This window comes from Streptomyces spinosus (assembly GCF_020400655.1).
GTDB lineage: Bacteria > Actinomycetota > Actinomycetes > Streptomycetales > Streptomycetaceae > Streptomyces > Streptomyces argyrophylli.
The window spans coordinates 283,091-339,110 of sequence record NZ_JAINRC010000012.1 but is presented as its reverse complement, the minus strand read 5'-3'; the positions used below and the strand labels follow the sequence as shown (position 1 = coordinate 339,110).

Annotated in this window: 51 protein-coding genes, 7 tRNA genes and 1 pseudogene (2 of these 59 cut by a window edge); 15 read left to right on the top strand and 44 right to left on the bottom strand. The window is 72.0% G+C overall.

What is annotated here, in order from left to right; genetic code table 11:
* The 7 genes from aroC to LG395_RS24095 all read right to left on the bottom strand — a co-directional run.
* Positions 1-250 carry the beginning of a chorismate synthase gene (gene aroC / locus LG395_RS24125; protein WP_225811159.1) on the bottom strand. 935 nt of this gene lie to the left of the window's left edge, so 250 of the gene's 1,185 nt are visible here — the first part of the coding sequence; its start codon is at positions 248-250; its stop codon lies off the left edge, out of view.
* Positions 251-413: 163 nt separating this feature from the next.
* A complete protein-coding gene (locus tag LG395_RS24120; protein WP_171158155.1) occupies positions 414-1,253 on the bottom strand; it encodes a shikimate dehydrogenase in 840 nt (279 codons plus the stop codon).
* A 150-nt stretch (positions 1,254-1,403) separates the two neighbouring features.
* Entirely contained in the window at positions 1,404-3,083 is a 1,680-nt protein-coding gene (gene mltG / locus LG395_RS24115) for an endolytic transglycosylase MltG (RefSeq protein ID WP_225811158.1), read from the bottom strand.
* A 122-nt stretch (positions 3,084-3,205) separates the two neighbouring features.
* On the bottom strand, positions 3,206-3,670 hold the full coding sequence (gene ruvX / locus LG395_RS24110) for a Holliday junction resolvase RuvX (RefSeq protein ID WP_171158151.1): 465 nt from the start codon (positions 3,668-3,670) through the stop codon (positions 3,206-3,208).
* 14 nt (positions 3,671-3,684) lie between these two features.
* The gene (gene alaS, locus LG395_RS24105; RefSeq protein ID WP_225811157.1) at positions 3,685-6,357 is read right to left on the bottom strand and encodes an alanine--tRNA ligase; all 2,673 of its coding nucleotides are present in this window, start codon (positions 6,355-6,357) and stop codon (positions 3,685-3,687) included.
* Complete coding sequence (locus LG395_RS24100) at positions 6,357-6,704, bottom strand: hypothetical protein (RefSeq protein WP_171158147.1); 348 nt, start codon at positions 6,702-6,704, stop codon at positions 6,357-6,359. Before LG395_RS24100 ends, alaS begins: the two co-directional genes overlap by 1 nt.
* Before the next feature lie 16 nt (positions 6,705-6,720).
* A complete protein-coding gene (locus tag LG395_RS24095; RefSeq protein WP_014671537.1) occupies positions 6,721-7,149 on the bottom strand; it encodes a DUF948 domain-containing protein in 429 nt (142 codons plus the stop codon).
* 161 nt (positions 7,150-7,310) lie between these two features.
* Here LG395_RS24095 and LG395_RS24090 point away from each other — a divergent pair, with 161 nt between their 5' ends.
* The gene (locus tag LG395_RS24090) at positions 7,311-9,482 is read left to right on the top strand and encodes an ATP-binding protein (protein WP_225811156.1); all 2,172 of its coding nucleotides are present in this window, start codon (positions 7,311-7,313) and stop codon (positions 9,480-9,482) included.
* Between the two features lie 22 nt (positions 9,483-9,504).
* Here LG395_RS24090 and rpsD read toward each other — a convergent pair whose 3' ends face one another.
* From rpsD to LG395_RS24065, 5 genes are all read right to left on the bottom strand, one after another.
* Positions 9,505-10,119, bottom strand: coding sequence for a 30S ribosomal protein S4 (rpsD, locus tag LG395_RS24085; protein ID WP_014671539.1), 615 nt, complete (start codon positions 10,117-10,119; stop codon positions 9,505-9,507).
* 306 nt (positions 10,120-10,425) lie between these two features.
* Positions 10,426-11,781, bottom strand: a complete 1,356-nt coding sequence (locus LG395_RS24080) for a replication-associated recombination protein A (protein ID WP_225811155.1) — start codon at positions 11,779-11,781, stop codon at positions 10,426-10,428.
* Between the two features lie 43 nt (positions 11,782-11,824).
* Positions 11,825-12,481 (bottom strand): vitamin K epoxide reductase family protein, encoded by a 657-nt coding sequence (locus LG395_RS24075; RefSeq protein ID WP_171158141.1) that lies wholly within the window; start codon positions 12,479-12,481, stop codon positions 11,825-11,827.
* Between the two features lie 219 nt (positions 12,482-12,700).
* Complete coding sequence (hisS, locus tag LG395_RS24070; RefSeq protein WP_225811154.1) at positions 12,701-13,963, bottom strand: histidine--tRNA ligase; 1,263 nt, start codon at positions 13,961-13,963, stop codon at positions 12,701-12,703.
* Between the two features lie 13 nt (positions 13,964-13,976).
* Positions 13,977-14,693 (bottom strand): MBL fold metallo-hydrolase, encoded by a 717-nt coding sequence (locus LG395_RS24065; RefSeq protein WP_171158137.1) that lies wholly within the window; start codon positions 14,691-14,693, stop codon positions 13,977-13,979.
* A gap of 168 nt (positions 14,694-14,861) precedes the next feature.
* On the opposite strand from LG395_RS24065, the gene LG395_RS24060 reads away from it, so the two are divergent.
* Both LG395_RS24060 and LG395_RS24055 read left to right on the top strand, forming a co-directional pair.
* Positions 14,862-15,686: a peptidylprolyl isomerase gene (locus tag LG395_RS24060; RefSeq protein ID WP_225811165.1), complete on the top strand. Its 825-nt coding sequence runs from the start codon at positions 14,862-14,864 to the stop codon at positions 15,684-15,686.
* A gap of 176 nt (positions 15,687-15,862) precedes the next feature.
* A complete protein-coding gene (locus LG395_RS24055; RefSeq protein ID WP_171158135.1) occupies positions 15,863-17,092 on the top strand; it encodes a DUF349 domain-containing protein in 1,230 nt (409 codons plus the stop codon).
* A gap of 90 nt (positions 17,093-17,182) precedes the next feature.
* On the opposite strand, the gene LG395_RS24050 is transcribed toward LG395_RS24055, so the two are convergent.
* From LG395_RS24050 to pgsA, 15 genes and pseudogenes are all read right to left on the bottom strand, one after another.
* Positions 17,183-19,726, bottom strand: a complete 2,544-nt coding sequence (locus tag LG395_RS24050) for a RelA/SpoT family protein (protein ID WP_171158133.1) — start codon at positions 19,724-19,726, stop codon at positions 17,183-17,185.
* Positions 19,727-20,025: 299 nt separating this feature from the next.
* Positions 20,026-20,565 (bottom strand): adenine phosphoribosyltransferase, encoded by a 540-nt coding sequence (locus tag LG395_RS24045; RefSeq protein WP_171158131.1) that lies wholly within the window; start codon positions 20,563-20,565, stop codon positions 20,026-20,028.
* Entirely contained in the window at positions 20,562-21,674 is a 1,113-nt protein-coding gene (secF, locus tag LG395_RS24040) for a protein translocase subunit SecF (RefSeq protein WP_225811153.1), read from the bottom strand. Before secF ends, LG395_RS24045 begins: the two co-directional genes overlap by 4 nt.
* Positions 21,675-21,677: 3 nt before the next feature.
* Positions 21,678-23,474 carry a protein translocase subunit SecD gene (gene secD / locus LG395_RS24035; protein WP_225811152.1) on the bottom strand — a complete coding sequence of 599 codons (1,797 nt, stop codon included), beginning with the start codon at positions 23,472-23,474 and terminating at the stop codon, positions 21,678-21,680.
* Between the two features lie 142 nt (positions 23,475-23,616).
* A complete protein-coding gene (yajC, locus tag LG395_RS24030; protein WP_171158127.1) occupies positions 23,617-24,108 on the bottom strand; it encodes a preprotein translocase subunit YajC in 492 nt (163 codons plus the stop codon).
* A 178-nt stretch (positions 24,109-24,286) separates the two neighbouring features.
* Complete coding sequence (gene ruvB / locus LG395_RS24025) at positions 24,287-25,381, bottom strand: Holliday junction branch migration DNA helicase RuvB (RefSeq protein ID WP_171158125.1); 1,095 nt, start codon at positions 25,379-25,381, stop codon at positions 24,287-24,289.
* A gap of 25 nt (positions 25,382-25,406) precedes the next feature.
* Entirely contained in the window at positions 25,407-26,012 is a 606-nt protein-coding gene (ruvA, locus tag LG395_RS24020; protein WP_225811151.1) for a Holliday junction branch migration protein RuvA, read from the bottom strand.
* Positions 26,009-26,548, bottom strand: coding sequence for a crossover junction endodeoxyribonuclease RuvC (gene ruvC, locus LG395_RS24015; RefSeq protein ID WP_030644677.1), 540 nt, complete (start codon positions 26,546-26,548; stop codon positions 26,009-26,011). Before ruvC ends, ruvA begins: the two co-directional genes overlap by 4 nt.
* 125 nt (positions 26,549-26,673) lie before the next feature.
* A complete protein-coding gene (locus LG395_RS24010) occupies positions 26,674-27,426 on the bottom strand; it encodes a YebC/PmpR family DNA-binding transcriptional regulator (protein ID WP_171158121.1) in 753 nt (250 codons plus the stop codon).
* A gap of 65 nt (positions 27,427-27,491) precedes the next feature.
* Positions 27,492-28,091, bottom strand: a complete 600-nt coding sequence (pdxT, locus tag LG395_RS24005) for a pyridoxal 5'-phosphate synthase glutaminase subunit PdxT (protein WP_171158119.1) — start codon at positions 28,089-28,091, stop codon at positions 27,492-27,494.
* Between the two features lie 13 nt (positions 28,092-28,104).
* The gene (gene pdxS / locus LG395_RS24000) at positions 28,105-29,010 is read right to left on the bottom strand and encodes a pyridoxal 5'-phosphate synthase lyase subunit PdxS (protein WP_225811150.1); all 906 of its coding nucleotides are present in this window, start codon (positions 29,008-29,010) and stop codon (positions 28,105-28,107) included.
* A gap of 115 nt (positions 29,011-29,125) precedes the next feature.
* Positions 29,126-29,668, bottom strand: a complete 543-nt coding sequence (locus LG395_RS23995; RefSeq protein WP_171158115.1) for a LemA family protein — start codon at positions 29,666-29,668, stop codon at positions 29,126-29,128.
* Between the two features lie 129 nt (positions 29,669-29,797).
* Positions 29,798-30,961, bottom strand: coding sequence for a glycosyltransferase family 4 protein (locus tag LG395_RS23990; protein WP_171158113.1), 1,164 nt, complete (start codon positions 30,959-30,961; stop codon positions 29,798-29,800).
* Positions 30,958-31,866 carry a phosphatidylinositol mannoside acyltransferase gene (locus LG395_RS23985; RefSeq protein ID WP_171158112.1) on the bottom strand — a complete coding sequence of 303 codons (909 nt, stop codon included), beginning with the start codon at positions 31,864-31,866 and terminating at the stop codon, positions 30,958-30,960. Before LG395_RS23985 ends, LG395_RS23990 begins: the two co-directional genes overlap by 4 nt.
* Positions 31,863-32,583 (bottom strand): annotated as a pseudogene (gene pgsA, locus LG395_RS23980) (phosphatidylinositol phosphate synthase). The gene LG395_RS23985 and the pseudogene pgsA overlap by 4 nt, the downstream one beginning before the upstream one ends.
* A gap of 254 nt (positions 32,584-32,837) precedes the next feature.
* On the opposite strand from pgsA, the gene LG395_RS23975 reads away from it, so the two are divergent.
* Both LG395_RS23975 and LG395_RS23970 read left to right on the top strand, forming a co-directional pair.
* Positions 32,838-35,039: an elongation factor G-like protein EF-G2 gene (locus LG395_RS23975; protein WP_225811148.1), complete on the top strand. Its 2,202-nt coding sequence runs from the start codon at positions 32,838-32,840 to the stop codon at positions 35,037-35,039.
* Between the two features lie 249 nt (positions 35,040-35,288).
* On the top strand, positions 35,289-36,935 hold the full coding sequence (locus LG395_RS23970) for an AbeC-like domain-containing protein (protein WP_225811147.1): 1,647 nt from the start codon (positions 35,289-35,291) through the stop codon (positions 36,933-36,935).
* Positions 36,936-37,030: 95 nt separating this feature from the next.
* Here the strand turns inward: LG395_RS23970 and LG395_RS23965 are convergent, their stop codons facing one another.
* From LG395_RS23965 to LG395_RS23950, 4 genes are all read right to left on the bottom strand, one after another.
* Positions 37,031-37,591, bottom strand: coding sequence for an HIT family protein (locus LG395_RS23965; protein ID WP_171158104.1), 561 nt, complete (start codon positions 37,589-37,591; stop codon positions 37,031-37,033).
* Positions 37,592-37,721: 130 nt separating this feature from the next.
* Entirely contained in the window at positions 37,722-39,698 is a 1,977-nt protein-coding gene (gene thrS / locus LG395_RS23960; RefSeq protein ID WP_171158103.1) for a threonine--tRNA ligase, read from the bottom strand.
* Positions 39,699-39,812: 114 nt separating this feature from the next.
* Positions 39,813-41,030 carry a hypothetical protein gene (locus LG395_RS23955; protein ID WP_225811146.1) on the bottom strand — a complete coding sequence of 406 codons (1,218 nt, stop codon included), beginning with the start codon at positions 41,028-41,030 and terminating at the stop codon, positions 39,813-39,815.
* The gene (locus LG395_RS23950) at positions 41,027-41,593 is read right to left on the bottom strand and encodes a DUF4365 domain-containing protein (RefSeq protein ID WP_171158099.1); all 567 of its coding nucleotides are present in this window, start codon (positions 41,591-41,593) and stop codon (positions 41,027-41,029) included. Before LG395_RS23950 ends, LG395_RS23955 begins: the two co-directional genes overlap by 4 nt.
* A 168-nt stretch (positions 41,594-41,761) precedes the next feature.
* Between LG395_RS23950 and LG395_RS23945 the strand changes: the two genes are divergently transcribed.
* Positions 41,762-42,487, top strand: a complete 726-nt coding sequence (locus LG395_RS23945) for a 3'-5' exonuclease (RefSeq protein WP_171158098.1) — start codon at positions 41,762-41,764, stop codon at positions 42,485-42,487.
* A gap of 54 nt (positions 42,488-42,541) precedes the next feature.
* Here the strand turns inward: LG395_RS23945 and LG395_RS23940 are convergent.
* From LG395_RS23940 to LG395_RS23920, 5 genes are all read right to left on the bottom strand, one after another.
* Positions 42,542-42,613, bottom strand: a tRNA-Val gene (locus LG395_RS23940).
* Between the two features lie 39 nt (positions 42,614-42,652).
* Positions 42,653-43,099 carry an SRPBCC family protein gene (locus LG395_RS23935; protein ID WP_225811145.1) on the bottom strand — a complete coding sequence of 149 codons (447 nt, stop codon included), beginning with the start codon at positions 43,097-43,099 and terminating at the stop codon, positions 42,653-42,655.
* Positions 43,100-43,687: 588 nt separating this feature from the next.
* Positions 43,688-44,746 carry an alpha/beta fold hydrolase gene (locus tag LG395_RS23930; protein ID WP_225811144.1) on the bottom strand — a complete coding sequence of 353 codons (1,059 nt, stop codon included), beginning with the start codon at positions 44,744-44,746 and terminating at the stop codon, positions 43,688-43,690.
* 516 nt (positions 44,747-45,262) lie between these two features.
* Positions 45,263-45,334 (bottom strand) — tRNA-Val (locus LG395_RS23925).
* A gap of 85 nt (positions 45,335-45,419) precedes the next feature.
* Positions 45,420-45,896 carry a TIGR02611 family protein gene (locus LG395_RS23920; RefSeq protein ID WP_171158092.1) on the bottom strand — a complete coding sequence of 159 codons (477 nt, stop codon included), beginning with the start codon at positions 45,894-45,896 and terminating at the stop codon, positions 45,420-45,422.
* Positions 45,897-46,087: 191 nt separating this feature from the next.
* Here LG395_RS23920 and LG395_RS23915 point away from each other — a divergent pair, with 191 nt between their 5' ends.
* Both LG395_RS23915 and LG395_RS23910 read left to right on the top strand, forming a co-directional pair.
* Positions 46,088-46,501: an SsgA family sporulation/cell division regulator gene (locus LG395_RS23915; protein ID WP_004002642.1), complete on the top strand. Its 414-nt coding sequence runs from the start codon at positions 46,088-46,090 to the stop codon at positions 46,499-46,501.
* 316 nt (positions 46,502-46,817) lie between these two features.
* Positions 46,818-47,378, top strand: coding sequence for a CGNR zinc finger domain-containing protein (locus tag LG395_RS23910; RefSeq protein WP_171158090.1), 561 nt, complete (start codon positions 46,818-46,820; stop codon positions 47,376-47,378).
* Between the two features lie 83 nt (positions 47,379-47,461).
* Here LG395_RS23910 and LG395_RS23905 read toward each other — a convergent pair whose 3' ends face one another.
* Both LG395_RS23905 and LG395_RS23900 read right to left on the bottom strand, forming a co-directional pair.
* Positions 47,462-47,665 (bottom strand): hypothetical protein, encoded by a 204-nt coding sequence (locus tag LG395_RS23905; protein WP_225811167.1) that lies wholly within the window; start codon positions 47,663-47,665, stop codon positions 47,462-47,464.
* Positions 47,666-47,768: 103 nt separating this feature from the next.
* Positions 47,769-48,221 (bottom strand): hypothetical protein, encoded by a 453-nt coding sequence (locus LG395_RS23900; protein ID WP_171158088.1) that lies wholly within the window; start codon positions 48,219-48,221, stop codon positions 47,769-47,771.
* Between the two features lie 209 nt (positions 48,222-48,430).
* Here LG395_RS23900 and LG395_RS23895 point away from each other — a divergent pair, with 209 nt between their 5' ends.
* Complete coding sequence (locus tag LG395_RS23895; RefSeq protein ID WP_225811143.1) at positions 48,431-48,955, top strand: DsbA family protein; 525 nt, start codon at positions 48,431-48,433, stop codon at positions 48,953-48,955.
* 121 nt (positions 48,956-49,076) lie between these two features.
* Here LG395_RS23895 and LG395_RS23890 read toward each other — a convergent pair whose 3' ends face one another.
* The 3 genes from LG395_RS23890 to LG395_RS23880 are packed head-to-tail and all read right to left on the bottom strand — an operon-like array spanning position 49,077 to position 51,824.
* Positions 49,077-49,901: a GNAT family N-acetyltransferase gene (locus LG395_RS23890; protein WP_225811142.1), complete on the bottom strand. Its 825-nt coding sequence runs from the start codon at positions 49,899-49,901 to the stop codon at positions 49,077-49,079.
* A 49-nt stretch (positions 49,902-49,950) separates the two neighbouring features.
* Positions 49,951-50,772 carry an aminotransferase class IV gene (locus LG395_RS23885; RefSeq protein WP_171158084.1) on the bottom strand — a complete coding sequence of 274 codons (822 nt, stop codon included), beginning with the start codon at positions 50,770-50,772 and terminating at the stop codon, positions 49,951-49,953.
* Positions 50,769-51,824: a chorismate-binding protein gene (locus LG395_RS23880; protein WP_225811141.1), complete on the bottom strand. Its 1,056-nt coding sequence runs from the start codon at positions 51,822-51,824 to the stop codon at positions 50,769-50,771. Before LG395_RS23880 ends, LG395_RS23885 begins: the two co-directional genes overlap by 4 nt.
* 178 nt (positions 51,825-52,002) lie before the next feature.
* Here LG395_RS23880 and LG395_RS23875 point away from each other — a divergent pair.
* From LG395_RS23875 to LG395_RS23855, 5 genes are all read left to right on the top strand, one after another.
* Positions 52,003-52,075, top strand: a tRNA-Gly gene (locus tag LG395_RS23875).
* 38 nt (positions 52,076-52,113) lie between these two features.
* Positions 52,114-52,187, top strand: a tRNA-Cys gene (locus LG395_RS23870).
* A gap of 1 nt (position 52,188) precedes the next feature.
* Positions 52,189-52,260, top strand: a tRNA-Val gene (locus tag LG395_RS23865).
* Positions 52,261-52,300: 40 nt separating this feature from the next.
* A tRNA-Val gene (locus tag LG395_RS23860) sits at positions 52,301-52,372 on the top strand.
* Positions 52,373-52,401: 29 nt separating this feature from the next.
* A tRNA-Val gene (locus LG395_RS23855) sits at positions 52,402-52,473 on the top strand.
* Positions 52,474-52,536: 63 nt separating this feature from the next.
* Here LG395_RS23855 and LG395_RS23850 read toward each other — a convergent pair.
* The 3 genes from LG395_RS23850 to LG395_RS23840 all read right to left on the bottom strand — a co-directional run bounded on the left by LG395_RS23850 (position 52,537) and on the right by LG395_RS23840 (position 54,371).
* A complete protein-coding gene (locus LG395_RS23850; protein WP_225811140.1) occupies positions 52,537-52,833 on the bottom strand; it encodes a TFIIB-type zinc ribbon-containing protein in 297 nt (98 codons plus the stop codon).
* 80 nt (positions 52,834-52,913) lie between these two features.
* The gene (locus LG395_RS23845) at positions 52,914-53,930 is read right to left on the bottom strand and encodes an aminoglycoside phosphotransferase family protein (protein ID WP_225811139.1); all 1,017 of its coding nucleotides are present in this window, start codon (positions 53,928-53,930) and stop codon (positions 52,914-52,916) included.
* Between the two features lie 264 nt (positions 53,931-54,194).
* Complete coding sequence (locus LG395_RS23840) at positions 54,195-54,371, bottom strand: hypothetical protein (protein ID WP_171158080.1); 177 nt, start codon at positions 54,369-54,371, stop codon at positions 54,195-54,197.
* Positions 54,372-54,973: 602 nt separating this feature from the next.
* On the opposite strand from LG395_RS23840, the gene LG395_RS23835 reads away from it, so the two are divergent.
* Positions 54,974-56,020: the 5' portion of a serine/threonine-protein kinase gene (locus LG395_RS23835; protein ID WP_171158079.1), read on the top strand. The gene runs 393 nt beyond the window's last position; the window shows 1,047 of its 1,440 coding nt (coding positions 1-1,047); the start codon lies at positions 54,974-54,976; its stop codon lies beyond the right edge, outside the window.

The following is a 56,020-nucleotide window of genomic DNA, read 5'->3' as shown; positions in this document are numbered from 1 at the left end:
ACTCGGTGTTGCCCACCATGATCGCCACCGGGGAGCCCAGGGTCAGCCCGTGCCGGACCCCGCCGAGGAACGTGACCTCGTCGCGTTCGAACTTCATCCGCGCACCGCGGCCATAGCCGAGCCGCCGCCGCGCCAGGTGGTCCGCCACCATCTCCGTGGTGATCGGCACGCCGGCGGGAAGACCCTCCAGCGTCGCGACAAGTGCGGGACCGTGGGACTCCCCCGCGGTCAGCCAACGCAGCCTGCTCAACGGTGCTCCTCAGTGCTCGCGCCCGGTACTGCCCGCCGTGCACGCGTCCTCGTGCACGGCGACGGCGCCGCCGGGTGCGCGACCCCGGTACGCCACCTCCGATCCTCCCACGTCCCGGGGCGCGGACCGGCCGCCGGTCCAGCAGGCGGACGGGTGCGGGGCGTCAGCGGGCCGCGAGTGCCTGCTCGCCGGCGTGCCGCATGGCCGCCAGGGGGCCCGGGGTGTGTCCGGTCATCTGCTCGAACTGGAGTACGGCCTGGTGGACCAGCAGGTCGAGGCCGCTCACCACCGCACCGCCGAACATGGACCAGCGGGCCGCGAGCTCGGTGGGCCAGGGGTCGTAGAGCACGTCGAAGAGGGTGGCGGGGCGTTCGGGTACGGCGGCGGCGAGGGCGTCGGTCGTACCGGCGGGTGTGGTGGCGATGACCAGCGGAGCGCGCAGGGCCTCGGCGGCGTCGGCCCAGTCCGCCGTGCGGACCTCCACTTCGAGCCGTTCGCCCCACTGCCGCATCTCGGCGGCGCGGGCCTCGCTGCGGACGTAGGCGACGACCTCGCCGGTGCAGATCCGGGCCAGCGCGGCGAGCGCGGAGGAGGCGGTGGCGCCGGCACCGAGGACGGCGGCGGAGCCGACCTGTTCGATGCCGTGCTCGCGCAGGGCGGCCACCATGCCCGGGATGTCGGTGTTGTCGCCGATCCGGCGGCCGTCCTCGGTGAAGACGACCGTGTTGACCGCGTCGACCGAGGCGGCCGTCTCGCTGATCTCGTCCACGAGCGGGATGACCGCCCGCTTCAGCGGCATCGTCAGTGACAGTCCCGCCCACTGCGGACCGAGCCCGTCCAGGAAGCCGGGCAGCGCGGCCTCGTCGACGTCGAAGCGCTCGTACGACCAGCCGGCGAGCCCGGCCGCCTCGTACGCGGCCCGGTGCAGCACCGGGGAGAGCGAATGGGCGATCGGCGAACCGAGCACGGCGGCACGGCGGCCACCGACTACCCCTGACGCCATGGGCACCTGTCCTTGAGCCTCGATCCGGTGGGCGCTGCGGGCATTCGGTCCCCGTCGCCCGCCGACCGTCCACCGAAGCCCCGCGCTGATCCTATCGTCCTCGCGGGCCGGGTCCGGGCGACGGTCCGCCGGCGCCCTCCGCACCCGTCGTCAGTTCTTGTTCCTCGCCTCGTTCCACTGGTTGACCAGTTCCTCGTGTTCCGCGAGCGTCTTCGTGAACTTGCTGGTCTTGCCGTCCATGGAGATGAAGTAGTACCAGCCGTCGTGGGTCGGGTTGAGCGAGCCCTTGAGCGCTTCCTCGCCGGGGTTGTCGATGGGGCCCGGCGGCAGTCCCTTGGCGAAGTAGGTGTTGTAGGGGCTGTTGTACCTGCGCAGCTCGGCGACGCTCAGGTCGATCTTGCTCTGGTTCTTCACGTAGTTGTACGTGGAGTCGAACTCCAGCCGCCCGTACGTCTGCGGGTTGTCCGTCTTGAGGCGGTTGTAGACGACCTCCGCCATCTTGCGGAAGTCGTCGTGGCTCGTGCCTTCGGCCTGCACCAGGCTCGCGACGGTGAGCACCTGCCAGGGGCTGTCCAGGCCGAGCGCCTCGGCCTTCTTCTCCAGGCCCAGTTTCCGGTACTCGGCGGACGCCTGGGCGACCATCTTCCTCAGGACGGCTTCGGGCTTCTGCCCCTTGGCGACCGCGTAGCTGGACGGGTAGAGGAACCCTTCCAGCGGGTCCTTGAGATTCGGGTGGTCCGTCGCCCAGGCCGGCAGCCCGAGGTGCTTGTACTCCTTCTTCGCGACGCGCGCCGTGGTGCCCGCCGGCACATGGAGGCGCTTGTCGATCAGGGCGTACACCGCCGTGTTGCGAAGACCCTCGGCGATGATCAGGTTGCTGCGGCTCTTCGGACTCAGCATCAGTTCCACCGCGCTCGCGGCGGACATCTCCTTCTGGAGGGTGTACACACCGTCCTGGAGGGACTTGCCGTCGGGGTTGGCCTGCAGCGCGGAGACGAAGGCGGCCGCGCTCTCGACGACGCCGGCCTCCTTCAGCTTCTGGCCGATCTCCCAGCCGCCGGCGCCCTTGGGGATCTCGACCGTGACCTGCTCCCCGTTGCCGTCACCCGCGTAGTCCGGAGCCGTGCCGAAACGATTTTGGTAGAACTTGTAGCCGAAGTACCCGACGCCGCCGAGGCCGCCGCCGAACACCAGGACGACCACCATGCAGGCGCAGCCGGTGCGCCGCTTCCTGCTCTTGACGGGCTTCTTGCCGCGCCGCTCACGCCGGCTCTGGAGCTCGTGCTCCTCCTCGCCGTCCTCGTCGCCGCCTCCCGCGAAGAAGGCGTGCTCCTCCTCGCCCGCCGCCTCCGGCTCGGGCTCCGGCTCGGGCTGCCGGCGGCCGGGCGGCACCGGCGGCGGGTAGGCGTCCTCGGTGGGGTAGAAGTCGGGCTGCTGCGTGCCGTAGGCAACGGGCTGCTGGCCGTACGGGTCGCCGGGGTCGGCGGCGTAGGGCACGTGGCCGTGGGTGCCGGTCGCGTCCCAGCCGCCCTGGTGGACCTGCTGCTGGGTCTGGTGGGCGAAGCGCTGGTCGTACCCGGCGCCCGGTCCCTCGTGGTACTGCTGCTGCCGATCGCCGTACCCGGGCTGGTGCTCCTGGCTCCAGGCGCCGTGCTGCTGCTGTTCCTGGCTCCAGTCGCCGTGCTGCGGCGTCTGCGGATGGTGCTGCGGCTGGCCGCCGTAGGGAGACCGCGGGCCCTCCTGGGCCTGCCGTCCCCATCCGCCGTCCCCGTACAACGGGTCCTCCGGATGCCACGGTTCGGAGCCTTGGCCCCGGCCATACTCAGTCATCGATCCCCTAGAGCCGCGAGGCCGACGGTCACGCGGCCCGGGGGCCGGCTTCCGCTCCGCCTCTTGCTGTGCGCCGGCTGTTCGAACACCGGCGCATCGCGCGGAACGTTACCGTATCGCGATCAGATGACCACTTCGACGCCTTCACCGGGTGGTTCACCTGACACCCGTTCGGATTCCAGGGCCTGCTGCAAAATGATGACCGCGGCCGCCTGGTCGATGACCGCGCGGCCCTTCTTCGACCTCACGCCCGAGGCGCGCAGCCCCTGACTGGCCGTCACCGTCGTCATCCGCTCGTCCACCAGCCGCACCGGCACCGGCTTGATGCCCCTGGCCAGTTCCTGGGCGAAGGCGCGCACCTTCACCGCGGCCGGGCCCTCGCCCCCCTTGAGGGAGCGAGGGAGGCCGACGACGACCTCGATCGGTTCGTACTCCTCCACCAGCTGACGCAGCCGGCGGTGGGCGGCGGGGACGTCCCGGCCCGGGACGGTCTCCACCGGGGTGGCGAGGATCCCGTCGGGGTCGCACGAGGCGACCCCGATCCGGGCGTCCCCGACGTCGATCGCGAGCCGACGTCCTCTGCGCATGTTCCGGCCGCTTCCTACTTGGCCGTCTCGGCGACCAGGCGCTCGACGGCGTCGACGGCCTCGCCGACCGCGGCCGGGTTCTGGCCGCCGCCCTGGGCGACGTCCGGCTTGCCGCCACCGCCGCCGCCGAGCGTCTTGGCGGCGGTACGGACCAGGTCACCGGCCTTGAGGCCACGCTCGCGGGCGGCCTCGTTGGTGGCGATGACCGTGAGCGGCTTGCCGTTGTTGACCGTGAACAGGGCCACGACGGCGGCCCGGCCGCCCTGGATGCGGCCGCGCACGTCCAGGACCAGCTTGCGCAGGTCGTCCGGGGTGGTGCCGTCCGGGACCCGGCCGGTGACCAGGGCCACGCCCCGCACGTCCTTGGCGGACTCGGCGAGGCCGGCGGCGGCCTGGAGCACCTTCTCGGCGCGGAACTTCTCGATCTCCTTCTCGGCGTCCTTCAGCTTGCCGAGCATGGCGGAGACCTTCTCCGGCAGCTCCTCCGGACGGCCCTTGAGCAGCTCGGTCAGCTGGTGGACGACCGTGTGCTCGCGGGCGAGGAAGTTGTAGGCGTCGACGCCGACCAGGGCCTCGATACGGCGCACACCGGAGCCGATGGAGGACTCGCCGAGCAGCTTCACCAGACCCAGCTGGGCGGTGTTGTGCACGTGCGTGCCGCCGCACAGCTCCTTGGAGAAGTCGCCGATGGTCACGACCCGGACCCGCTCGCCGTACTTCTCGCCGAACTCGGCGATGGCGCCCTGCTTCTTGGCCTCGTCGATGCCCATGATGTCGGCGCGCACGTCGAGGTCGCGGGCGAGCACCTCGTTGATCTTCTGCTCGACGTCGGTCATCACGGCCGTCGGCACGGCGGACGGGGAGCCGAAGTCGAAGCGGAAGCGGCCGGGCTGGTTCTCGGAACCGGCCTGGGCGGCCGTGGGGCCGAGGGCGTCGCGCAGGGCCTGGTGGGTCAGGTGGGTGGCCGAGTGGGCGCGGGCGATGGCCGTACGGCGGCGGGCGTCGATGGCGGCGTGGGCCTTGGCGCCGACGGTCACCTCGCCGACCTGGACGACGCCCTTGTGGACGTACACGCCCGGGACCGGCTTCTGGCAGTCGCGGACCTCGATGACGGCACCGGAGTCGACCTTGATCCGGCCGGTGTCGCCGATCTGGCCGCCGCCCTCGGCGTAGAACGGGGTGCGGTCCAGGACGACCTCGACCTCGTCGCCCTCGGTGGCGGCCGGCGAGGAGACCCCGTCGACCAGGATGCCGACGATCGTGGACTCGCCCTCGGTGTCGGTGTAGCCGATGAAGTCGGTCTCGCCGGCGGCGTCGGCGATCTCACGGTAGGCACCGAGGTCGGCGTGGCCGGTCTTCTTGGCCTGGGCGTCGGCCTTGGCGCGCTCCCGCTGCTCCTTCATCAGTCGGCGGAAGCCCTCCTCGTCCACGGAGAGGCCCTGTTCGGCGGCCATCTCCAGGGTGAGGTCGATCGGGAAGCCCCAGGTGTCGTGGAGCAGGAAGGCCTTGTCGCCGGGCAGGACGCCGGAACCGGCGGCCTTGGTCTCGGAGACGGCGGTGTCGAGGATGTTGGTGCCGGCCTTCAGCGTCTTGAGGAAGGCGTTCTCCTCGGCGACAGCGACCTTCTCGATGCGCTCGCGGTCGGTGACCAGCTCGGGGTACTGCTGGCCCATCATCCGGATCACGATGTCGATCAGATCCTTGACGACCGGTCCGGTGGCGCCCAGCAGGCGCATGTTGCGGATGGCGCGGCGCATGATGCGGCGCAGCACGTAGCCACGGCCCTCGTTGCCGGGGGTGACGCCGTCGCCGATGAGCATGGTGGCGGTGCGCATGTGGTCGGTGACCACGCGGAGGGAGACGTCCGAGGCGTGCGAGTCGCCGTAGTGGACTCCGGTCAGCTCGGTGGCGCGCTTGATGACGGCCATGGAGGTGTCGATCTCGTACATGTTCTGCACGCCCTGCAGAATCATGGCGAGCCGCTCCAGGCCGAGGCCCGTGTCGATGTTCTTGCTCGGCAGGTCCCCGAGGATCTCGAAGTTGTCCTTGCCGGTGCCCTCGCCGCGCTCGTACTGCATGAAGACGAGGTTCCAGATCTCGACGTACCGCTCGTCGTTGACGGCAGGGCCGCCCTCGACGCCGAACTCGGGGCCGCGGTCGTAGTTGATCTCGGAGCAGGGGCCGCAGGGGCCGGGGACGCCCATGGACCAGAAGTTGTCCTTCATGCCCAGGCGCTGGATGCGCTCCTTGGGCACGCCGACGACCTCGTGCCAGATCTGCTCGGCCTCGTCGTCGTCCTGGTAGACGGTGATCCACAGGCGCTCGGGGTCGAGGCCGTAACCGCCCTTGTCCTGGGGGCTGGTGAGCAGCTCCCAGGCGAGCTTGATGGCGCCTTCCTTGAAGTAGTCGCCGAAGGAGAAGTTGCCGCACATCTGGAAGAACGTGCCGTGCCGCGTGGTCTTGCCGACCTCTTCGATGTCGGGCGTGCGCACGCACTTCTGCACGCTGGTGGCGCGCGGGAACGGCGGCTTGACCTCACCCAGGAAGTAGGGCTTGAAGGGCACCATGCCGGCGGGGACGAGGAGCAGAGTCGGGTCGTCCGCGATGAGCGACGCCGAAGGGACGACGGTGTGCCCGCGCTCCTCGAAGAAGCTCAGCCAGCGGCGGCGAATCTCGGCCGACTCCATCAGTGGTCCTCATTCCGGTTGTACGAGTACGTCGTGTTCTCGATGTACTGCGGGTTGCTGCGGTTGTTCTCGATGGCGGCGTACCGCCGGGGCGCCGTGAGGCCGGGGCTCTCCTGGATGCCGAGCGCCTCCTCCAGCTCGGCCTCCCGCTGGGCCATGTTGTCGCGGACGTCGAGCGCGAAGCCGACCGCGCGGTCCTTCAATCGCTGACCGGTCTCCAGGGCCTTGTTCGCCGCGGTGGCGGCCAGGCTCTCCGGGGTCAGCTGCTTGAGCTTGCGGTTGACCTTGGTGGTGGCCCACACACCGGCGGCGACACCCGTGGTGAACCAGAACGTACGGCGGAACATCGCTCGGTCTCAGTCCTTACTTCCGCTTGCGCCGTGCGGCCGGGACCGTCCGGCCCACGATCACGGTACGCCGGGGCGACTTCCCCGGCACGTCCTCCTCCTTGCGGCCGCCGAGGGCCCGGCGGACGCCGTAGCCGAAGGCCGCGACCTTCACCAGCGGACCGCCGAAGGTGGAGGCGACGGTGGTGGACAGCGCGGAGGCGTTCGACGTCACCTCCTGCACGTCGGAGGCGATCGCGTCGACCCGGTCGATCTGCGTCTGCGCGGAGCGCACCGCCTGGGAGGCGTCGGCGAGCAGCGGGACCGCCTGATCGGTCACGTCCGCCACGAGCTTGGTGGTCGCCTTGAGCGTCTGGGCCAGCCTCGCCAGCGCGACCGCGAGGAAGGAGACCAGGATCGCCCAGAAGACGGCCACCAGGATCCCGGCCACCTCACCACCGGACACTGTGCGCACCCGCTCCCTGAAACGTGCCTGAACATCGAAGAAGTCGTCCCCCGAGCCTATCGCGCCGGGCGGAGGCTCCGTACCGGATTACCGGGTGGAGCGGGCGGAGTTGCGGGAAGCGATTGTACGCACTGAACACGGTTCAGTACGCTCCGTGTCCCATGCGAGGTCCTCACAGCCCCGGCTCCTGGGCGGACGGCGATCCGCCCCTCGAACTCACCGCTTTCGTCGGGCGCTCGGCCGAGGTGGCCGAGCTGACGGCGGCGCTCGGTCAGGCACGGCTGGTGACCGTGACCGGGGTGGGCGGGGTCGGCAAGTCCCGGCTGGCCGTGCGGGTGGCGGCGCGCTGGGCGTCCACCGGCCGGGCGGGCGCCCCGGTCCTGGGGCGGGTGGAGCTGGCGGTGGTGCGGGACCCGCAGTTCGTTCCGTACGCGGTCGTGGAGGCGCTGGGCCTGACCGACCACACGACGCGTCTGCCCCGCGAGACGCTGCTGGAGCATCTGGCCGGGCGGCGGGCGCTGTTGGTGCTGGACGGCTTCGAGCACCTGGTGGCCGCCTGTGCCGAGCTGACGGCGGAGCTGCTGCGCAGGCTACCGGAGCTGCGGGTGCTGGCCGTCGGCCGGCGGCCGCTGGGGCTCGCGGGCGAGCGGCTGTTCCCGCTGGCGCCGCTCGGCGAGGACGAGGCGGTGGAGCTGTTCACGGACCGGGCACGGGCACAGGGCGTGCCGCCGGCCGACGGCGCCGAGGTGCGGGAGCTGTGCCGGCGGCTGGAGGGCATTCCGCTGGCGCTGGAGCTGGCGGCCGGGCGGCTGCGGGCGCTGTCCCCGGCGCAGTTGCTGCGACGCCTGGACGACCGGTTCCGGCTGCTGACCGGCGGTGGCCGGGACGTCCTGCCCCGGCACCAGACGCTGCGCACGGCGATCGGCTGGAGCCACGAGCTGTGCTCGCCGGCCGAACGGCTGCTGTGGGCACGGCTGTCGGTGTTCGCGCACTCCTTCGACCTGGAGGCGGCCGAGTACGTGTGCAGCGGGGACGGGCTGGCCGCCGACGACGTGCTGGACGTGCTGTCGGAGCTGCTGGTCCAGTCGGTGGTCTGCCGTGAGGAGACCCCGGCGGGCCCGCGCTACCGGATGCTGGACACCGTCCGCGCCTACGGCGCCGAGTGGCTGGAGGCGACCGGGGACGCGGGCCGGCTGCGCAGACGGCACCGCGACTGGTACCTGGGCCTCGCCACCATGTGCGAGCTGGACTGGTTCTCGCCCCGGCAGCGCGAGGTGGCCGCGCGGGTCGAGGCGGAGCTGCCGAATCTGCGGACCGCGCTGGAGTTCTGCCTGACCGAGCCGGAGGAGGCACACCTCGGCCAGCATCTGGCGGGTTCGCTGTGGTTCTGCTGGGTGGGGTGCGGGCGGCTCGCGGAGGGGCGGCGGTGGCTGGAGCGCGGCCTGGAGCTGGACTCGCGGTACGAGCGGTCCCGGCTGAAGGCGCTGTGGGTGCTCGGCTACGTGGCGATCCTCCAGGGCGACGCCGTAGCGGCGCTGCGGGCCCTGCGGATGTGCCGGGAGCAGGCGGAGCGGTCCGCCGATCCGACGGCGGTGGCGTACGCCGAGCACCGCGCCGGCTGCCTGGCCCTGGTCACGGACGACGTGGCCCGCGCGGAGACGCTGCTGCGCTCGGCGCTGGACCGCTACCAGCGGATCGGCGAGCTGAACAGCAACGTCCTGATGGGCCAGGTGGAGCTGGCGATGGCGCGGGCGTTCCAGGGGGATCTGCCGGACGCGGTACGGCTGTGCGAGGACGTGCGCCGGGTGTGCGAGGACCACGGGGAGCGGTGGGCGCGGTCGTACGCCCTGTACGTGCTGGCGTACGCGGCGTGGCAGGGCGGTGACGCGGGCCGCGCGCGGGAACTGCTGACGGACAGCCTGGACAACGCCCACGCCTTCCACGACCTGCTGGGCACGGTGCTGTCGATCGAGCTGCTGGCCCTGGTCACGGTGACGCAGGGCGATCCGGTGGAGGCGGCGGTGCTCCAGGGCGCCGCCGCACGGATGTGGCCCTCCGTCGGGCTGCCGCTGTTCGGCTCCGCCTACTACAACCTCCCGCACGAGCGGTGCGAGACGACGGCCCGGGAGGCGCTGGGCGACGAGCGGTACGAGGAGTGGGTGCGCCGGGGGGCGCGGCTGGACCGGGACACCGCGGTCGCCCGGGCGCTGCGCGAGGACGGACGGCCGCTGCCGGCGCTGCCCGCGCCCCGGGGGCCGGTCCCGCGCACCCGCCCCGGACAGCGCGAACCCGCCGCCTCGCCCACCCGGAAGGGCGGGGAGACGGCGGGCTGAGGACGTACGCCGTGACGGAGGGTCAGCGGGCGTAGTACTCGACGACGAGCTGCTCGTCGCAGATGACCGGAACTTCCTTGCGGTTCGGCTCGCGGTCCAGGCGGAACGCCAGGGCCTTGAGGTTCACCTGCAGGTAGCGCGGGGTCTCGCCGTCGGGGGCGAAGCCACCCTCACGGGCGATCTGGAACAGCGTCTTGTCCTTGGAGCGGTCGCGGACCTGCACGACGTCGTCCGGACGGACGCGGAAGGACGGCTTGTCGACCTTCTGGCCGTTGACCTGGATGTGGCCGTGCACGACCATCTGGCGGGCCTGGTAGATCGTGCGGGCGATGCCCGAACGCAGGACCAGCGCGTCGAGGCGGCGCTCCAGCTCCACGATCAGGGCCTCGCCGGTCTTGCCCTGGACCTTGGACGCGCGCTCGTAGGCGCGGACCAGCTGGCGCTCGGAGATGTCGTACTGGGCGCGCAGGCGCTGCTTCTCCAGCAGACGGACCTTGTAGTCCGAGTTCTGCTTGCGGCCGCGGCCGTGCTCACCCGGCGGGTAGGGGCGGGCCTCGAAGTACTTGACGGCCTTCGGGGTCAGCGCGATGCCGAGGGCACGCGACTTCTTGACCTTGGGGCGGGACTGGTTCGCCACTGTCTTTCGTCTCTTTCGTAGTGTTCGGCTCGTCAGTGTTCAGGGAGGTCGCATCCGCAGCCGGGAAAACCCACCGGGTCCGCAGGGGACCTGACGGGCAGCCGCTTCCCTGGTCTGGGCACATACGTGCAGCACGCGAGTGGCCCACCGACCGCTCCGGGGGTTCCGGGTGGTGGTGGGCTGCCCGCGACACCGTTCGACGGTGCGCGACGCTCCTGGAGCCGGTCCGCGGGGGACCGGTTCTCCGGCTGGCTGTCCCGCTCTGACAGCACGGGACTCAGCACTTCGGGGCAGTCTACAGGGTGCTCAGGACCGCTTGCGACCGAGGCGCTTGCGGGTCCACTCCACGGCGTCCGCGTACCTGGCCTCGGCGCCGTGCCGGCCCGGCGCGTAGTACTCGCGGTCCTTCAGGGCGTCCGGGGCGTACTGCTGCTCGGCGATGCCCTCCGGCAGGTCGTGCGGGTACACGTACCCCTGGGCGTGTCCGAGCTTGGCCGCGCCCTTGTAGTGCCCGTCGCGCAGGTGCGGCGGCACCGGTCCCGCCAGGCCCTTGCGCACGTCCTCCAGGGCGGCGCCGATCGCGGTGGTCGCGGCGTTGGACTTGGGGGCGAGGGCCAGGGCGATCGTGGCGTGGCTGAGGGTGAGCGCGGCCTCCGGGAAACCGATCATGGCGACGGCCTGCGCGGCGGCCACGGCGATGGGCAGCGCGTTCGGGTCGGCGAGGCCGATGTCCTCGCTGGCGGAGATCATCAGGCGGCGGGCGATGAACCGGGGGTCCTCGCCGGCCTCGATCATGCGGGCGAGGTAGTGCAGGGCCGCGTCGACGTCGGAGCCGCGGATGGACTTGATGAGGGCGCTGGCGACGTCGTAGTGCTGGTCGCCGTCGCGGTCGTACTTCACCGCGGCCCGGTCGACCGTCTGCTCCAGTGTCCGCAGGCTGATGGCGTCCTCGCCCTGGTCCAGCGCGGACCCGGCGGCGGCCTCCAGGGCGGTCAGGGCGCGGCGGGCGTCGCCGCCGGCGATGCGGAGCAGGTGCTCCTCGGTGTCCTCGGGGAGGGCGACGGTCTCCTTCAGGCCGCGTTCGTCGCTCAGCGCTCGGCGGAGCAGCGAGCGGATGTCGTCGTCGGTGAGCGGTTCGAGGGTGAGCAGGAGGGAGCGGGAGAGCAGCGGGGAGATCACCGAGAAGTACGGGTTCTCCGTGGTGGCCGCGATCAGGGTCACCCAGCGGTTCTCGACGGCCGGGAGCAGGGAGTCCTGCTGGGCCTTGCTGAAGCGGTGGATCTCGTCCAGGAAGAGGACGGTCTCCTTGCCGAAGGCGCCGGTGGCGCGGCGGGCGCCGTCGATGACCGCGCGGACCTCCTTGACGCCCGCGGTGATCGCGGACAGCTCCACGAACCGCTTGTTCGTCGCCTTGGAGACGACGTAGGCCAGGGTGGTCTTGCCGGTGCCGGGCGGGCCCCACAGGATCACCGAGGACGGGCCGGCCGGGCCGCCGTTGCCCTCGCCGACCAGCCGGCGCAGCGGGGAGCCCGGCCCGAGCAGGTGCTGCTGGCCGACGACCTCGTCGAGGGTGCGCGGGCGCATGCGTACGGCCAGGGGGCTCGCCGCCGGATCCTTCTCCTGGCGTTCTTCTGCTGCTGCGGTGAAGAGGTCGGGTTCCACGCTGAAACCCTAGAACACCGCACTGACAATCCGGCCGGGACCGTCAGCTGGTCCAGAAGTCCCACCAGCGGGTGAGGACCAGCATGCCGATGATGCCGACGTGCACGACCGGCAGCACCCAGGTGAACTCGCCGAAGAAGGACCTCAGCCAACGCGGGGACGGCAGGAGGCCGTTGCGGATGGTGAACGAGGTGACGTACCAGAACATGGTGATCGTGGCGACCCAGGCCAGCGAGCACCACAGGCACAGCGCGTTGATCCGGTACAGGGACTGGAACTGCAGCCAGGTGCAGAAGGCCACGCCGAAGAGCGTGCCGAAGTTGAAGGTCAGCCAGTACCAGCGCGGGAAGCGGGCGCGGGCCAGCAGGCTCATGCCGACGCAGACGACGATGCCGTAGGCGACCAGGCCGAGCATCGGGTTGGGGAAGCCGAAGGCGGCGGCCTGCTTGCTCTCCATGACGCTGCCGCAGGAGACGACCGGGTTGAGGCTGCACCCGGGGGTGAACGTCTTGCCGGCGACCTTGGCTTCGAGCAGCTTGAACTTGTCGATCGTGATGACCCAGGCGGCCAGCAGTCCGGCCGCGCCGGTGATCACCAGCAGGATGGCGAAGGCGCGGCTGCCGCCCACCGCGCGCGGGGCGTCGGCGGCGCGCTCCGGGCCGGGCTCCGTGGAGACGTCTTTGACTGTCGTCTTGCTCATCACGCCGATTCCGTCACTCGAGACTCGGACCATCTTCGGGCACGGGTCATTGTGCCGCACACGCGTGTGTGCGCACCGTTCGCTCCGCATAAGGATGTACGTACGACAGGTGCCGCCCGTTCGGTTCCGGACAGCGCCGGCCGCCTCGCGCCCCCGGTACGACGAAGGCGCCGGACGCCCCTCGGAGAGAGCGTCCGGCGCCCACGCGCGCGTGGGCCGTCAGCCGAGCCGCACCTCCAGCTCGGCCACGATCTCGTTCACGCCGATCGCCGTCTGCTCGCCGGACTCCATGTCCTTGAGCTGCACGACGCCCTCGGCGAGGTCGCGCTCGCCGGCGACGACCGCGTAGCGGGCGCCCGACCGGTTGGCGTTCTTCATGGCGCCCTTCAGGCCCTTGCCGCCGTACGCGAAGTCCGCCGCGATGCCCACCTTGCGCAACTCGGTGACCTTGGCGAACAGCACCCGGCGGGCCTCCTCGCCGAGCGGGACGGCGTAGACGCTGGTCGACGCGGGGATGTCGAGTTCGACGCCCTCGGCCTCCAGCGCGAGGACCGTGCGGTCGACGCCCAGGGCCCAGCCGACGGACGGCAGCGCCGGGCCGCCGATCATCTCGGACAGGCCGTCGTACCGCCCGCCGCCGCCCACCGCGGACTGCGAGCCGAGGCCGTCGTGCACGAACTCGAAGGTGGTGCGGGTGTAGTAGTCCAGGCCGCGCACCAGCTTCGGGTCGTCCTCGAAGGAGACGCCCGCGGCGGTGATCAGTTCGCGGACCTCCTCGTGGTACGCCTTGCACGCGTCGCACAGGAAGTCGCGCAGCAGGGGGGCGCCGGTGAGCTGCTTCTGGACCGACTCGCGCTTGTCGTCGAGGACCCGGAGCGGGTTGATGTCGATGCGGCGGCGCGTGTCCTCGTCCAGGTCCAGGCCGCGCAGGAACTCCTGAAGCGCCGTCCGGTAGACCGGGCGGCACTCCTTGTCGCCGAGGCTGTTCAGCAGGATGCGGAAGTTCCGCAGGCCCAGCGAGCGGTAGGCCTGGTCGGCCAGGATGATCAGCTCGGCGTCGAGCGCCGGGTCCTCGGCGCCGATCGCCTCCGCGCCGACCTGGGAGAAGTGCCGGTAACGGCCCTTCTGGGGACGCTCGTAGCGGTAGTAGGAGCCGGAGTACCAGAGCTTGACCGGGAGGTTGCCCGACTTGTGCAGGTTGGCCTCCAGGGCCGCGCGCAGCACGGACGCGGTGCCCTCGGGACGCAGGGCGAGCCTGTCGCCGCCCTTGGTCTCGAAGGCGTACATCTCCTTGGTCACGATGTCGGTGGACTCGCCGACGCCGCGGGCGAAGAGTTCGACGTTCTCGAAGCCGGGGGTCTCGATGTAGCCGTAGCCGGAGTCGCGCAGCGGAGCGGCGATCGCCTCACGGACCGCCAGGTACTTCGCCGAGTCCGGCGGGATCAGGTCGTAGGTGCCCTTGGGGGCCTGGAAGGTGCTCACGGAAGGTCTCTCGTCACATTCCTCGTCGGGGAGCCTCGGCGGCGCCGCGATCTTGGCGGCCCGCGGCCACTTCCCGCAGATAGGGGTTGGTGGCGCGCTCCTGGCCGATGGTCGTCTGGGGGCCGTGGCCGGACAGCACCACGGTGGAGTCGTCGAGGGGCAGGCACACACCGGCCAGCGACCGCAACATGTCCTCCATGGATCCGCCCGGCAGGTCGGTGCGTCCGATGGAGCCGGCGAACAGCAGATCCCCGGAGAAGAACACCGACGGGACGTCGGCGGTCTCGGGCATCCGGAAGGTCACCGACCCCTTGGTATGGCCCGGCGCGTGCGCGACGGAGAACTCGAGGCCCGCCAGGCCGAGGGTGGTGCCGTCGGTCAGCTCCTTGACGTCGTCCGGCTCCCCCACGGTCAGCTCGCCCATCAGCGGCATGCCGATGGAGCGGCCGAGCGCCTTCTCGGGGTCGCTCAGCATGTACCGGTCCTCGGGGTGGATCCAGGCCGGCACGTCGTGCGCCCCGCAGACGGGGACGACCGAGGCGACGTGGTCGATGTGGCCGTGGGTGAGGACGACGGCGACGGGCTTGAGCCGATGCTTGCGCAGTGCTTCCTCGACGCCGTCGGCGGCCTGGTGGCCGGGGTCGATGATCACGCACTCCTCACCGGCGGCGGGGGCGACGAGATAACAGTTCGTCCCCCAGGCCCCGGCGGGGAACCCGGCAATGAGCACGATCGTCCTTCGTTGTGTCGATTACAGGCGGCTTCCGCTGCGGTCAGAGCCTACCGGCGCTGCCGTTTCCTCAGCTAACCCATATACGGTACGGGGCTACACGCGGCGGTCGGAGCACGAGGACGCACGCGTGCCGCCCGACACACGACACGCATGAGGAGAGAACCGGTGGTCAGCCAGGAGCAGCGGCGGCGTCAGCTCGCCCGGGAGAAGTTCTTGCGGCAGCAGCAGCGGCGCACCGAGGCGCGGCGCAAGGCCCGCCTGCGCAACTCCGTGATCGCGTCGGTACTCGGCGTGGTCGTGATCGGCAGTGTCGCCCTGTACACGACCGGGGTGCTGAAGGACGACGGCGACAAGAAGGAGAACGCGAGCGCCGAGGTCACCCCGAGCGCGGCGCCGACCAGCAAGGCCCCGGACCCGTGCGCGAAGCCGGCGGCCGGCTCGGTGGCGAAGCTGAGCTGGAAGAAGGAGCCGGCGATGACGATCGACACGTCGGCGGCGTACACGCTGAAGCTCGCGACGACGTGCGGTGACATCGGCATCGCGCTGAAGACGTCGGCCGCCCCGCACACGGTGAACTCGTTCGACTTCCTCGCGGGCAAGGGCTACTTCGACCACACCAAGTGCCACCGCCTCACCACCCAGGGCATCTACGTCCTGCAGTGCGGCGACCCGCAGGGCACCGGCATGGGCGGTCCGGGCTACACGCTCCCGGACGAGAACCTCAAGGACAAGAGCCTGAAGAAGAACATCTACCCGGCGGGCACGGTGGCGATGGCCAACACCGGCGAGAAGCACACCGGCGGCAGCCAGTTCTTCCTCGTCTACAAGGACAGCCCGCTGCGGCCCAGCTACACCCCGTTCGGCACGATCGACGCGGCGGGCATGAAGGTGCTGAACAAGATCGCCGCGGCGGGCGAGAACACGGGTGGCGGCGACGGTGCGCCGAACGCGACGGTCGTGATCAACAAGGCGACCGTCAGCAAGTCCTGAGGCCGCCCGTCACCAAGTCCTGAGGTCAACGGGGGCCGGGGACGGCCGACTGCCGAATTTCGGTCGCGCTGGATGCGGACAGGCAACCCGCTGGTCGCCTATGTTGGCCGTGACGAAACTGTGGACGATGTCCGGGGGCGCTGAGGCCCTCGCAGGCATCATGTGGAGGAGGCGCTGTGAGCAGCGACCCGTGGGGCCGCGTCGACGAGACGGGGACCGTGTACGTGCGTACGGCCGACGGCGAGAAGGTCGTCGGTTCCTGGCAGGCCGGCTCCCCCGAGGAGGCGCTTGCCTACTTCGAGCGCAAGTACGAGGGCCTGGTTGTCGAGATCGGCCTCCTCGAGAAGCGCGTGCGGACCACCGACCTGTCGGCGAAGGACGCGCAGGCCGCGATCGACCACCTGCGCGAGCAGGTGGACGCGCACCACGCGGTCGGCGACCTGGAAGCGCTGCGGGGGCGGCTGGACAAGCTGGTCGCGACCGTCGAGGCGCGGCGCGAGGAGCGCAAGCAGCAGCGGGCCCGGCAGTCCGACGAGGCCCGCAAGGCCAAGGAGGACCTGGTCACCGAGGCCGAGCAGCTGGCGCAGTCCGACCAGTGGCGGGCCGCCGGAGAGCGGCTGCGGGCCCTGGTGGACACGTGGAAGGGGCTGCCGCGCCTGGACCGCAAGTCCGACGACGAGCTCTGGCACCGCTTCTCGCACGCCCGCTCGGCGTTCTCGAAGCGCCGCAAGGCGCACTTCGCGCAGCTGGACGCGCAGCGCGAGGAGGCCCGCCGCACCAAGGAGCGGCTGGTCGCGGAGGCCGAGGCGCTGTCGGACTCGACGGACTGGGGTCCTACGGCCGCCCGGTACCGCGAGCTGATGGCGGAGTGGAAGGCCGCGGGCCGTGCCCAGCGCGAGCACGAGGACGACCTGTGGAACCGCTTCCGCGGCGCCCAGGACGTGTTCTTCGCCGCCCGCAGCTCGGTCTTCGCCGAGCGGGACGCGGAGCAGTCGGAGAACCTGAAGCTGAAGGAGGAGCTGGCCGAGGAGGCCGAGAAGCTCCTGCCGATCACCGACCTGAAGGCCTCGCGGGCCGCCTTCCGCTCGATCAACGAGCGCTGGGAGGCCATCGGTCACGTCCCGCGGGACGCGCGGCCGAAGGTCGAGGGCCGGATGCACGCCGTCGAGCGGGCGATCCAGGAGGCCGAGGAGGCCGAGTGGCGCCGGACGAACCCGGAGGCACGCGCGCGTGCGGAGGGTCTGACCGGTCAGCTCCAGGCCGCCGTGGACAAGCTGAGGGCGCAGATCGAGCAGGCGCGCGCCCAGGGCAACAACGCCAGGGCCGACAAGCTGGAGAAGGAGCTGGAGGGCCGTCAGGCGCTCCTGGACCAGGCGCTGAAGGGCCTGCAGGAGTTCGGCGGCTGATCCGATCCTCCCGTCGCATGGCGAAGGGCCCCGTACGAGGCGTACGGGGCCCTTCGCCTGTGCGAGGCCCGGCGTGGGGCCGGAGCCGTCCTAGGAGCGGGTGCGGCCCGAGGTCACGCGGTAGACGTCGTACACGCCCTCCACGCCCCGGACGGCCTTCAGGACGTGGCCGAGGTGCTTCGGGTCGCCCATCTCGAAGGTGAAGCGGGAGGTGGCCACGCGGTCGCGGGACGTCTGGACGGCCGCCGACAGGATGTTGACGTGCTGGTCGGACAGGACCCGGGTGACGTCCGAGAGCAGCCGGGAGCGGTCCAGCGCCTCGACCTGGATGGCGACCAGGAAGACCGAGGACTGGGTGGGCGCCCACTCGACGTCCAGGATGCGCTCGGGCTCACGGGACAGGGAGTCCACGTTGACGCAGTCGCTGCGGTGAACCGATACGCCGCTGCCGCGCGTGACGAAACCGATGATCGGGTCGCCGGGCACGGGCGTACAGCAGCGGGCCAGCTTGACCCACACGTCCTCGACGCCCTTGACGACGACGCCCGGGTCGGCGCTGGAGCGGCGCTTGCGGCCCCGGGTGCGGGACGGCGGGACCGTCTCGTCGATCTCCTCGGTGGCGGCCTCCTCGCCCCCGAGGGCCTGGACGAGTTTCTGCACGATGTTCTGCGCGGAGACGTGACCCTCGCCGATCGCCGCGTACAGCGCGGAGATGTCCGAGTAGCGCATCTCGTGCGCGAGCGTCACGAGAGAGTCGCCGGTGAGGATCCGCTGGATCGGCAGGTTCTGCTTGCGCATGGCCCGCACGATGGCGTCCTTGCCCTGCTCGATCGCCTCGTCCCGGCGCTCCTTGGAGAACCAGGCCCGGATCTTGTTGCGCGCCCGCGGTGACTTGACGAAGCCGAGCCAGTCCCGGGACGGGCCCGCGCCGGCCGCCTTGGAGGTGAAGACCTCCACCAGGTCGCCGTTGTCCAGGGTGGATTCGAGCGGTACGAGACGGCCGTTGACCCGCGCCCCTATGGTGCGGTGACCGACCTCGGTGTGGACGGCGTACGCGAAGTCCACCGGGGTGGCACCCGCGGGCAGCGCGATGACGTCGCCCTTGGGGGTGAAGACGAAGACCTCGTTGCGGGACAGGTCGAAGCGCAGGGACTCCAGGAACTCGCTCGGGTCCTCGGTCTCCTTCTGCCAGTCCAGCAGCTGCCGCAGCCACGCCATGTCGTTGATGGCCGCGTCCTTGCCGGCCTTGCCCGCGGGCTTGGGCGCGTCGGTGCGGATCTTCGAGGCGCCGGCGACCGCCTCCTGCTTGTACTTCCAGTGCGCGGCGATGCCGTACTCGGCGCGGCGGTGCATGTCGAAGGTGCGGATCTGCAGCTCGACCGGTTTGCCGTTGGGGCCGATGACCGTCGTGTGCAGCGACTGGTACATGTTGAACTTGGGCATCGCGATGTAGTCCTTGAACCGGCCGGGGACCGGGTTCCATCGCGCGTGCACCGTGCCGAGGGCGGCGTAGCAGTCGCGGACCGTGTCGACGAGGACGCGGATGCCCACCAGGTCGTAGATCTCGGCGAAGTCGCGGCCCCGCACGATCATCTTCTGGTAGACGCTGTAGTAGTGCTTCGGGCGGCCGGTGACGGTCGCCTTGATGCGGGCGGCGCGCAGGTCGGCCTGGACCTCGTCGGTCACTATGGCCAGGTACTCGTCACGCTTCGGCGCCCGCTCGGCCACCAGCCGTACGATCTCGTCGTACATCTTGGGGTAGAGGATCGCGAACGCGAGGTCCTCCAGCTCCCACTTGATGGTGTTCATGCCGAGGCGGTGGGCGAGCGGCGCGTAGATCTCCAGCGTCTCGCGCGCCTTCTTCTCCTGCTTCTCGCGCTTGAGGTAGCGCATGGTGCGCATGTTGTGCAGGCGGTCGGCGAGCTTGATGACCAGGACGCGCGGGTCCTTGGCCATGGCGACGACCATCTTGCGCACGGTCTCGGCCTGCGCGGCCTCGCCGAACTTGACCTTGTCCAGCTTGGTGACGCCGTCGACGAGCAGCGCCACGACGTCGCCGAAGTCGCGGCGCAGGTCCTCCAGCCCGTACTCGGTGTCCTCGACGGTGTCGTGCAGCAGCCCCGCCATCAGCGTGGCCGGGTCCATGCCCAGCTCGGCGAGGATGGTGGTGACGGCGAGCGGGTGCGTGATGTACGGGTCGCCGCTCTTGCGCTTCTGGCCGCGGTGCCAGCGTTCGGCGACCTGGTAGGCGCGCTCGATCTGGCGCAGCGTGGAGTTCTCGATCTTGGGGTCGTTGCTGCGCACTATCCGCAGCAGCGGCTCAAGGACCGGGTTGTACGGGTTGGCACGCTGGACACCGAGGCGGGCGAGGCGGGCCCGGACGCGGTTGGAGGAGCCGGTGCGGGTGGGCGGCGTGACCGGCTGGCGGACCACGGGCGGCTGCGCCGGGCGCTCGGGAGGGGCCGGCTTGGGGCGCGCGGACTCGCCGCTCTTCTCGACGGGCGCGGACTGGGCACGCTGGACCGTCCCGCGAGGGTCGTTCTTCACGTGGGAAGCGTTCGGCGCGGGCTTCGCCGCGGGCGCCGAGGCGGGCTCGGGCTTGGCGGCGGTCAGTGGCTGGGCCTCGTCTGGCAAGAGGACTCCTCGTGCGCGATCCGGGTCCCCCGGTCAGGCTCCGGAAACCCCATGGTAGCGATCCTGCGCCCGGTCATCGCCTGCAGGCGGCTGTGAGGACCGTGTACCCGTGAAACGCGGGGGGCCGCCGGGGGATTCCGGGAGGTGTCCTCGGGGAGGCCTCCGGGTGTGCGGCGCGTGTCCGTACGGCGACGGCGGCCGCGGTGCGCGCACGGCCCCGCGACGACGGCCGCCCCGGTGTTCCCGGGGCGGCCGTCGCGCTGTGCGGACCGGTCGGACCCGACCGGCGTACCTGGTCGTCAGACCTGGAGGAGGGCCGTGAGCGGGGCTCCGCCGAGGGCGGGTTCCAGCCGGGAGCGGCCGTCCAGGAAGCCCAGCTCCATCAGGACCGCGAGGCCGGCGACCTCGGCGCCCGCGCGGTGGATGAGCTGGATCGCGGCCTCGGCGGTGCCGCCGGTGGCCAGGACGTCGTCCACGATCAGGACACGGTCGCCGGCGACCAGGTCCTCCGCGTGCACCTCGATCTCCGCGGAGCCGTACTCCAGGTCGTACGCCTGGCGCAGGGTGGCCCCGGGCAGCTTGCCCGCCTTGCGGACGGGGATGAAGCCGAGGCCGGCGCGGACGGCGACCGGGGCGCCGAGGATGAAGCCCCGGGCCTCCAGGCCGACGATCTTGGTCGCGCCGGTGCCGGCGGCGATGCCGGCCAGCTCGTCGGTGAGCGCGGTGAAGGCCGCCGGGTCGGCCAGGAGCGGGGTGATGTCCTTGAACATCACCCCGGGCTCCGGGTAGTCGGCGACGTCACGGATGCGGCTGAGCAGCAGCTCCTGGATGCCGGTCATCGGCGCTTCCCGGAGGTACGGCCGCGGCCCCGGCCACGGGAGGCGGGCTGGTTGCGCGGGCCCACCACGGCGGGAGCGGCGTCGTCGGCGTCGTCGTCGGCGCCGGTCCGGGTCTCCGCGGCGAGGTCCCCCTCCGGGCCGGCCTGGGCGCGCTTGGCCAGGACCCGCTTGGTGAGGGCCTTCATCGCGGGCTCGCGCTCCTTGAGGTCGGCGACGAGCGGCGTGGCGATGAAGATGGACGAGTACGCACCGGCCGCGAGGCCGACGAACAGCGACAGGGAGATGTCGTTGAGCGTGCCCGCGCCGAGGAAGCCGCCGCCGATGAAGAGCAGACCGGCGACCGGCAGCAGGGCGACGACCGTGGTGTTGATGGAGCGGACCAGGGTGCCGTTGATCGACCGGTTGGCGATCTCGCCGTAGGTGAACCGGGACTGCTTGGTGATGTCCCTCGTCTGCTCCTTGAGGCTGTCGAAGACGACGACCGTGTCGTAGAGCGAGTAACCGAGGATGGTCAGCAGACCGATGACCGTGCCGGGCGTGACCTCGAAGCCGACCAGGGCGTAGATACCGGTCGTGATGGTGATGTCGTGGATCAGCGCGACCAGCGCCGCGATGGCCATCCGCCACTCGAAGGCGATCGCCAGGTAGATCACCACGAGGACCATGAAGATCGCCAGGCCCTCCCAGGCCTTGTTGGCGATCTGCTCGCCCCAGCTCGGGCCGACCAGGTCGGCGGCGAGCTTCTCGGGGTCGAGCTTCAGGTCCTTGGCCAGCTCCTGCTTGATCCTGTCGGACTGGCCGGTGTCGATGCCGGCGATCTGGATGCGCAGGCTGCCGTTGCCGAGCTTCTGCACGACCGCCTGGTGGCCGGAGGCCGTGTTGGCGTAGTCCTCCGCCTGGGCCACCGACGTGCTCATCTTCGTGGGCGTCGTGAAGACCGCGCCGCCCTGGAACTCGATGCCCATGTTCAGGCCGCGCACCGCCAGGCCGACGATGGCGGTGATGGTGATCAGGATCGAGATGCCGTACCAGATCTTGCGCTTGCCGACGAAGTCGTAGGAGATCTCGCCGCGGTGCAGTCGAGCGCCGAGGTTGCCGAGTTTCGACATCGCTCACGCCTCCTTCGGGTCGACAGGGCCGGCGACGGGACCGGCGGGACGGCGGGTGCGGCGCAGCGGCGGCTTGGCACCCAGGCTCTTCGGGTCGAGTCCGGACCACTTGTGGCCGCCCGCGAAGAACGTGCGGCGGGCCAGCAGCGTCATCAGCGGCTTGGTGAAGAGGAAGACGACGACCACGTCGAGGAGCGTGGTGAGGCCCAGGGTGAAGGCGAAGCCCTGCACCTTGCCGACCGTGACGATGAACAGCACCGCGGCGGCGAGGAACGACACGAAGTCGGAGACCAGGATGGTGCGCCGGGCGCGCGGCCAGGCCCGCTCGACAGCGGGGCGCAGCGTGCGGCCCTCGCGGATCTCGTCCCGGATGCGTTCGAAGTACACGATGAACGAGTCCGCGGTGATGCCGATGGCGACGATGGCGCCGCAGACGGCGGGCAGGTTCAGCGCGAAGCCGATGGCCGGGCCGAGCAGCGACATGATCACGTAGGTGAGGATCGCGGAGACGACCAGGGAGGCCATGGCCACGACGGACAGGCCGCGGTAGTAGACCACCAGGTAGATCACGACCAGCGCGAGACCGATCGCGCCGGCGAGCAGACCGGCGTGCAGCTGCTCACCGCCGAGCGCTGCGGTGACGGTGGTGACGGACTGCTCCTGGAAGGACAGCGGCAGGGCGCCGTAGGACAGCACGTTGGCGAGGCTCTGGGCCTCCTCCTGCTTGAAGCTGCCGGAGATCTCCGCCTGGCCGCCGGTGATGGCCGAGCTGACGTACGGGCTGGAGATGACCTCTCCGTCGAGGACGATGCCGAACTCGTTCTGCGGGGGCTGGTTCTTGGCGAGCTCGCCGGTGATGTCCGCGAACTTCTTGGAACCGCTGCCGGTGAAGGTCATCTGGACCTGCCAGCCGGAGGCTCCCTGGGTGTCGAAGACGGCCTGCGCCTTCTTCACCTCGGTGCCGTCCACGGCGGCGGGGCCGAGCAGGTACTTGTACCAGGCCTTGTCGATCTCACCGCAGGCGACGGTGGTCTCGCCGGGCTTGGCGTTCTTGCCGGCGTTGGCACGGTCGGTGGCCTTGCTGCAGTCCAGGGCCGCGTACTGGGCCTGGAGCTTGGAGTCCGTCTTCGTGCCGCCGCCGGGGCTGGCCGAGGGGGTGGCCGACGGCTTGCCGCTGCCGGAGGCGGAAGCGCTCGGCGAGGGGGTGGAGTCGGCCTTCAGCGCGTCGCTGACGGCGCGGCCCTGGGAGGTCGCCGTGGCCGAGGGGGACGCGGAGCCGGACGAGCCGGACGAGGCCTTCTGCGGCGCGGAGGCGCTCGACGACGGGCTCGTGCTCGGCTTCGCCGAGGAGCCGCCGCTGGGGGTCGCGCTCGGCGAGGGGCTCTGCGCGGCGGCACCGCTGGGCTCGCTGGCCAGCACCGGCCGGAAGTAGAGCTTGGCCGTGGTGCCGACCTGCTCCTGGGCCTCCTTGGAGTTGGTGCCCTTGGGGATGTTGACGATGATGTTGTCGGTCCCCTGGGTCTGCACCTCCGCCTCGGAGACGCCGAGGCCGTTGACACGGCGGTTCATGATGTCGACCGCGGTGTCCATGTTGGCCTTGTTGATCGCGGACCCCTGGTCGGCCTTCGCCTTGAGCGTGATGCTCGTGCCACCGGCGAGGTCGATACCGAGACGCGGAGTGGTGTGCCCGGAGAGGAACATCCCTCCGGTGAGCGCCACGATGGCGATCAGGATGAGGGCCAGCGAGCGCCCTGGCTTGCTCTGGGCGCTCGCGCTTCGGCCCCTCTTAGGTGCTGCCACCTTCTCGTACTCCCTCTCGGGCCGCTCCGCGCCCCGTCGGCGCGGTCGGCCATGACATGGTGTCGGGCTCCCGTGCGGGAAACAGACGCGCCCGGGATGCGCGGGGCGCCATCATGCCGCCGTCGCGCCGCCCGGGGCGTGACTACTTCGCGTCGGAGTCGCCGTCGGTCTTCTTCGGCTCGTCCTCCGCCTTGGCCTCGGCGGCACCGGCCGCGTCGGCGTCCTTCTTACCGAGGTCGATCTTGTCATCGGAGGCGGCGGCAGCGGCGGCAGGCTCGTCGGTCTCGTCGGTCTCGGTGAGGGAGGAGGCGTCGTCCGGGACGAGGCCGGCGTCGGACTTGAGGTCGTGCTCGATGCCGTGGACGATCCGGTTGTACTCGTCGTCGGTGAGGACGGCGCCGATGGCGTTCTTGGCGAAGAGGAGCTCGACGCCCGGTCCGGCGTCGAGGAGGACGGTGTCCTCGTTGACCTCCTTGACCGTCGCGTACATACCCCCGATCGTGCGGACACCGGAGCCGGGCTGCATCTCGTTCCGCATCTGGGCGGCCTGCTGCTGCTTCTTCTTGGCCGAACGCGTCATCAGGAACATCGCCGCGATGAGCACGATGAACGGGAGAAGGGTATAGGCATTCACGGGACGGAATTTCCTTCGCGCGACCGCGCGGGTGAGCGGCCAGTTGGATGGGGGTGTGGTCGGCGCCGCCCGCAAGGGCGGCATCGGCGGAGTCTAAGCGAGTCCGCTCGCATGGAACAACGCTCAGCATGGCACCTGGGTTCCTGCCCGCACCACCGCCCTCGCCGGGCCGTGACCATCACGCCCCGAACAGGTCCTGTTGTCCGTTTCCCGCGCCGGACGGGCGCGGTGGGGTGAGGCCGAGATGCGACCATGCCGCCGGCGTGGCGACCCTCCCGCGCGGGGTGCGGGCGAGCAGGCCCTCCCGGACCAGGAACGGTTCGGCGACCTCCTCGACGGTCTCCCGTTCCTCCCCCACCGCGACGGCGAGGGTCGACAGGCCGACCGGCCCGCCGCCGAACAGCTTCAGCAGGGCCTGAAGCACGGCGCGGTCCAGCCGGTCGAGACCGCGTGCGTCGACCTCGTACACGGCGAGGGCGGCGGCGGCGATGTCACGGGTGATCACCCCGTCGGCCTTGACCTGCGCGTAGTCACGGACCCGGCGCAGCAGGCGGTTGGCGATGCGGGGCGTGCCCCGGGAGCGGCCGGCGATCTCGGCGGCGCCGTCCGGCTCGATCTCGACGTCCAGCAGGTGCGCCGAGCGGTGCACGACGCGCTCCAGCTCGTGCGGCTCGTAGAACTCCATGTGCGCGGTGAAGCCGAAGCGGTCGCGCAGCGGCGGCGGCAGCAGGCCCGCGCGCGTGGTGGCGCCGACGAGGGTGAACGGAGGCAGCTCCAGCGGGATCGCGGTGGCGCCGGGGCCCTTGCCGACGATGACGTCGACGCGGAAGTCCTCCATCGCCATGTACAGCATCTCCTCGGCGGGCCGGGACATGCGGTGGATCTCGTCCAGGAAGAGGACCTCGCCCTCCTGGAGGGAGGACAGGATCGCGGCGAGGTCGCCGGCGTGCTGGATGGCGGGGCCGGAGGTGATGCGGATCGGGGCGCCCATCTCCGCGGCGATGATCATCGACAGGGTGGTCTTGCCGAGGCCCGGCGCCCCGGAGAGCAGCACGTGATCGGCGGTGGCGCCGCGCGCGCGGGCGGCGCGCAGGACGAGGTCGAGCTGTTCGCGGACCTTTTCCTGGCCGATGAACTCGCCGAGGTCCTTGGGGCGCAGGGCGGCCTCGACGGCCTGGTCCTCCCCGTCGGCGACAGAGCCCACCAGCCGCTCCTCGGCGGGCCCGACGAGCCGCTCCCCGGCGGCGCCGTCGGTCGTGTCGTCCCAGTTCACGAAGTTCTCCTAGCGGTGGCGCAGGTCAGCGGGCGCGGTTCAGGGTCTGCAGGGCGGCCTTGAGCAGCTGCCCGACCTGGGGAGTGCCGCCCGCGGCCTCGGCCTGCGGGGCGACGGCGGCGACCGCCTCGTCGGCCTCGCGGGTGGCGTAGCCCAGGCCGATCAGGGCGGCGTGCAGCTGGTCGCGCCAGCCCTGGCTGACGGGGGCGCCGACGGCGGGGGCGCCGATGGGCGCGCCGAGCCGGTCCTTCAGTTCCAGCAGCAGTTTCTGGGCGCCCTTCTTGCCGATGCCGGGGACTGCGGTGAGGGCCTTCTCGTCACCGGTGGCGACCGCGCGGCGCAGCGCGTCCGGGGTGTGCACGGCGAGCATCGCCTGGGCCAGACGCGGGCCGACGCCGCTCGCGGTCTGGAGCAGTTCGAAGACCTGGCGCTCGTCGTCGTCGGCGAAGCCGTACAGGGTGAGCGAGTCCTCGCGGACGACGAGGGAGGTGTGCAGCCTGGCCGGCTGACCGATCCGGAGCGTCGACAGCGTGTTCGGGGTGCACTGGACGGCCATGCCGACGCCGCCGACCTCGACGACCGCGGCGTCGGGGGCGAGCGCGGCGACCGTGCCGCTGACGAAGGCGATCATGCCGTACGGCCTTTCGTTGCGTGGACCGCCTGCCGGGCGACGGCCTGCTGGAGCCGGTTCTGGGCGGGGGCCCGCCAGATGTGGCAGATGGCGAGGGCGAGGGCGTCGGCGGCGTCGGCCGGTTTGGGCGGCGCGGCGAGCCGGAGCAGCCGGGTCACCATCGCTCCGACCTGTGCCTTGTCGGCGCGTCCGGTGCCGGTGACGGCGGCCTTGACCTCGCTGGGGGTGTGCAGGGCGACGGGGATGCCGCGCCGGGCGGCGCACAGCATGGCGACGGCGCTGGCCTGGGCGGTGCCCATGACGGTGCGCACGTTGTGCTGGCTGAAGACGCGCTCGACGGCGACGAACTCGGGGCGGTGCTCGTCCATCCACTGCTCGATGCCCTGCTCCACGGCGAGCAGCCGGTGGCTGAGGTCGGCGTCCGCGGGGGTGCGGACGACCCCGACGCCGAGCATGGTGAGCGGACGGCCCGCGACCCCTTCGACGACACCGACCCCGCACCGGGTCAGCCCGGGGTCCACCCCCAGCACGCGCACGCGCGCCCCTCCCTCCGATCACCCCGTCGCTTGTCCGTGCAGGCTATCGGGTGCCACTGACAACGCCGGACAACGCGACGGGCCGACGGGGGTGTCCCGTCGGCCCGGTCGGCCAGCTCTGGGCGTTACGCGTCGACCTTCTCCATGATCTCGTCGCTCACGTCGAAGTTGGCGAAGACGTTCTGCACGTCGTCGCTGTCCTCCAGGGCGTCGATCAGCTTGAAGATCTTCTTCGCGCCCTCCTCGTCCAGTTCGACCTGCATGGTCGGGACGAAGTTGGCCTCGGCGGAGTCGTAGTCGATGCCGGCTTCCTGCAGGGCGGTGCGGACCGCGACCAGGTCGGTGGCCTCGCTGATGACCTCGAAGGTCTCGCCGAGGTCGTTGACCTCCTCGGCGCCCGCGTCCAGGACGGCCATGAGGACCTCGTCCTCGCTCAGCTCACCCTTGGGGACGATGACGACGCCCTTGCGGTTGAACAGGTACGACACCGAGCCCGGGTCGGCCATGGAACCGCCGTTGCGGGTCATGGCGACGCGGACCTCGGAGGCGGCGCGGTTGCGGTTGTCGGTGAGGCACTCGATGAGCACCGCGACACCGTTCGGGCCGTAGCCCTCGTACATGATCGTCTCGTAGTCGGCGCCGCCGGCCTCCAGGCCCGCGCCGCGCTTGACCGCGGAGTCGATGTTCTTGTTGGGGACCGACGACTTCTTCGCCTTCTGGATGGCGTCGTACAGCGTCGGGTTGCCCTCGGGGTCCGCGCCGCCCATTCGCGCCGCGACCTCGATGTTCTTGATGAGCTTCGCGAAGAGCTTGCCGCGCTTGGCGTCGATCACGGCCTTCTTGTGCTTCGTCGTGGCCCATTTAGAGTGGCCGGACATCTGCCTGTCTCCTTCGCGTAACCCATCCAGATACGAACGCCAGAGATCCTACAAGGACTCTCGTCCTACTCCGGTGTCCGGTGCGCGCGCACCATGTCGACGAACAGGGAGTGCACGCGGTGGTCGCCGGTCAGTTCCGGGTGGAACGACGTGGCGAGCGCGTTGCCCTGGCGTACGGCGACGATGTGGCCGTCGTGCTCGGCGAGCACCTCGGCCCCGGCACCCACGGACTCCACCCACGGGGCGCGGATGAAGACGCCCTCCACAGGATCGCCCGGGACGCCCTTGACGTCGACCGCGGCCTCGAACGACTCGTTCTGCCGTCCGAAGGCGTTGCGGCGCACGATCATGTCGATGCCGCCGATGGTCCGCTGGCCCGAGCGCGGGTCGAGGATCTTGTCGGCGAGCATGATCATGCCGGCGCAGGTGCCGTAGACGGGCATGCCTTCACGCACGCGCGCGCGCAGGGGCTCCATCACGCCGAACAGGACGGCCAGCTTGGAGATGGTGGTGGACTCGCCGCCGGGCAGGACGAGGGCGTCGACCTCGGCGAGTTCCTCGGGGCGCCGCACCGGCCTGGCCACGGCGTCGGCCGCGGCCAGGGCGATGAGGTGCTCCCGTACGTCGCCCTGGAGGGCCAGGACGCCGATGACGGGGGTGTTCATGGGTTCCAGTGCCTTACCAGCCGCGGTTCGCGTAGCGCTCGGTCTCGGGGAGGGTGTCGCAGTTGATGCCGACCATGGCCTCGCCGAGGTTGCGGGAGGCGTCCGCGATGATCTTCGGGTCGTCGTAGAAGGTGGTGGCCTTGACGATGGCGGCGGCACGCTTGGCCGGGTCACCGGACTTGAAGATGCCGGAGCCGACGAAGACGCCCTCGGCGCCGAGCTGACGCATCAGGGCGGCGTCGGCCGGGGTGGCCACACCGCCGGCGGAGAACAGCACCACCGGGAGCTTGCCCAGCTCGGCGACCTCCTTGACCAGCTCGTACGGGGCGCGCAGCTCCTTGGCGGCGGCGTACAGCTCGTGGTTGTCGTAGCCGCGCAGACGGGCGATCTCGTTCTTGATCTGGCGCAGGTGGCGGACGGCCTCGACGACGTTGCCGGTGCCGGCCTCACCCTTGGAGCGGATCATCGCGGCACCCTCGGCGATGCGGCGCAGGGCCTCGCCCAGGTTGGTGGCGCCGCAGACGAAGGGGGTGGTGAAGGCCCACTTGTCGGAGTGGTTGACCTCGTCGGCCGGGGTGAGCACCTCGGACTCGTCGATGTAGTCGACGCCGAGGGACTGGAGCACCTGGGCCTCGACGAAGTGGCCGATGCGGGACTTGGCCATGACCGGGATCGAGACGGCGTCGATGATGCCCTCGATCATGTCCGGGTCGGACATGCGGGCCACGCCGCCGTCCTTGCGGATGTCGGCCGGCACCCGCTCCAGGGCCATGACGGCGACGGCGCCCGCGTCCTCGGCGATCTTCGCCTGCTCCGGCGTGACGACGTCCATGATCACGCCGCCCTTGAGCTGCTCGGCCATGCCGCGCTTCACGCGGGCGGTGCCGGTCTCGGGAGCCTGGTTGTCGGTGGTGGACACGGGTGACCTCACTGAAAGGGAAGAGGGTTTTCTGCACCGCCGAGGAAACGTGAGTGGACCAGGCCACTGCAAGGGCCAATGACAAACCGGTGGATCCTTTTGGTCCGCCCGCCGGTCAGGCGACCCGCTCCACGAGGGCCGCGGGGGGCTCGTCGTCCATCTCGAAGGCCAGCGGGAACGGGGCGTGGCCGGCCAGCCGGAACCAGCGGACCTTGCGGTGCTCACGGAGTCTGCGGGCGGCCCCCACGGCGTCGTTGTGGAAGCGGCGGGCCATCGGCACCCGGCGGACGGCCTCGGCCAGCTCACGGGCGGCCTCCTCGCCCCCGGGGGCCTCCCGTACGGCCTCCACCTGCGCCGGGTCCTCGAAGACCGCCCGCAGCGCCTGGCTCAGCTCGCTCTCGGCGACCTCCCGCTGCTCCTCCTCCGCCTGCCGGGCGGCGTGCGCGGCCTCGTACAGGACGATCGAGGCGGCCGGGTCCAGCACGCCCGAGGTCGCCAGTTCCTGCGCGACGGAGGCCCGTCGCAGCAACTGGGCGTCGAGCGCGGCCCGCGCGGCGTCCATCCGCACGTGCAGCCGGTCCAGCCGCCCGGCCGTCCAGCTCAGGTACACGCCGACGGCGATGAGCGCGACGAGGATCCAGATGAGGGTTGCGGTCACGCCGGAAGGCTATCGGCTGCGCGGACCGCCGCCACGAGCCGGTACCGCGCCGCTGGGCACGGCCCGGGAGCGGCTCCGGCCGGGTCCCCGCGGCTCGGCTCGGACAGCCCGCCCGCCCCGGCCCGGCGCTCAGTCCCGTGCCAGCCCGAAGCGCGCTCTCAGGCCCGTCGTGCGTTCGTCCGCGGCCACTGCCGCCGCGCCCGCCGTCACGGTCTCGTAGACGGACAGGATGTCCGCGCCGACCGTGGACCAGTCGAACCGCCGTACGTGGGCGCTGCCGCGCTCGCGCAGTGCGGTCCGGCGGGCGGGGTCCCGCAGCAGCCGTACGGCCGCCTCGGCCAGCGCGTCGGCGTCCTCGTTCGTGAAGACCTCGCCGGCCTGGCCCTGGTCGAGGACCTGCACGAACGCGTCCAGGTCGGAGGCGAGCACGGGGGCGCCCGCGGACATCGCCTCGACCAGGATGATGCCGAAGCTCTCCCCGCCGGTGTTGGGGGCGACGTACAGGTCGACGCTGCGCAGCAGCCGCGCCTTGTCCTCGTCGCTGATCATGCCGAGGAACTCGACACGGGAGCGCAGCTCCTTCGGCAGGTCCTCGACGGCCGCCTCCTCGTCGCCCCGGCCGGCGACCAGCAGCCGGGCCCCCGGCCGCTCGGCGAGGATGCGCGGCAGGGCCCGCATCAGGACCGGCAGGCCCTTGCGGGGCTCGTCGATGCGGCCGATGAAGCCGATGGTGTCGCCCTGCCACTGGGGCTTGGGCTCGGCCCTGGCGAAGAAGTCCACGTCGACGCCGTTGGGGATCACCACCGCGTCCCCGCCGAGGTGCTCGACCAGGGTGCGGCGGGCGTACTCGCTGACCGCGATCCGCGCGCTGATCTTCTCCAGCGCCGCCTGGAGGATCGCGTACGCGGCGATCATCGCGCGCGAGCGCGGGTTGGAGGTGTGGAAGGTGGCCACGATCGGGCCGGACGCCGCCCAGCAGGTCAGCAGGCCCAGCGAGGGCGAGGTCGGCTCGTGGATGTGCACCACGTCGAAGGCGCCCTCGTGCAGCCAGCGCCGTACCCGCGCGGCCGACAGGAAGCCGAAGTTCAGCCGGGCCACCGAGCCGTTGTACGGCACCGGGACCGCGCGGCCCGCGGAGACCACGTACGGCGGCAGCGGGGTGTCGTCGTCGGCCGGGGCGAGGACGGACACCTCGTGGCCGAGCCGCAGGAAGTACTCGGCGAGGTCGCGGATGTGGAACTGGACGCCACCGGGCACGTCCCAGGAGTACGGGCAGACGATCCCGATTCTCACGCGGGTCCCTTCGCGGGGTCGAGGTCGGCGAGCCACAGCCGCTGGAGCATGTGCCAGTCCTCCGGGTGGTCCGCGATCCCGGTGGCGAAGGCGTCGGCCAGCGCCTGTGTCATGACAGACGTCTTCTCGGCGCGGTTGCCTGACTCGGGGACCTCGATCGCCGGATGCACCCGGCCCTTCATGACGGGCGTCTCGTCGTACCAGAGGGTGACGGGCAGCAGCAGCGCGCCGGTCTGCTGGGCCAGCAGGGCCGGTCCGGCCGGCATCCGGGCCGTCTCGCCGAAGAAGTCGACCTCGACGCCGGAGGCGGACAGGTCGCGGTCGGCCACCAGGCAGACCAGGCCGCCGTCGCGCAGCCTGCGGGCCAGGGCACCGAAGGCGGAGCCGCCGCTGTGCGGCAGGACCTCCATGCCGAGGCCCTCGCGGTAGGCGACGAAGCGGTCGTACAGCGTCTCGGGCTTCAGCCGCTCGGCGACCGTCGTGAACGGCGTCCTCAGCTCCGTGGTGACCCAGGCGCCGGCCAGGTCCCAGTTGGCCAGGTGGGGCAGGGCGAGTATCACGCCCCGGCCGGCGGCGAGGCCGTCGGTCAGGTGGTGGACGTCCTTCGGGTCGAAGCCCGTCCGGACGCGCTCGGCGCTCCAGGCCGGCAGCCGGAAGGACTCCATCCAGTAGCGCAGGTAGGAGCGCATGCCCGCGCGGGACAGCTCGGCGAGCCGTTCCGCGGTGGCGTCCGGCACCACGCGCGCGTAGTTGGCCTCCAGCCGCTTCACGCCCTTGCCGCGCCGCTTCCAGGCGAGGTCGGCGATGGTCCGGCCGAGGCGCACCGCGACCGGTTCCGGGAGCTTCTTGACGGTGCCCCAGCCGAGCCCGTACAGCGCGTCGGTGAGCCGGTCGGCGGCGCTCACTGCGTCGCCTCGCTCGTGCTCTGCCGGGCCGCCGCCTCCGCCTCGGCGGACTCGCGGCGGACGGTGACGACCCGCTGGACCAGGGTGACGAGGCTGCCGACGGCGACGATCCACAGGGCGATGGGCAGCAGCCACTGGATGCCCGGCACACCGAACTTGTGCAGGCCCGCGAAACCGGCCGCGACCAGCGAGATCACCAGCCGCTCGGCACGCTCGACGAGCCCGTTGACGGCGACCGGCAGCCCGATCGACTCGCCGCGCGCCTTGGTGTACGACACCACCTGGCCGCTCGCGAGGCAGAAGATCGACACCGCGCACAGCACGTTGTCGTTCCCGTTGCCCGCGTACCAGAGCGCGAAGCCGCCGAAGATCGCGCCGTCGGCGACCCGGTCCAGGGTGGAGTCCAGGAAGGCGCCCCAGCGGCTGGAGCGGCCCAGCTGGCGGGCCATGTTGCCGTCGACCAGGTCGGAGAAGACGAACAGGGTGATCACGACCGTGCCCCAGAAGAACTCGCCCCTGGGGTAGAAGACCAGCGCCCCCGCGATCACCCCGGCCGTGCCGATGAGCGTGACCGCGTCGGGGCTCACGCCCCGGCGGATGAGAAACGCGGCGAACGGTGTGAGGACACGCGTGAAGAATGCACGCGCGTACTTGTTCAGCATGGCCTTCCCGACGGTCGGTGTCGCCGTGGCCCCTGGTGGCCGCCGGCTGGCCCATCGTAGCCACGCGCGCGTGTGCGTGGCGGGCGGGCACCCACAGCCGCGCCGGGAACCGGCGCGTGCCGTCGCGCGCGGGGCGTGCGTGACGGGATCGGTGCCGCGCACGCACGCTGCGCACCCGTCGCGGTCCTTCGTATGGACGCGGCGTGACGGGAGTGGAAAGCTCGAATGACCGCGGGCGTCGCCGGAGCCGCCGCACACGCGGATCCCGCGTGTCCGCGCCCACCCTCACCGTGCACGGGAGGCAGGATCATGGGCGACAAGGCACAGACACACCACCCTGGGGCCGCCGGCAGGGCTCTGGCGGCCGACCGACCCGCGTCCATACGGAATGTGGTGCTGGTCGGCCACTCCGGCTCGGGAAAGACGACCCTCGTGGAGGCGCTCGCGCTGACCGCGGGGGCGGTGAACCGGGCGGGGCGCGTCGAGGACGGCGGTACCGTCTCCGACCACGACGACATCGAGCACCGGCAGCAGCGCTCGGTACAGCTCTCCCTCGTGCCGGTCGAATGGGACGGCATCAAGGTCAACCTCCTGGACACTCCCGGCTACGCCGACTTCGTCGGTGAGCTGAGGGCCGGTCTGCGCGCGGCGGACGCGGCCCTCTTCGTCGTCTCGGCCTCCGACGGCGTGGACGGATCGACCCGGATGGTGTGGGAGGAGTGCGCGGCCGTGGGCATGCCCCGTGCGATCGTGATCACGCACCTGGAGGCCGCCCGCGCCGACTTCGAGGAGATGACCCGGATCTGCGCGGAGGCCTTCGGCGGTGACGACCCCGACGCCGTCCTGCCGCTGTACCTGCCGCTGCGCGGCCCCGAGGGCCCCGACGGGCACGCGCCCGTGACCGGGCTCGTCGGGCTGCTGTCGCGGAAGCTGTTCGACTACTCGACCGGGGAGCGCAAGGAGTCCGAACCCGGCGAGGACCAGCTCCCGGACATCGAGGAGGCCCGCAACCGGCTCATCGAGGGGATCATCGCGGAGAGCGAGGACGAGACCCTCATGGACCGCTACCTGGGCGGTGAGCAGGTCGAGGTCAAGACGCTGATCGAGGACCTGGAGCGGGCCGTGGCACGCGGTTCGTTCTTCCCCGTGCTGGCCGCCGCCCCCGCCGCCGAGGGCGCGAGGCAGGGCCTCGGCACGGTGGAGCTGCTGGAGCTGGTCACGCGCGGCTTCCCGACCCCGTTCGAGCATCCGCTGCCCGGGGTGACCACGGTCGACGGCGAGCCGCGCGAGCTGAAGCCGTGCGACACGGACGGCCCGCTGGTCGCCGAGGTCGTCAAGACCTCCTCCGACCCGTACGTCGGCCGGCTCTCGCTGGTCCGCGTCTTCTCCGGCACTCTGCGCCCGGACCAGACCGTGCACGTCTCCGGGCACGGCCTCGCCGACCGCGGGCACGAGGACCACGACGTGGACGAGAAGGTCGGCGCCCTGTCCATGCCGTTCGGCAAACAGCAGCGCCCGGTCACCCACGCCGTCGCCGGCGACCTGGTCTGCGTGGCCAAGCTCGGCCGGGCCGAGACCGGCGACACCCTCTCCGCCAAGGACGACCCGCTCCTGATGGAACCTTGGCAGATGCCCGACCCGCTGCTGCCGCTCGCCATCCACGCGCACAGCAAGGCCGACGAGGACAAGCTCTCCCAGGGGCTGTCCCGGCTGGTCGCCGAGGACCCGACCATGCGCCTGGAGCAGAACCAGGACACCCACCAGGTCGTCCTGTGGTGCCTGGGCGAGGCCCACGCCGACGTCGCCCTGGAACGGCTGCGCAGCCGCTACGGCGTCCAGGTCGACGTCGTCCCGCACCGGGTCTCCCTGCGGGAGACGTTCGCGACCCGGGCCACCGGGCGCGGCCGGCACGTCAAGCAGTCCGGCGGCCACGGCCAGTACGCCATCTGCGAGATCGAGGTCGAACCGCTGCCGGGCGGCTCGGGCATCGAGTTCGTGGACAAGGTGGTCGGCGGCGCGGTGCCCCGCCAGTTCATCCCGTCCGTAGAGAAGGGCGTCCGCGCTCAGGCCGCCAAGGGGGTCGCCGCCGGCTACCCCCTGGTCGACGTGCGGGTCACGCTGGTGGACGGCAAGGCCCACTCGGTGGACTCCTCCGACGCCGCCTTCCAGACGGCGGGCGCGCTCGCGCTGCGCGAGGCCGCGGCGGACGCGAGGATCCATCTGCTGGAGCCGGTCGCCGAGGTGACCGTCCTGGTCGGCGACGACTACGTGGGGGCCGTGATGAGCGACCTCTCCAGCCGTCGCGGCCGGCTGCTCGGCACCGAACAGGTGGGCACGGGACGCACGTTGATCCGCGCCGAGGTGCCCGAGTTCGAGATCGGACGGTACACCGTGGACCTGCGTTCGCTGTCGCACGGCACGGCCCGCTTCGACCGGGGGTACGCCCGGCACGAGCCGATGCCGCCGCAGATCGCCGAACGCATCCGCGAACAGGCCGGGGACGAGGCCTAGGTTCTTTCGTTCGGCCTGATCCGAAGGAGAGGCCCTGGTACACCGGCGCACGACCGGCGCACGGGCGGGCGGCTTCGGCCGTCCGCCCACGCGCTGTCGGTGCCGGCGGATACGCTGATCACCTGATGTCGTCGTGCCGCGACCGACCGGCAGCCGACCGGTGCCGGCACGACGTGCGGTCCAACAGGTGTGCGGGGCAGGGAAGTCGGGAAGGCCGCAGGAACGGCACCGGCGGTGATGGGGGCGGGAATGTCGTTTGGAACGGAGTGGGACGGGCCCCAGGTACCCGTCTCGGGCGACGAGGGGCAGGCGGCGACCTCCGCGCTGGCCTCCGCGGCGTACCGGGACAGCCCGATCGAGGAGATCAAGAAGGCCGACAACGAGTGGCACCAGTCGACCGTCAAGCCCGGCCGGATCAAGCTGTTCCGGCCTAATCTCGGTGAGGCGTTCTCCCGGGCCCTCGTCGACCGGATGCTCGCCCCCGGACGCAAGCCGCTCATCCAGTCCTTCGGCACCGAACCGAAGTTCGTGGTGGAGCACGCGCTGGCGGCCAACAACATCCGCCGGGAGCGCGACAACCGCCTGACGGCCATCACCGTCGTCTGCGGACTGCTCTTCCTGCCCGGGATGATCGGCTGGCTGCTCGTCTTCCAACTGCGCACCTTCGTCGCCCGGCGCGAGGACAAGCGGGCCGGGGCCCTGGCGACCGCGCTCCTGCTGGGCGTCGGTGTGCTCGCCGCGCTGTTCCTGATCAAGATGCCGTTCTCCGGCTTCTGGGCCTGGTACGCCCGCGCGTCCGTGGTCGTCCCCGTGCTCGGCTGGTTCTGGGCCAAGCGCATCTGCGAGCGCACCGCCGCGGACCTGCGCGTGCGCTGGGACGGCCTGCTCTCGGGCACCAGCGTCGGCGCCAAGGTCCCGGAGGCCGTGCCGCGCGGTCCGGGCCAGACCGCCGCGGAGGAGCTGCGCCAGTCGCTGGCCCGGCTGAGCGCCGAGCAGCAGTCGAACTCGGTCTTCTACGCCGGCCCCAAGGGCATACTCGGCATGGGCACCCGCTGGGGCGCCTGGCAGCTCGCCGAGGACCTCGTGCCCGCCGACCCCGGCCGGGAGATCCACCCCTTCCGCAGCTGGGACGTCGTGCGCGCGATCCACGACCAGCTGGCCCTGCTGGAGCGCGGCCCGCTGAACACCGGCGGTTTCCCCAAGCCGTCGATACGGCACTGGATCGTCACCCCGATCGGCGAGAAGGCCACGGCGGTGTCCCGGCCCGAGGGCACCGACGTCGAGGCCTTCCAGGTCAAGCCGCACGCCATACAGGACATCTGCAACAAACAGCAGTTCGGCAGCGGTGACCGGCACTACCTGGGCGTGCAGTGGACCCTGTGGGACGGGCAGCTGGTCATCACCATGCTGATCACGGTCACCGTGCTGCACGAGACGCTGCGCATCGAGGTCACGGGGCACGCGCTGGGACCGGTGAACTCGCTGTTCACCAGCAAGCCGGAGGCGCCGACCAAGGAGGTCGCCAAGTCCTTCAAGCCCTGGGAGAACCGCACGATCAAGCTGCCGCTGGTCACCACCGACGAGGTGGTACGGCTCGCCGTGCGCGCCCCGCTGACCTGGTACCCGCCGCTGCTGAACTGGCTCGGCGGCTCACTGGGCCTGCCCGAGCCGTTCGGCCTGCGGCACGCCTGGGCCGACCAGCCGTGGCGCCATCGCTTCATGGCCGACGACGCGCTGCGCGCGGCGACACCGGTGCTGCGCGTGGTGCACTCCGCCGCGATCAAGCTCCTGGAGGAGAACGGCGTGAACACGGAGAAGTTCGGCGCCCGCTCGGCCTTCCTCAGCGGCAACGTCCAGGACCCGATGCCGAAGAAGGCCGACGTCTACGACGCGTAGGCCTTCCGTCGGTCCGGCCGGTGCCGGAGCCGGGGGGCCGTCCCCGGACCCGCGCGCCGGCCGTGGACGGCCTCGTCCTCACGTGCCGGACGGGCTCACGCCGTCGGCCACGCCTCCGCCAGCATCTTCCGGGTGTCCGCCAGGAGCTGCGGAAGCACCCGCGTGTGGCCCACGACCGGCATGAAGTTCGTGTCGCCGCCCCAGCGCGGGACGATGTGCTGGTGCAGGTGCGCGGCGATACCGGCTCCCGCCACCCCGCCCTGGTTCATCCCGATGTTGAACCCCTGCGCGCCGGACGCGGTCCGCAGGGCGGTCATGGCCTGCTTGGTCAGCTCCGCCAGCTCGGCCGTCTCCGGTCCGGTCAGGTCCGTGTAGTCGGCCACGTGGCGGTAGGGCACGGTCATCAGGTGGCCGCCGTTGTACGGGTACAGGTTGAGGACGGCGTACACGTGCTCACCGCGCCGGACGACCAGCCCGTCCTCGTCCGACTTGGCCGGAATCGAGCAGAAGGGGCAGCCGTCGCCGGCCCCCGGGCCGGTCGGCTTGTTCTCACCCTGGATGTAGGCCATCCGGTGGGGCGTCCACAGGCGCTGGAACGCGTCCTGCGTCCCCACTCCGATCTGCTGCTCCGGCTCACTCGTCATGCTAGGCAGCATATGGCTTCGGCCCTTCCCGGCGTGTCGCCGGGGCGGCCGGCCGGCGTTCCGTGGCCGGACCCGGCCGGCGGGCAGGGACGGGGAAGGCCCCCGGGACCATGGTCCCGGGGGCCTTCGGTGCTCGGGCGGCTCAGACCTGGGCCCGCTCCTCGACCACCTTGGCGATCTTCGCGAGGGCCTCGTCGAACGGGATGCCGTTCTCCTGCGAGCCGTCGCGGTAGCGGAAGGACACCGAGCCGTTCGACATGTCCTCGTCGCCGGCGATGACCATGAAGGGCACCTTCTGCTTCTGGGCGTTGCGGATCTTCTTCTGCATGCGGTCCGAGGAGGAGTCCACCTCGACGCGCAGGCCCCGCTTCCTGGCCGCGGCGGCGAACTTCTGCAGGTAGTCCACGTGCGCGTCGCCGATCGGGATGCCGATCGCCTGGACCGGCGCCAGCCACGCCGGGAAGGCGCCCGCGTAGTGCTCCAGCAGGACGGCGAAGAACCGCTCGATGGAACCGAACAGCGCGCGGTGGATCATGACCGGGCGCTGCTTGGAGCCGTCGGGGCCCGTGTACTCCAGGTTGAACCGCTCGGGCAGGTTGAAGTCGAGCTGGATGGTCGACATCTGCCAGGTCCTGCCGATGGCGTCCTTGGCCTGGACGGAGATCTTCGGGCCGTAGAAGGCGGCACCGCCCGGGTCGGGGACGAGGGGCAGGCCCTGCTTCTCGGCGACCTGGCGCAGGGTCTCGGTCGCCTCCTCCCAGACCTCGTCGGAGCCGACGAACTTCTCCGGGTCCTTGGTGGACAGCTCCAGGTAGAAGTCGGTCAGGCCGTAGTCGCGCAGCAGGCCGAGGACGAAGGTGAGCGTCTTGTCCAGCTCGTCGGACATCTGCTCACGGGTGCAGTAGATGTGCGCGTCGTCCTGCGTGAAGCCGCGGGCGCGGGTCAGGCCGTGCACGACGCCCGACTTCTCGTACCGGTACACGGTCCCGAACTCGAAGAGGCGCAGCGGCAGTTCGCGGTACGACCGGCCGCGCGCGTCGAAGATCAGGTTGTGCATCGGGCAGTTCATGGGCTTGAGGTAGTAGTCCACGCCCTCGTCGAGCTGCATGGGCGGGTACATGCCGTCGGCGTACCAGTCCAGGTGCCCGGACGTCTCGAAGAGCTTCCCCTTCGTCGCGTGCGGGGTGTAGACGAACTCGTAGCCCTCCTCCTCGTGGCGGCGCCGCGAGTAGTCCTCCATGACCCGGCGGACGATGCCGCCCTTGGGGTGGAAGACGGCGAGGCCGGAGCCGATCTGCTCCGGGATGGAGAACAGGTCCAGCTCGCTGCCGAGCTTGCGGTGGTCGCGCTTCTCGGCCTCGGCGAGGAAGTCCAGGTACGCCTTCAGCTCGTCCTTGGAGGGCCAGGCGGTGCCGTAGATGCGCTGGAGCATCGGGTTCTTCTCGCTGCCGCGCCAGTAGGCGGCCGCGTTGCGCATCAGCTTGAACGCCGGGATGAGGCGGGTCGAGGGCAGGTGGGGACCGCGGCACAGGTCCTTCCAGCACAGCTCGCCGGTCTTGGCGTCCAGGTTGTCGTAGATCGTCAGCTCGCCGGCGCCGACCTCGACGTCCGCGCCGTCGTCGTGCGACGCCGAGCCCTTGAGGCCGATCAGCTCCAGCTTGTAGGGCTCGTCCGCGAGCTCCTCGCGGGCCGCGTCGTCGGTGACGACACGGCGGGCGAAGCGCTGCCCGCGCTTCTGGATCTCCTGCATCTTCTTCTCGATGGCCTTGAGATCCTCGGGCGTGAACGGCTTCTCGACGTCGAAGTCGTAGTAGAAGCCGTCCTTGACGGGGGGGCCGATGCCCAGCTTGGCCTCGGGGAACAGTTCCTGCACGGCCTGCGCCATGACGTGCGCGGTGGAGTGGCGCAGGATGTTCAGGCCGTCCTCGGACGAGATCTCGACGCCCTCGACCTCGTCGCCGTCGGACAGTGCGTACGCGAGGTCCTTCAGCTCGCCGCCCACGCGCGCGGCGATGATCGAGCGCTCGCCCGCGAAGAGGTCGGCGGCCGTAGTGCCCGTCGTCACCACGCGTTCTTCCCGCTCGGAATCGCGTTGGATGATCACACGGACGTCTGACACCGGTCTCTCCTGACTGAAGGTGGGGTGCGGCGCCATACCAGGAGCGCGCGCACAGGCGATCGTACCGACCCGACGGCGCCGACCGCGAAACGGTTACCGTCCGCACCCCTTCGGTCACGCCTCCCCGCACGCCTCCTCGAAGAAGTCGAGGTTCTCCTGGAGGGACTTCAGCAGCCGGTCCCGTTCGGCCTCGTCCACCTGCACGGGGACCACTCCCGAGGCGCCGGTGAGCGTGCGGAAGCCGCCCCGGCGCTCCAGCCGGCCGCGCACGCGGACGGGGAGGCCGACGAGGTGGGCGTGGCCGGCGATGCGGTAGTCCTCCTCGCCCAGGGTGACGCGGACGTGCGGGACGTCGGCGCCGGCGAGGACGCGCAGGCGTACGGTGCCCCCGCCGCCGGGCCCGGAACGGCGCATGCGGACGACGGCACCGGTGACGGTGACCGGCACGGAGGGTTCGGCGCGCAGGTAGCGGGCGGCGGCCTCGCGGAGCGCGGGCAGGTCGCCGGGTGAGAACTCGACGGGTTCGGCGGAGGGGGCGCAGCCTTCGGGGACGCCGGCGCCGGGTGCCCAGGCGACGGCGACGCGGGCGCCCTCGGTGCCGCGGACGAGGGCGGCGAGCGCCTCGGTGAGTTCCCGGCTGACGCCGGCCTCGACGGCGCCGTCGAAGGCGTCCATGCCGCCGGTGGCCCTGCGGTAGTCGACGGCCTCACGGGCGGCGTGGAGGGCCTGGTGGAGGCGGACGGCGAGGGGCCGGCCGGCGGTCACGGGGACGAAGGCGGTGAGGGTGCGGCCCTCGGTGGCAGGGCCGACGAGGACGTCGTCCAGGAGGACGGCGGCGGAGCGGCGGTGGCGGGCGCCGTAGTAGCCGGCACGTGCGCGTGTGGCGAGCGCGGCGGCGAGCAGCGTGCGCCGGGCGGCGCCGCGCAGGTGGTCGTCCGCGGTCCAGGGGGCGGCGCCGGCGGGTCCTGCCGGGGTGTCGCGCCACCAGCGGACCTCGTCGCTGGGTACGGCGAGGGAGATCAGGACCTCGCGCGCGGAGGGGGTGCGGCTGCGGGCGAGGGCGCCGAGGGCCTCGCCGAGCAGGTCGTCGCTGTCGGGGAAGGCGCGGCTCTCGGGGACCAGCAGGCTGGTTCCGCCGCCGGCCGGGCCGGGCGGGGTCCAGCGGCCGTACCGGCCGGGTGCTCCGCCGCGCCGCTGCCAGCCGTGCCGGCGCAGCAGGGCGCCGAGCACGGCGGGGTCGACGTCGGCGGGCTCGGGCGGCCGGTCCCAGGGGAGGTCGTCGGGGTGCGGCCGGACGTGCCGTACCGGCTCGCCCCAGGGACGGTTCCTCATGGTCTGCCTCCCGTCCCGACCCGCGTCATGATCTCGCAGAGCGCCCGGTCGTCGAAGATGCGCGAGGTCGGTATCCGCACGGTGGTCCGGTTCCGGCCGGTGATGGGATGGCCCGCGAGGTTGCTCCAGTAGCAGCAGTGCCGCAGGTCGAGGCGGTCGTGGCCGGCGCGCAGCCAGTCGTCCTGGGAGCGCGGCACGAGCATCACGACCAGGATCTTGTGCACCGAGACGGGGGTGCGGGCCAGCTTGCGCAGGTGGTCGTTGTCCAGGGTGAAGGAGAACGAGCGACCCGGCGGGTTCGGCGCGATCTGGTAGGTGGCCTTCAGCTGCACCTTGATCGTGACCTCGTCGTCGACGGTGTGCCCGGGCGCGCTGTGGCTGACGTGCCAGTCGATGCCGTTGTCCGGGAACGGCTGGGACAGCGAGCAGCCCGCCGCGGCGGCGACCGCGTGCAGATAGCCGACCTGCAGTGTCTCCATGCAGGCGGTGGTGGCGAGCGAGCCGCGAAGGTGTCCCGGACGTTCGGGCAGCAGCCCGCCCCGCTCGGGCTGCGCTATGGCCATGACCAACAGCCTTCCCAGGCAAGTCTTTCCCTGCTGTGGGCCGTTGAACTGCAAAGACCCGTACTCCTGTTGTCTCCCCCCGGCGTACGGCGCAAACGGCCCGGGTATCACCAAACGGGCAGAAGACGGAACGTCATCTGCCATGGGTGAGCGAGGAGTTGGGTTGGCATGACGACCTGGTACGAGGGGCCGCTGGCCGCCTTCGACACGGAGACGACGGGCGTGGACGTCGAGACCGACCGGATCGTGTCGGCCGCCGTCGTCGTCCAGGACGCGCCGGGGACCCGGCCCCGGATCACCCGGTGGCTGGTGAACCCGGGTGTGCCGGTGCCGGAGGCGGCGACGGCGGTGCACGGGCTGACGGAGGAGCACCTGCAGCACAACGGGCGCTGGCCGGCCCCGGTGGTGTACGAGATAGCCGAGCAGCTGGCCGAGCACGCGGCGCTGGGCCGGCCGCTGGTGGTGATGAACGCGCCGTTCGATCTGACACTGCTGGACCGGGAGTTGCGCCGGCACCGGGCGTCGTCGCTGGACCGCTGGCTGGAGTCGGCGCCGCTCAGGGTGCTGGACCCGCGGGTGCTGGACAAGCACCTGGACCGGTACCGCAAGGGCCGGCGCACCCTGGCGGACCTGTGCGCGCACTACGAGGTGACGCTCCAGGACGCACACGACGCGGCGGCGGACGCGCTGGCCGCGATGGATGTCGTCCGGGCGCTGGGCCGCCGGTTCGCGGCCCGGCTGGAGCGGCTGTCCCCCGCCGATCTGCACACCTTGCAGGCGAACTGGCACGCGGCGCAGGCGCGGGGGTTGCAGGCGTGGTTCGCGCGCAGTGGTTCGGAGGAGGTCGTCAGCACGGAGTGGCCGCTCCGGCCGGCGCTGCCGGCGGCCGCGTGAGGGCCTGGCGTCATGAAGAAGGCCGGTCCGCGACGGCGGACCGGCCTTTCCCGGTGGGCGATACTGGGTTCGAACCAGTGACCTCTTCGGTGTGAACGAAGCGCTCTCCCACTGAGCTAATCGCCCGGGAACGCACTGAACAATACAGGTCCCGGCCGGGTTCCTTCAAACCGCTTCCAGGTGGCGCAGCAGTCCGCGCCGTCCCGCCCGCATCATCAGCCGGTGATTGAGGCGGAAGAGCGGCCGTCCGGGTACGGCGAGCCGTCTGAGCAGGGGCTTGCGGACGCGGACCTCCTGGTCGTAGCGGGCGAGGGCGCCGGGGCCGCCGGGGGTGACCGTCCAGCGGGCCCAGCCGTCGATGTCGCCGGACAGGGTCACCTCCAGGACGCCGGCGGCGGGGTCGCGCCGGGTCTCCCGCACGGTGGAGGTGAGGGCGTACGGCAGCGCGGACCGGATGGTGATCACGCCGGTGCCGTCGTCCAGCCGGGTCACCGCCCGTACCTGCGGCCACCAGCGGGGGTAGTCCTCGGCCCGCTCCAGTGCCGCGTACACGGTGGCCGGCGGGGCGGGCAGGGGCCACACGCTGAGGAAGCGGTAGTGGTTCCATTCCATGGGTCGAGTGTGCGCGAGGTCGCGCGGGGGCCGTCGTGCGGGTTCGTCGTGCGGGGATCTGAGTACGGGTACTCATGCGCCGGGCCGCGGCGGGCGTCACGCTGGGGGCGCGAGCGCCGCCGCCCGTGCAGCGGCGCTCCCCCTCTTGCCGGTCTCCCGGGTGGAGGACTCGGGCGTTGCGGTAGCGGCAGTCCGTTCGGCCCAAGACGGCCGAGGGGTGGGATGCGGAGACCGGTCGGGGCGCAGGCTGCGCGACGCCCTCGCCTAAGTGGGCCAGGTCAGCTTTCCGGCCTGCGCCTGTGATGCCGGATCGAGGGGAATTCCTCGCTTGTCATACTTCCCGGGGAATGTGACGGCGTTTTGGGAACGTCCGGGAATTCCGCCGACGGGCCGCGTCCGGAAGTTCTCCCAGAAGATGTCCTCGGCACCCCACCACAAGTAACGGATCGTCACCGCCCCCTTCCCGGAGCCGCTGTCGGCCCCCGCGCCGAGCCCCCGGCATTGCCGTCGGCATCCCGGCCGCCTTCAGGATCGTTCGCCCGGGGCCGGTCAGGTCGGCAGACCGGAGACCCGCGCGCCGGCTGCCGGTCACACCGGCAGGGACGCCAACCAGTCGAGCAGGATGCGGTTCGTCTCGTCCGGGCGTTCCTGCTGGACGAAATGCCCGCATCCGTCCAGGATGTGCGAGCCGAGCAGTCCCGGCAGGGTCTTGGGGAAGGCCGTCAGCGCGTCGGCCAGCCAGGCGAGGGAGGCGTCCCGCTCACCCCCGATGAACAGCGAGGGCTGCGTGACCGGGGCGTTCGCCCGACCGGCCAGGTCCGCCCAGTCCCGGTCCATGTTCCGGTACCGGTTCAGGGCACCGGTCATCCCGGTCCGCTCGAACTCTCCGGCGTACACGTCGAGGTCGTGCTCCTCCAGCCAGGACGGCAGGACACCGACGGGGAAACGGTCACGCAGTGTGCCGCCGGGGCTGACGAAGTACGGGGCCGGGGCGTCCGGCGCGGGCATGGTGCCGGCGGACAGGGCCGCGTAGAAACCGGCCAGCCACCCGCGCACATCGGGCTCGATCTCGGCCTCCGCACGGCCCGGCCGCTGGAAGTACGAGACGTAGAACTCCTCCCCGGCGCCGCCCTCGGCCCCCTCCCCCGCCATCGCCGCGAAGACCTCGCTGGGCCGCGGGCCACCCGGCGGGGTGTACGGCACGCTCAGCAGACCCACGGCCCGGAACACGTCCGGCCTGGTCAGCGCCGACGCGGCGGCGATCGACGCACCCCAGTCGTGCCCGACGAGCACCGCGGACCGCTCGCCCAGCGCCTCCACCACGGCGACGTTGTCCGCGACCAGCTCCAGCATCCGGTACGCGTCCACCGCGTCCGGCCTGGACGAACGGCCGTAACCCCGCACGTCGATCGCCACCGCGCGGTAACCGGCGGCGGCGAGCACCGGCAATTGGTGGCGCCAGGCGTACCAGGACTCCGGGAAGCCGTGCAGGAGCAGCACGAGCGGACCCTGCCGGCCTTGCTGCACGGCGTGGGTGCGGCCGGCGGGGGTGGGGAGGACGAGGTGGGTGGGGGCGGGGACGGCGGCGGGCCCGGGAGCGCGGACAGAGGCGGCGTCCGGAGTGCCGGCGGGAGAGGGACTGGGCATGGGACCTCCTGAATGGTGGTGTGCCTACGCCGGCCGGGGCTGCGGTGCCGTGCGTCGGCGGGGGGCCGGGCGGGTCCGTGAGCGCTGGGCAGGACGGCCGTTCCGCGACGGCCGGGCCGACCAGCGAGGCTTCAGACGGCCGGGCCGACCAGCGAGGCTTCAGGTGGCGGAGCCGAGGATGCCGTCGGGCGCCGCGCGGCCGGGTGACGGGAACGATCATCGGGACGTGTGGTCGGTGGCGGATCCGCGCCGGTTGGCCTGGTCCCCGGGTGCGGGCGGCCCGTCGTGCCCGCGCGCGGCCGAGGTCCGACGGCCGGCGCTCGGGCTGCCCGGCCGGCCCCGCGTCGCCATGATCCGGTACGCGGCCCCGCGGGTACGAGCGTTGTTGCCGTTTCCGCAAAACGCGCCGGTGCGGGAGTGCCGGAGGTCCCGGTCCCTCGTAGCCGCCACCGGCAGGACGGGGTGCCCCTACGCCGACGGCCCACCTGCTGGTCGCAGGTGGGCCGTCGGTCCGGGTGGGCGATACTGGGTTCGAACCAGTGACCTCTTCGGTGTGAACGAAGCGCTCTCCCACTGAGCTAATCGCCCGGGCACAGGGAGAACATTACCCCATGTCAGGCGGTGCTTCCGACCGGCGTCGGGCGGCGCAGGGGCTCCGGCCCCGGGGGCCGCGTCACTGGTCCTTGATCTTCCACGGCATGACGAGGCCGAATTTCCACAAGTAGATCCCGGCGAGCACGCCGATGATCACCAGCCCGACCACGGTGAGGGTGATGTTGCGGCGGCGCACCCTGGGGTCGAGGGCCCGGTGGGCCGCCTCGGTGACCTTGCGTTTGGTCCAGCGGAGCACGAGCTGGGCCCAGACGAACTCGGTCGCCCAGATGGCCATGCCCCCGAAGATCACCACCCAGCCGGGCCCGGGCAGCGGCAGCATGACGATCCCCGCGCCGACCACCGCGAGGCCGACCACGAAGACCCCGACCTGCCAGCTCAGGTGCAGGACCCGGCGGGCCTTCACGAACTCCGGCGCCCGTGAGCCGAGCCCGCGCTCGCCCTCGTGCCCGGCCTCCTGGCCGGTCTCGGGCCGGTCCGCCCTCGCTTCGTCCGCTGCCACGGCGACCTCGCCCGGATCGTCACTCCCCGTATTCATACAGACAAACCCTACCCGAGTGAATCCAGTCACCGGAATGGTCGTAGGTCTGGCACGAGTTCTCGGCCGGAAGAGTTACGTAAACACACGCAAAACCCTCAGAGGGGTTTACAACGGCACCGTAGGTGGCATGTCGATTTCGCCGACGTGCGAATCCCCGAGCGCACACTGAGCGAAAGGCCCTGGCGCTTATGAACACCACGGTCAGCTGCGAGCTGCACCTGCGCCTCGTTGTGTCGAGCGAGTCCTCCCTGCCTGTCCCCGCAGGCCTGCGGTACGACACGGCCGACCCCTACGCCGTGCACGCCACCTTCCACACCGGAGCCGAGGAGACCGTCGAGTGGGTGTTCGCCCGCGACCTCCTCGCCGAGGGGCTTCACCGGCCCACCGGCACCGGCGACGTCCGCGTCTGGCCATCCCGCAGTCATGGTCAGGGCGTCGTGTGCATCGCCCTCAGCTCCCCGGAGGGAGAGGCGCTGCTCGAGGCCCCGGCGCGGGCCCTGGAGTCCTTCCTGAAGCGAACCGACGCCGCCGTGCCGCCCGGCACGGAACACCGGCACTTCGACCTGGATCAGGAGCTTTCGCACATCCTGGCGGAGAGCTAGGCCGCGGCCCTTCCGAGCAGCCCGGCGCCGTCCACTCGGGGAGACGGCTCGGGCCAAGACAACCGCATACGGCACAGGCAGGCGCCGTCACCGTGAGTGCTGCGGAGGCGGCGTCGGGCCGTACGCGTCCGGCTGCCCTGCGTGTGCGTCCGGGTGCGCTGCGTGCGGACGGCCCCGCCCGGGAACCCCCGGGCGGCCGGCGGCGTCTACCGGCAGGCGAGAGGTCCGGCACACACGGGTGCGGTGGGCGCGGTTGTCGCTACCATCGGCCAGCATCGGCGGGCGTCCGCCCGACCCCCAGGCCAGGGAGCGAAACGTGCTGATCACCCACGACACCCGGTGCGCCCTCGACACCGTGGTGGATCTGGTGAACACCGCGCCGGAGGATGACGCGGCGGCGGACGGACTGCCCGATGTCCCGGCTCTCGCGGATTTCGTACGGGGCCACAAGATGAGCGACGTCGGCGTGCTCTCGGAGTTCGACCTCTCGGCGGTGCGCCGGGTCCGGGCGCGGTTCGCGGCGATCTTCGCGGCCCCGGACGCCCGGTCCGCCGCCATGATGATCAACGAACTGGTCGCCGCCGCGGGCACCACGCCCCGGCTGACCGACCATGACGGCTACGACTGGCACGTGCACTACTTCGCACCGGGCGCCTCCGTGGCCGACCATCTCGCCGCGGACTGCGGAATGGCGCTCGCCTTCTTCGTGGTGGCGGGCGAGCAGGAACGGCTGCGGCGCTGTGAGGCCCCGGACTGCCGGCGCGCCTTCGTGGATCTGTCCCGCAACCGCTCGCGCCGCTACTGCGACAGCCGCACCTGCGGCAACCGGCTGCACGTCGCCGCCTACCGGGCCCGGCGCAAGGAGGCGGCCGGCTGAGGAGGCGGCGGGCCGAGGTGTCCTCCGCCCACCCCGGTGCGACGTCGGTCCCGGCGGGTGGCGCCGGGACGGACGTGTACGGCTCACAGCAGCAGCAGGTCGTGCAGCGCAGCCATGAGCAGCAGACACCCGATCACCGCAAGGAAGATCATCAGCGGTGGCTGGGAAAGGGCGAAGAGGCATCCGCGCGGCTCGTCCTTCTGCGGCGCGGCCTCGCTCTGTTGCGTGTCCAGCATCTCGCGGCCGATGATGGCGCACCCGAGGGGCCGTACGCGATCAACGCTCACGGATCTTGCGGGACTTCACCGAATACCGCGAGGTTCGTCCGGCTCGTGAACGATTCCGGCCGTCCGGGGACCCTCTGTGTCGTTTCAGCCAGTCATGTGACTGTCATATGCCGTGCTTCTTCAAGATGGCCTCGATGTCGCTGAAGTCCTCGCCCGAGTCGGCGGTCCGGGGCGCGCCGGCCCGGGGGCCGGCCGCGGGGCGGCCCGCGGGCCGGGATGCCCCGCCGAGGGGCGGCGCCGGGGCCGCCGGCGCCACCGCGTCCCGCTCGGCCCGCCCGGTCGTCTCGCGTCCGCCGCCTCCGCGCCGTCGCTCCACGGCACGCGTACCGGCGAACAGCAGCCAGGCCGCGCCCAGCACCCCGAAGCCCGCCCAGGCGGTGGGGCTCAGGGCGGTGTCGGCGAGCCAGCCGACGACGCCGGTCATGACCAGGCCGACCGGCACCAGCGAGTAGGCCGCGAGGCGGGCCGCCGCCAGGAAACGCTTGCGGTAGGCCGTGACCACCGCGATACCCAGGCCCGCCGCCGACACGGCGGAGCAGACTGTCTCGGCAATCATCCGTCCTCCTGGCGGGCTCGTCCGTCGCCTCCATCGTGCACCGCCCGGTCCCCGCGATGCCATGCCCCGGCCAGACATCAGGGACATCTCCGGGTCGCCTCCTACTGGAGTGCCGGTGCAGGCCCGACGCCCGGAGCGCCGGTCCCCGCCCCACCGACCGGCCCAGGTCCCGATTGGGCCGCCCGGTCCCGGCCTGGAAGACTGGAGGCATGAGCGACTCCACCCCCGCACGCACCGAAGCCCTCGTCCTCGACGTCTGGTGCGAACTGCAGTGCCCCGACTGCCGCACCGCCCTGGACGACGTCCGCGCCCTGCGCGCCCGCTACGGCGACCGGCTCGAGCTGCGGCTGCGGCACTTCCCGCTGGAGAAGCACAAGCACGCCTTCGCCGCCGCCCAGGCCGCCGAGGAGGCGCTGGAGCAGGGCAAGGGCTGGCCGTACGTGGAGGCCGTGCTGGAGCGGGTGGCGGAGCTGGACCGTCAGGGAGAACCCCTCCTGATCGAGGTGGCCCGGGAACTCGGCCTGGACGCCGAGGAGTTCGACACCGCGTTGATCGACGGGCGGCACATCCTGGCCGTCGACGCCGACCAGGCCGAGGGCAAGGCGATCGGCGTGACCGGCACCCCCACGTACGTCATCGGCGGCGAGCGCCTCGACGGCGGCAAGAGCCAGGAGGGCCTGCGCGGGCGCATCGAGGAGATCGCGGACCGGCTGCTGGCCGACCGGGAGGTCTGACCCGGGGGCGGGCGGGGGCGCGGGACGGCTCCGCGGGGCCTGGCGGCGTGCGAGCCGTCGCCCCAGGCCGCGCGGCACGGCCGGCCCGCGCGGTCCTACGGCAGGGGCGCGCTCCGCGGTCCTACAGCAGGGGCTTGCTCAGGGAATGGGTCACCGTCTCGTAGCCGAGTGACGCGTACAGCCGCTCGGCCGGGGTGTTGCCCGCGAACACGTTCAGGCCGAGGACCGTCCGGCCGGCCTCGATCGCCTGGCGTTCCGCCAGCAGCATGAGCGTACGGCCGTGTCCCCGCCCCCGGTGGGCGGCGAAGGTCTCCACGTCGAACACGAACGCCTTGGCGTCCTCCAGGGCCAGCCAGAGGGTGCCCACCCGGGTGCCCTCGTGCTCCAGCACGCTGAAGAGCACGCCCTCGGTCGCGAGCCCGTGCGGCAGCAGCCGCGCGTGGTCGTCGCGGGCCTTGGCCCGGGCCGCGGCCTCGGGGACGCCCCGCCCGATCCACCCGCGTGCGTACCGCTCGCCCTCCGCCTCCTGCCAGGCGGCGAACTCGGCCTCGGTCATGGGGCGCGCGTGGCTGCCCGGCGGCAGCGCGGGCGGGGTGGCGCCGAGTCGTTTCTCCATGCCGCGGTTGCGCACCGTGTAGCCGAGGGCACCGAACAGGCGCAGCGCGGCGTCCGCCGTCGCGGGCACCACCGCCTCCATCTGTGCGCAGCCCCAGCCCCGGGCCACCTCCTCCGCGGCGAGCGCCGCCACGGTGCCCCGGCCGCGCCGCCGGTCGGGCTCGGCGATCCGCAGGTCGACGACGCGGGCCACCGACGCGCCGAGGGACGGCGAGGTGCCGAGGTGGATCTCCCCGACGGGACGGCTGTTCACGCACACCGCGTAACGGCGGGAACGGGATCCGTCGGGGTGCTGCTGGAGCGGCCCGGCCGGCCGCAGGGTCGTGGTCATCACAGGTGTTCTACCCGGGACGACCGCTCGCGTCAGCCCGTTTTCCGGCTCAGGGATCCAGGTCCCGCCCGGCCTGCTCGTCGAAGATCCGCATGGCCTCGGCGGTCACCGGGCCGCCGGTGCCGGGCAGTTCACGGTCGTCGACCCGGTGCAGGGCCTGTACGTCCCGCAGCGTGGAGGTCAGGAAGACCTCGTCGGCGCGCCGGAGGACGTCCAGCGGCAGGTCGGTCTCCTTGGCGCCGACCCACTCGACGACCAGGGCCCGGGTGATGCCGGACAGACAGCCCGAGGTGACCGGCGGGGTGTGGATCTCGCCGTCCAGGACGACGAAGACGTTGGACCCGGTGCCCTCGCACAGCTGTCCGACCGTGTTGCCGAACAGCGCCTCGGAGGCGCCGTGTTGGTGGGCGCGGGCCAGGGCGACGACGTTCTCGGCGTACGAGGTGCTCTTCACGCCGGCGAGGGCGCCGCGTTCGTTGCGGGTCCACGGGACGGTGATCGCCGCCGTGGAGTCGGGGCGGCGGCTGGTCCCGCCGACGGCGACCACCAGGGTCGGGCCCTGGTCGCCGCGGTCGGAGCCGAGCGGGCCGTGGCCTCCGGTGTAGGTGATCCGCAGCCGGCCCAGCGGCACCGGGTCCGCCTCCAGGACGGCCGCGCAGGCACGGCGCACCTCGTCGTGGTCGGGGTCGGGCAGGCCGAGGCTGCGGGCCGAGCGGGTCAGCCGGTCCAGGTGCCGGGTGAGCGCGAACGGCGCGCCGTGGACCGCCTTGACGGTCTCGAAGACACCGTCGCCGACGGTCAGTCCGTGGTCGAGGACGGAGATCCTGGCGGATTCCAGGTCCCGCAGCTCGCCGTCCAGCCAGATCCTCACAGGAGCGCCCCCTCGGTCTCGTCGTACGCCCCCGACGCTACCGCGAGCAGCCGGGACGCCTTCAGCTCGGTCTCCCGCCACTCCCCCTCCGGGTCGGACCCCCAGGTGATGCCGGCTCCGGTGCCGAAGCGCAGGGCGCCCGCGGCGCGGTCGATCCAGAAGGTGCGGATGCCCACGGCCAGCTCGGCGGTGCCCCGGTCGGCGTCCACCCAGCCGATGCCTCCGCAGTACGGGCCGCGCGGCGCCGTCTCCAGCGCCTCGATGATCGTCAGGGCGCTCGCTTTGGGGGCGCCGGTGACCGAGCCGGGCGGGAAGGCCGCGGCCAGCAGCTCCGGCCAGCCGGCGTCCGCCCGCAGCTCGCCGCGGACGGTCGAGACGAGGTGGACGAGCCCCGGGTGCTTCTCCACGGCGCACAGGTCGGGGACGGTCACGCTGCCGGTCGCGCAGACGCGGCCGATGTCGTTGCGCACCAGGTCCACGATCATCACGTTCTCGGCGTAGTCCTTCTCCAGCAGGTCCGCCTCGGTGCGTCCGGTGCCCTTGATCGGTCCCGACTCGACCGTGCGGCCGTCGCGGCGCAGGAACAGCTCGGGCGAGGCGGTGGCGATCTCCACGCCGTGCTCCGGCAGCCGGATCGTTCCCGCGTACGGCGCAGGGTTGCCGCGGGCCAGCAGCGCGGTCAGGGCGTCCACGTCGGCGGCGGGGCCGACCGGCGCGCTGAGCACGCGGCAGAGGTTGGCCTGGTAGACCTCGCCGGCCGCGATGTGCTCGCGGATGCGGTGGACGGCCGCGGTGTACGCGGCGCGGTCCAGGGAGGAGGTCCAGTCCCCCGGCCGCGGTCCCCGCCATCCGCCGGGCACCGGCGCGGGCACCGGCTCCTCGCGTACGTCCGCGAAGCGCGCGCAGGTCAGGCGGCCCTCGAAGTCCGCGCAGACGGCCCAGAAGCCGGTGGAGTCCAGGGCGGCCGGATCGCTGGTGACGTCGAGGAGGCCGGTGGCGACGCGGTCGCCGAAACGGGCCAGCGGGGGGAGGCCGGACGGGTGGTGGAGCACGTGGTCGAGTCTAGGGCGGGTGTCCGGGAGCCGGCCGCGGGATGTCCCGGAGGGGGCCCTGACCACGGGGTCCGCCGGACGCACCGCAGCACGCTGCGCAAACGCGTTTTTGTACTGGCCCGGGAATCCGCTAGAGTTCAACACGTCGCCGGGACGCGCAAGCGGACCGAAACGACAGGCGGACGTAGCTCAGTTGGTAGAGCGCAACCTTGCCAAGGTTGAGGTCGCGAGTTCGAGCCTCGTCGTCCGCTCGAAGGAGAAGGGGTCGTCCCGATCCCCTTACACTCCTGGTGGAGTGGCCGAGAGGCGAGGCAACGGCCTGCAAAGCCGTCTACACGGGTTCAAATCCCGTCTCCACCTCCAAGGACGATTAGCTCAGCGGGAGAGCGCTTCCCTGACACGGAAGAGGTCACTGGTTCAATCCCAGTATCGTCCACTGGATCTTCGGATCCTGGGTCTTCTCGGAGATCCCGCCCGCGCGATTAGCTCAGCGGGAGAGCGCTTCCCTGACACGGAAGAGGTCACTGGTTCAATCCCAGTATCGCGCACTGTCTGTGACCCACGGGTCACGGCCCGCGGACGATTAGCTCAGCGGGAGAGCGCTTCCCTGACACGGAAGAGGTCACTGGTTCAATCCCAGTATCGTCCACGCAGCAAGGAGCCCCCGGCCGTCTCGTACGGCCGGGGGCTCCTGCGTGTGCCCAGCGGGTGATCAGCTGGAGAAGAGCATGTGCCCGAAGCTCTTGTGGCGATGGTGGCCGTAGTGACCGTGACCGCCGTGACCGCCGTGCGGGGCGCCCCAGGCGGGTGCGGGCGGAGCCGCCGGGTAGGCCTGCGGTGCGGCGGGCGGGGGCGGCGGGGCCGGCTGCGACCACTGGGCCTCCAGGCGGGTCAGCGCCTCCAGCTCGCCGTAGTCGAGGAATATGCCGCGGCAGCCGCTGCACTGCTCGATCTGGACGCCGTTGCGGTTGTAGGTGTGCATCGGCGCATGGCACTTCGGACACTGCATGGTCGGCTCAACTCCTCGCCGGTCGGTCCTGCTTCGTGTTTCCCCAGGACAGACTCCGTCCGGCCCCGGGCGGTTGCAGCCTAGGCCCTCTCGCTCGGGGATCGGGGTGCGGACGCCGGGGGGAAGCCGGCGGGGACGGACGGCATGCGCGCGCACGCGTCCACCACGGCCTGTTCCACCTCGTCCAGCGGGCGGTCCGCGGCGAGCGCCTTCGCGACCGCGAGGGCCGCCGTCTGCACGGTGAGCGCGCGGGCCGGGACGTCCAGGGCGGTCCAGGGGTCGCCGTCCGCGGGCACGGCCGGGCCGCCGGCCTGCCGGTAGGCGGTCAGGAAGCGGGTCCACTCGTCGGGCGGGAGCAGTCCGCAGGCGTACCAGGCGGCGGGGCGGGCCAGGTCCCAGGCCGGGACGCCGGCACCGAGGTCGTCCACGTCGATCAGCCTCCACGGCCCGTCCGGTGCGGGGTGCCGTACGAGCTGGCCGAGGTGCAGGTCGCCGTGGCAGAGGGCCGGCGGGCCGGGCATCGGCGCCTGCGCGCGAGCCCAGGCGGGCAGGGCGGCCCAGGCTTCCAGGACGGGCCGCGCGGCCGGATGCGCGGCCCGTCCGGACGTGGTGAGCAGGGCCGCCCGGAGGCGGTCGAGCGCGCGGGCGGCCTTGACGGGGCCGCGCATCGGAGGGAGGCCGGCGGGGACGGGGGTGCGGTGCAGGAGGGCGAGGAGGGTGGCGGCGGCCTCCCAGGGAGCGGCGTCCGGGTCGTCCGGGTCCACGGGGGCGCCGTACGGCCAGAGGGTGACCAGGCGGTCGTACAGGGTGGCCGTGACCGGGGTGAGCGGGGGCAGGAGCAGGCCGGGGTGGCGCGCGGCCGTGGCGACGCGGAGGGTGAGCGCGGCGGGGTCCGTGTCCGGGGCGTGGGCCTTGGCGACGGTGATGTCGTGGCGGACGACGGTGGCGTCCGGGCGGTCGGCGAGGGGGGCGCTGGGGCAGGAGCAGGAGGCGGCGGGACTGCGGGGGTGAGCGGCGGCCCTGGCCCGGTCGGCCAGCGCGGACACGAGGGCGGGGTCGCCGGTCCCGGCGCTCGCGGTGGTGGTGTCTGCGGTCAAGGGGGCCTCGGGGCGGGGCTGGTCGGGTGCTGGGGTGAGGGTACCGGGGGCGGGCGGCGGAGGCCGGGCGAACCGTGTGGGACCGCCCCGGGCGCGAGTAGCCGGCGTGCGCGCGGCGGACCGGCGACGCCGGGTGAACGGCCAATGCCGGCGCAGCTCCCCAGCTGCGCCGGCATTTGTGCCGTCCGCCGTACCCCCGTCCCCACGGGGTTTCATGGATCGATGTCCCCGCCCGGACCGCTCTTCCGGGCCTGGGGTCGCCGCTCAGCGCCCCAGCATCGCACCCACGGACGACGCCTGTGTGGCCACCGTCTCCCAGCCGTCGAAGACGAGCAGGAGCAGGGCCGCCAGGGGAAGGGCCATCAGTGTCGCCACCAGGGGGTGGCGGCGGCCCGTTCGGCGGGGGGCGAGCGCCGTGCGTCGCGGTGCCGTGTGGGCCATGGTCCCTCTCCTGACCGTTTCGGTTGTCGTCGGCAGCGGCGGGTGGTGACCTCGGGGGACGAGTGCTGCACCCGCCGCTTGACCTCAAATCTAGGCGCGCGGCGTCCACCGGACGTCATGCCCGCGTACCGATTGCCGGGCCTCCATGAGGATGAGCCATGACCTGCGACGTACTCCCCTGGGTGGAGACGCGGGCCGGCGTCTCGGGGTCTTCCCGGAGGGGTAGCCCGCTTCGTCCCGTTATTTCCGGCGCGCTCTATGGGATGAGTTGAGTGACTTCGATCACTCCCGTCCTGGTCGGAGGGAGTGCCGGGGGTGGACCGGCATCCGGGGCGCGGGCACGGCCGCGCGCCGCCGACGGCCGCCGGCCGGTGGGCGTACCGGCCCGTGCACCGCGGCCCAGCAGGACGTCAACCCGCCTGCCGCACCGACGGGTTGAGGCCACCGGTGGCGCGAAGTCGCCGTCCGCCCGCACCTCCTGACCGCGTTTCACCTCCCCCGGACGGCCGACACAATCCATCCGGCCCAGAGGGCGCGGCCTCTGCGCGCAGGCGGCCGTGGAAACGTAAGCTGTGCCACGTCACAGGGACCGGGCAGCGGGGATGAACATGGCGATGATGCGCCTGAGGCGCGAGGACCCGCGCGTCGTCGGCTCGTTCAGGCTTCACCGACGGCTCGGCGCGGGCGGGATGGGCGTGGTCTATCTCGGCTCCGACAAGAAGGGGCAGCGGGTCGCCCTGAAGGTGATCCGGCCCGATCTCGCGGAGGACCAGGAGTTCCGGTCGCGCTTCGCGCGCGAGGTGTCGGCGGCCCGGCGGATCAGGGGCGGGTGCACGGCCCGGCTGGTCGCCGCGGACCTGGAGGCGGAACGGCCCTGGTTCGCCACCCAGTACGTACCGGGCCCGTCCCTGCACGACAAGGTCGCCGAGGAGGGCGCTCTCGGCGCGGCGGACACGGCCGCGATCGGCGCGGCCCTGTCCGAGGGGCTGGTCGCCGTGCACGAGGCCGGGGTCGTGCACCGGGACCTGAAGCCCTCCAACATCCTGCTGTCCCCGAAGGGGCCGCGGATCATCGACTTCGGCATCGCCTGGGCCACCGGTGCCTCCACGCTCACCCACGTGGGGACCGCGGTCGGCTCCCCCGGCTTCCTCGCCCCGGAGCAGGTGCGCGGGGCCGCGGTCACGCCGGCCACCGACGTCTTCTCCCTGGGCGCGACCCTGGCGTACGCCTCGACCGGCGACTCGCCCTTCGGGCAGGGCAGTTCCGAGGTGATGCTGTACCGGGTGGTGCACGAGGAGCCGCAGCTGTACGGCGTCCCGGACGCCCTGGCCCCGCTGATCCGGGCCTGCCTGGCGAAGGACCCCGACGAGCGGCCCAGTACGCTCCAGCTGTCGCTGCGGCTGAAGGAGATCGCCGCCCGGGAGGCGCAGGGCCTGGACGGCGTACGGCCGCCCTCGCCGCGGGCCGCCGAGGCGGACCGGCCCACCGGACGGCTCGCCGACACCTACCCCGAGCAGCAGCGCACCCAGCGGCGCGCCTCCCCCGGCACACCGCTGCCGCGCGGCGGCAACCCCGCCCGCGGCGGTGCGCCCTCCGTGTCCTCCAGGGGCGGGGTGTCCTCACGTGGCGCGGTGCCCTCCCGCGGTGGC

Bases quoted from the DNA above. Each gene is read 5' to 3' on its own strand.
- LG395_RS24120 (WP_171158155.1), bottom strand. From the start codon at position 1,253: ATGGCGTCAGGGGTAGTCGGTGGCCGCCGTGCCGCCGTGCTCGGTTCG.
- mltG (WP_225811158.1), bottom strand. From the start codon at position 3,083: ATGACTGAGTATGGCCGGGGCCAAGGCTCCGAACCGTGGCATCCGGAG.
- ruvX (WP_171158151.1), bottom strand. From the start codon at position 3,670: ATGCGCAGAGGACGTCGGCTCGCGATCGACGTCGGGGACGCCCGGATC.
- alaS (WP_225811157.1), bottom strand. From the start codon at position 6,357: ATGGAGTCGGCCGAGATTCGCCGCCGCTGGCTGAGCTTCTTCGAGGAG.
- LG395_RS24100 (WP_171158147.1), bottom strand. From the start codon at position 6,704: ATGTTCCGCCGTACGTTCTGGTTCACCACGGGTGTCGCCGCCGGTGTG.
- LG395_RS24090 (WP_225811156.1), top strand. From the start codon at position 7,311: ATGCGAGGTCCTCACAGCCCCGGCTCCTGGGCGGACGGCGATCCGCCC.
- LG395_RS24075 (WP_171158141.1), bottom strand. From the start codon at position 12,481: ATGAGCAAGACGACAGTCAAAGACGTCTCCACGGAGCCCGGCCCGGAG.
- LG395_RS24045 (WP_171158131.1), bottom strand. From the start codon at position 20,565: ATGACCGGCATCCAGGAGCTGCTGCTCAGCCGCATCCGTGACGTCGCC.
- secF (WP_225811153.1), bottom strand. From the start codon at position 21,674: ATGTCGAAACTCGGCAACCTCGGCGCTCGACTGCACCGCGGCGAGATC.
- ruvA (WP_225811151.1), bottom strand. From the start codon at position 26,012: ATGATCGCCTTCGTCAGCGGCACGGTCGCCGCGCTCGCCCCCGACGCC.
- LG395_RS24010 (WP_171158121.1), bottom strand. From the start codon at position 27,426: ATGTCCGGCCACTCTAAATGGGCCACGACGAAGCACAAGAAGGCCGTG.
- pdxT (WP_171158119.1), bottom strand. From the start codon at position 28,091: ATGAACACCCCCGTCATCGGCGTCCTGGCCCTCCAGGGCGACGTACGG.
- LG395_RS23975 (WP_225811148.1), top strand. From the start codon at position 32,838: ATGGGCGACAAGGCACAGACACACCACCCTGGGGCCGCCGGCAGGGCT.
- LG395_RS23970 (WP_225811147.1), top strand. From the start codon at position 35,289: ATGTCGTTTGGAACGGAGTGGGACGGGCCCCAGGTACCCGTCTCGGGC.
- LG395_RS23965 (WP_171158104.1), bottom strand. From the start codon at position 37,591: ATGCTGCCTAGCATGACGAGTGAGCCGGAGCAGCAGATCGGAGTGGGG.
- LG395_RS23955 (WP_225811146.1), bottom strand. From the start codon at position 41,030: ATGAGGAACCGTCCCTGGGGCGAGCCGGTACGGCACGTCCGGCCGCAC.
- LG395_RS23950 (WP_171158099.1), bottom strand. From the start codon at position 41,593: ATGGCCATAGCGCAGCCCGAGCGGGGCGGGCTGCTGCCCGAACGTCCG.
- LG395_RS23945 (WP_171158098.1), top strand. From the start codon at position 41,762: ATGACGACCTGGTACGAGGGGCCGCTGGCCGCCTTCGACACGGAGACG.
- LG395_RS23935 (WP_225811145.1), bottom strand. From the start codon at position 43,099: ATGGAATGGAACCACTACCGCTTCCTCAGCGTGTGGCCCCTGCCCGCC.
- LG395_RS23930 (WP_225811144.1), bottom strand. From the start codon at position 44,746: ATGCCCAGTCCCTCTCCCGCCGGCACTCCGGACGCCGCCTCTGTCCGC.
- LG395_RS23920 (WP_171158092.1), bottom strand. From the start codon at position 45,896: ATGAATACGGGGAGTGACGATCCGGGCGAGGTCGCCGTGGCAGCGGAC.
- LG395_RS23915 (WP_004002642.1), top strand. From the start codon at position 46,088: ATGAACACCACGGTCAGCTGCGAGCTGCACCTGCGCCTCGTTGTGTCG.
- LG395_RS23900 (WP_171158088.1), bottom strand. From the start codon at position 48,221: ATGATTGCCGAGACAGTCTGCTCCGCCGTGTCGGCGGCGGGCCTGGGT.
- LG395_RS23895 (WP_225811143.1), top strand. From the start codon at position 48,431: ATGAGCGACTCCACCCCCGCACGCACCGAAGCCCTCGTCCTCGACGTC.
- LG395_RS23890 (WP_225811142.1), bottom strand. From the start codon at position 49,901: ATGACCACGACCCTGCGGCCGGCCGGGCCGCTCCAGCAGCACCCCGAC.
- LG395_RS23850 (WP_225811140.1), bottom strand. From the start codon at position 52,833: ATGCAGTGTCCGAAGTGCCATGCGCCGATGCACACCTACAACCGCAAC.
- LG395_RS23840 (WP_171158080.1), bottom strand. From the start codon at position 54,371: ATGGCCCACACGGCACCGCGACGCACGGCGCTCGCCCCCCGCCGAACG.